Annotated in this window: 53 protein-coding genes, 1 tRNA gene and 2 pseudogenes (1 of these 56 cut by a window edge); 32 read left to right on the forward strand and 24 right to left on the reverse strand. The window is 63.5% G+C overall.

The window, feature by feature from the left end:
* From ASE71_RS31740 to ASE71_RS31750, 3 genes and pseudogenes are all read left to right on the forward strand, one after another.
* Positions 1–724, forward strand: a pseudogene (locus ASE71_RS31740) (glucose-6-phosphate isomerase); the annotation flags it as partial.
* A gap of 559 nt (positions 725–1,283) precedes the next feature.
* Positions 1,284–1,838, forward strand: a complete 555-nt coding sequence (locus tag ASE71_RS31745; RefSeq protein ID WP_034797227.1) for a DUF2975 domain-containing protein — start codon at positions 1,284–1,286, stop codon at positions 1,836–1,838.
* 3 nt (positions 1,839–1,841) lie between these two features.
* The gene (locus tag ASE71_RS31750; RefSeq protein WP_034797229.1) at positions 1,842–2,054 is read left to right on the forward strand and encodes a helix-turn-helix domain-containing protein; all 213 of its coding nucleotides are present in this window, start codon (positions 1,842–1,844) and stop codon (positions 2,052–2,054) included.
* A 3-nt stretch (positions 2,055–2,057) separates the two neighbouring features.
* On the opposite strand, the gene ASE71_RS31755 is transcribed toward ASE71_RS31750, so the two are convergent.
* From ASE71_RS31755 to ASE71_RS31785, 7 genes are all read right to left on the reverse strand, one after another.
* The gene (locus ASE71_RS31755) at positions 2,058–2,984 is read right to left on the reverse strand and encodes a carbohydrate kinase family protein (protein ID WP_060519846.1); all 927 of its coding nucleotides are present in this window, start codon (positions 2,982–2,984) and stop codon (positions 2,058–2,060) included.
* 92 nt (positions 2,985–3,076) lie between these two features.
* The gene (locus ASE71_RS31760) at positions 3,077–3,769 is read right to left on the reverse strand and encodes an orotate phosphoribosyltransferase (RefSeq protein ID WP_043618867.1); all 693 of its coding nucleotides are present in this window, start codon (positions 3,767–3,769) and stop codon (positions 3,077–3,079) included.
* A 27-nt stretch (positions 3,770–3,796) separates the two neighbouring features.
* A complete protein-coding gene (gene pyrC / locus ASE71_RS31765) occupies positions 3,797–4,834 on the reverse strand; it encodes a dihydroorotase (RefSeq protein WP_034797236.1) in 1,038 nt (345 codons plus the stop codon).
* Positions 4,835–5,020: 186 nt separating this feature from the next.
* Entirely contained in the window at positions 5,021–5,641 is a 621-nt protein-coding gene (locus ASE71_RS31770) for a nucleoside triphosphate hydrolase (RefSeq protein ID WP_034797237.1), read from the reverse strand.
* Positions 5,638–6,420, reverse strand: a complete 783-nt coding sequence (locus ASE71_RS31775; protein WP_034797240.1) for an ATP-binding cassette domain-containing protein — start codon at positions 6,418–6,420, stop codon at positions 5,638–5,640. The genes ASE71_RS31770 and ASE71_RS31775 overlap by 4 nt, the downstream gene beginning before the upstream one ends.
* Entirely contained in the window at positions 6,420–7,505 is a 1,086-nt protein-coding gene (locus tag ASE71_RS31780; RefSeq protein WP_034797242.1) for an ABC transporter permease, read from the reverse strand. The genes ASE71_RS31775 and ASE71_RS31780 overlap by 1 nt, the downstream gene beginning before the upstream one ends.
* 198 nt (positions 7,506–7,703) lie before the next feature.
* On the reverse strand, positions 7,704–8,729 hold the full coding sequence (locus ASE71_RS31785; protein WP_034797243.1) for a sugar ABC transporter substrate-binding protein: 1,026 nt from the start codon (positions 8,727–8,729) through the stop codon (positions 7,704–7,706).
* 342 nt (positions 8,730–9,071) lie between these two features.
* On the opposite strand from ASE71_RS31785, the gene ASE71_RS31790 reads away from it, so the two are divergent.
* Both ASE71_RS31790 and ASE71_RS31795 read left to right on the forward strand, forming a co-directional pair.
* Entirely contained in the window at positions 9,072–10,304 is a 1,233-nt protein-coding gene (locus tag ASE71_RS31790) for an ROK family transcriptional regulator (protein ID WP_060519843.1), read from the forward strand.
* A complete protein-coding gene (locus ASE71_RS31795) occupies positions 10,304–10,732 on the forward strand; it encodes an RbsD/FucU family protein (protein ID WP_060519841.1) in 429 nt (142 codons plus the stop codon). Before ASE71_RS31790 ends, ASE71_RS31795 begins: the two co-directional genes overlap by 1 nt.
* Before the next feature lie 73 nt (positions 10,733–10,805).
* Here the strand turns inward: ASE71_RS31795 and ASE71_RS31800 are convergent, their stop codons facing one another.
* A complete protein-coding gene (locus ASE71_RS31800) occupies positions 10,806–11,228 on the reverse strand; it encodes a DoxX family protein (protein ID WP_034797251.1) in 423 nt (140 codons plus the stop codon).
* 106 nt (positions 11,229–11,334) lie between these two features.
* On the opposite strand from ASE71_RS31800, the gene ASE71_RS36120 reads away from it, so the two are divergent.
* From ASE71_RS36120 to ASE71_RS31810, 3 genes are read left to right on the forward strand one after another with little or no spacing between them, the layout of a single operon-like run.
* Positions 11,335–11,544 carry a hypothetical protein gene (locus ASE71_RS36120; protein WP_156411768.1) on the forward strand — a complete coding sequence of 70 codons (210 nt, stop codon included), beginning with the start codon at positions 11,335–11,337 and terminating at the stop codon, positions 11,542–11,544.
* The gene (locus tag ASE71_RS31805; protein WP_034797255.1) at positions 11,492–12,196 is read left to right on the forward strand and encodes a Crp/Fnr family transcriptional regulator; all 705 of its coding nucleotides are present in this window, start codon (positions 11,492–11,494) and stop codon (positions 12,194–12,196) included. The genes ASE71_RS36120 and ASE71_RS31805 overlap by 53 nt, the downstream gene beginning before the upstream one ends.
* 5 nt (positions 12,197–12,201) lie before the next feature.
* On the forward strand, positions 12,202–14,064 hold the full coding sequence (locus ASE71_RS31810) for a CHASE2 domain-containing protein (RefSeq protein WP_060519839.1): 1,863 nt from the start codon (positions 12,202–12,204) through the stop codon (positions 14,062–14,064).
* A 48-nt stretch (positions 14,065–14,112) separates the two neighbouring features.
* On the opposite strand, the gene ASE71_RS31815 is transcribed toward ASE71_RS31810, so the two are convergent.
* Complete coding sequence (locus ASE71_RS31815; protein ID WP_034797608.1) at positions 14,113–14,736, reverse strand: FecR domain-containing protein; 624 nt, start codon at positions 14,734–14,736, stop codon at positions 14,113–14,115.
* 210 nt (positions 14,737–14,946) lie between these two features.
* Here ASE71_RS31815 and ASE71_RS37535 point away from each other — a divergent pair.
* Both ASE71_RS37535 and ASE71_RS37540 read left to right on the forward strand, forming a co-directional pair.
* Positions 14,947–15,492: pseudogene (locus ASE71_RS37535) on the forward strand (sel1 repeat family protein); the annotation flags it as partial.
* On the forward strand, positions 15,469–15,807 hold the full coding sequence (locus ASE71_RS37540; RefSeq protein ID WP_309139233.1) for a tetratricopeptide repeat protein: 339 nt from the start codon (positions 15,469–15,471) through the stop codon (positions 15,805–15,807). The pseudogene ASE71_RS37535 and the gene ASE71_RS37540, both read left to right, overlap by 24 nt.
* 92 nt (positions 15,808–15,899) lie before the next feature.
* On the opposite strand, the gene ASE71_RS31825 is transcribed toward ASE71_RS37540, so the two are convergent.
* A complete protein-coding gene (locus ASE71_RS31825) occupies positions 15,900–16,934 on the reverse strand; it encodes a proline racemase family protein (RefSeq protein WP_034797259.1) in 1,035 nt (344 codons plus the stop codon).
* 200 nt (positions 16,935–17,134) lie between these two features.
* Here ASE71_RS31825 and ASE71_RS31830 point away from each other — a divergent pair, with 200 nt between their 5' ends.
* From ASE71_RS31830 to ASE71_RS31865, 8 genes are all read left to right on the forward strand, one after another.
* A complete protein-coding gene (locus tag ASE71_RS31830; protein ID WP_034797261.1) occupies positions 17,135–17,941 on the forward strand; it encodes a phosphodiesterase in 807 nt (268 codons plus the stop codon).
* Positions 17,942–17,981: 40 nt separating this feature from the next.
* On the forward strand, positions 17,982–18,296 hold the full coding sequence (locus ASE71_RS31835; RefSeq protein WP_034797263.1) for a YkgJ family cysteine cluster protein: 315 nt from the start codon (positions 17,982–17,984) through the stop codon (positions 18,294–18,296).
* Between the two features lie 186 nt (positions 18,297–18,482).
* The gene (gene putA / locus ASE71_RS31840; protein WP_060519837.1) at positions 18,483–22,190 is read left to right on the forward strand and encodes a trifunctional transcriptional regulator/proline dehydrogenase/L-glutamate gamma-semialdehyde dehydrogenase; all 3,708 of its coding nucleotides are present in this window, start codon (positions 18,483–18,485) and stop codon (positions 22,188–22,190) included.
* A 219-nt stretch (positions 22,191–22,409) separates the two neighbouring features.
* A complete protein-coding gene (locus tag ASE71_RS31845; RefSeq protein ID WP_060519835.1) occupies positions 22,410–22,994 on the forward strand; it encodes an IMPACT family protein in 585 nt (194 codons plus the stop codon).
* Positions 22,995–23,171: 177 nt separating this feature from the next.
* Complete coding sequence (locus ASE71_RS31850; protein WP_060519833.1) at positions 23,172–24,158, forward strand: aldo/keto reductase; 987 nt, start codon at positions 23,172–23,174, stop codon at positions 24,156–24,158.
* Positions 24,159–24,200: 42 nt separating this feature from the next.
* Positions 24,201–24,632 carry a DUF1810 domain-containing protein gene (locus ASE71_RS31855; protein WP_060519832.1) on the forward strand — a complete coding sequence of 144 codons (432 nt, stop codon included), beginning with the start codon at positions 24,201–24,203 and terminating at the stop codon, positions 24,630–24,632.
* 492 nt (positions 24,633–25,124) lie between these two features.
* A complete protein-coding gene (locus ASE71_RS31860; RefSeq protein WP_060519830.1) occupies positions 25,125–25,502 on the forward strand; it encodes a MerR family transcriptional regulator in 378 nt (125 codons plus the stop codon).
* Between the two features lie 217 nt (positions 25,503–25,719).
* Positions 25,720–26,421: a hypothetical protein gene (locus ASE71_RS31865; RefSeq protein WP_200949920.1), complete on the forward strand. Its 702-nt coding sequence runs from the start codon at positions 25,720–25,722 to the stop codon at positions 26,419–26,421.
* 218 nt (positions 26,422–26,639) lie between these two features.
* Here the strand turns inward: ASE71_RS31865 and ASE71_RS31870 are convergent.
* The 3 genes from ASE71_RS31870 to ASE71_RS31880 all read right to left on the reverse strand — a co-directional run bounded on the left by ASE71_RS31870 (position 26,640) and on the right by ASE71_RS31880 (position 30,967).
* Positions 26,640–26,716, reverse strand: a tRNA-Arg gene (locus ASE71_RS31870).
* 321 nt (positions 26,717–27,037) lie between these two features.
* Entirely contained in the window at positions 27,038–28,519 is a 1,482-nt protein-coding gene (locus ASE71_RS31875) for a sensor histidine kinase (RefSeq protein WP_060519828.1), read from the reverse strand.
* A gap of 444 nt (positions 28,520–28,963) precedes the next feature.
* Positions 28,964–30,967 (reverse strand): methyl-accepting chemotaxis protein, encoded by a 2,004-nt coding sequence (locus ASE71_RS31880; RefSeq protein ID WP_060519826.1) that lies wholly within the window; start codon positions 30,965–30,967, stop codon positions 28,964–28,966.
* 397 nt (positions 30,968–31,364) lie between these two features.
* On the opposite strand from ASE71_RS31880, the gene rpmH reads away from it, so the two are divergent.
* The 6 genes from rpmH to ASE71_RS31905 all read left to right on the forward strand — a co-directional run bounded on the left by rpmH (position 31,365) and on the right by ASE71_RS31905 (position 36,193).
* Complete coding sequence (gene rpmH, locus ASE71_RS35425; RefSeq protein ID WP_060519824.1) at positions 31,365–31,499, forward strand: 50S ribosomal protein L34; 135 nt, start codon at positions 31,365–31,367, stop codon at positions 31,497–31,499.
* A 20-nt stretch (positions 31,500–31,519) separates the two neighbouring features.
* Positions 31,520–31,918 carry a ribonuclease P protein component gene (gene rnpA, locus ASE71_RS31885; RefSeq protein ID WP_034797300.1) on the forward strand — a complete coding sequence of 133 codons (399 nt, stop codon included), beginning with the start codon at positions 31,520–31,522 and terminating at the stop codon, positions 31,916–31,918.
* Positions 31,918–33,705, forward strand: coding sequence for a membrane protein insertase YidC (yidC, locus tag ASE71_RS31890; protein ID WP_060519822.1), 1,788 nt, complete (start codon positions 31,918–31,920; stop codon positions 33,703–33,705). Before rnpA ends, yidC begins: the two co-directional genes overlap by 1 nt.
* A 159-nt stretch (positions 33,706–33,864) precedes the next feature.
* Positions 33,865–34,797, forward strand: a complete 933-nt coding sequence (locus tag ASE71_RS31895) for a DMT family transporter (RefSeq protein WP_060519820.1) — start codon at positions 33,865–33,867, stop codon at positions 34,795–34,797.
* Between the two features lie 56 nt (positions 34,798–34,853).
* Positions 34,854–35,507, forward strand: coding sequence for a ribosome biogenesis GTP-binding protein YihA/YsxC (gene yihA / locus ASE71_RS31900; protein WP_060519893.1), 654 nt, complete (start codon positions 34,854–34,856; stop codon positions 35,505–35,507).
* 149 nt (positions 35,508–35,656) lie between these two features.
* Positions 35,657–36,193, forward strand: coding sequence for a DUF1269 domain-containing protein (locus ASE71_RS31905; RefSeq protein ID WP_034797308.1), 537 nt, complete (start codon positions 35,657–35,659; stop codon positions 36,191–36,193).
* Positions 36,194–36,206: 13 nt separating this feature from the next.
* Here the strand turns inward: ASE71_RS31905 and msrB are convergent, their stop codons facing one another.
* The 4 genes from msrB to ASE71_RS31925 form a co-directional block, all read right to left on the reverse strand.
* Entirely contained in the window at positions 36,207–36,698 is a 492-nt protein-coding gene (gene msrB / locus ASE71_RS31910; RefSeq protein ID WP_060519818.1) for a peptide-methionine (R)-S-oxide reductase MsrB, read from the reverse strand.
* A gap of 212 nt (positions 36,699–36,910) precedes the next feature.
* Entirely contained in the window at positions 36,911–37,468 is a 558-nt protein-coding gene (locus ASE71_RS31915) for a fasciclin domain-containing protein (protein ID WP_060519816.1), read from the reverse strand.
* Positions 37,469–37,634: 166 nt separating this feature from the next.
* The gene (locus ASE71_RS31920; RefSeq protein ID WP_060519814.1) at positions 37,635–38,354 is read right to left on the reverse strand and encodes an anti-sigma factor domain-containing protein; all 720 of its coding nucleotides are present in this window, start codon (positions 38,352–38,354) and stop codon (positions 37,635–37,637) included.
* On the reverse strand, positions 38,351–38,890 hold the full coding sequence (locus ASE71_RS31925) for a sigma-70 family RNA polymerase sigma factor (RefSeq protein ID WP_034797319.1): 540 nt from the start codon (positions 38,888–38,890) through the stop codon (positions 38,351–38,353). Before ASE71_RS31925 ends, ASE71_RS31920 begins: the two co-directional genes overlap by 4 nt.
* Positions 38,891–39,042: 152 nt before the next feature.
* On the opposite strand from ASE71_RS31925, the gene argB reads away from it, so the two are divergent.
* A complete protein-coding gene (gene argB, locus ASE71_RS31930) occupies positions 39,043–39,930 on the forward strand; it encodes an acetylglutamate kinase (protein WP_034797321.1) in 888 nt (295 codons plus the stop codon).
* A gap of 64 nt (positions 39,931–39,994) precedes the next feature.
* On the opposite strand, the gene bchE is transcribed toward argB, so the two are convergent.
* From bchE to ASE71_RS31955, 5 genes are all read right to left on the reverse strand, one after another.
* Complete coding sequence (bchE, locus tag ASE71_RS31935; protein WP_034797323.1) at positions 39,995–41,524, reverse strand: magnesium-protoporphyrin IX monomethyl ester anaerobic oxidative cyclase; 1,530 nt, start codon at positions 41,522–41,524, stop codon at positions 39,995–39,997.
* Positions 41,525–41,671: 147 nt separating this feature from the next.
* Entirely contained in the window at positions 41,672–42,442 is a 771-nt protein-coding gene (locus ASE71_RS31940) for an isocitrate lyase/PEP mutase family protein (protein ID WP_060519812.1), read from the reverse strand.
* Positions 42,439–43,518 carry a bifunctional transcriptional activator/DNA repair enzyme AdaA gene (locus ASE71_RS31945; RefSeq protein WP_060519810.1) on the reverse strand — a complete coding sequence of 360 codons (1,080 nt, stop codon included), beginning with the start codon at positions 43,516–43,518 and terminating at the stop codon, positions 42,439–42,441. Before ASE71_RS31945 ends, ASE71_RS31940 begins: the two co-directional genes overlap by 4 nt.
* Positions 43,519–43,575: 57 nt before the next feature.
* Positions 43,576–44,490: a DMT family transporter gene (locus tag ASE71_RS31950; RefSeq protein WP_034797329.1), complete on the reverse strand. Its 915-nt coding sequence runs from the start codon at positions 44,488–44,490 to the stop codon at positions 43,576–43,578.
* 58 nt (positions 44,491–44,548) lie between these two features.
* The gene (locus ASE71_RS31955; RefSeq protein WP_034797332.1) at positions 44,549–45,340 is read right to left on the reverse strand and encodes a sterol desaturase family protein; all 792 of its coding nucleotides are present in this window, start codon (positions 45,338–45,340) and stop codon (positions 44,549–44,551) included.
* Positions 45,341–45,498: 158 nt separating this feature from the next.
* Here ASE71_RS31955 and ASE71_RS31960 point away from each other — a divergent pair, with 158 nt between their 5' ends.
* Together ASE71_RS31960 and ASE71_RS31965 are read left to right on the forward strand one after the other, a co-directional pair.
* Positions 45,499–46,212: a pyrimidine 5'-nucleotidase gene (locus ASE71_RS31960; protein WP_060519808.1), complete on the forward strand. Its 714-nt coding sequence runs from the start codon at positions 45,499–45,501 to the stop codon at positions 46,210–46,212.
* 168 nt (positions 46,213–46,380) lie between these two features.
* Positions 46,381–46,902 carry an EF-hand domain-containing protein gene (locus ASE71_RS31965; protein WP_162251853.1) on the forward strand — a complete coding sequence of 174 codons (522 nt, stop codon included), beginning with the start codon at positions 46,381–46,383 and terminating at the stop codon, positions 46,900–46,902.
* 106 nt (positions 46,903–47,008) lie between these two features.
* On the opposite strand, the gene ASE71_RS31970 is transcribed toward ASE71_RS31965, so the two are convergent.
* Positions 47,009–47,908, reverse strand: coding sequence for an LOG family protein (locus tag ASE71_RS31970; RefSeq protein ID WP_034797342.1), 900 nt, complete (start codon positions 47,906–47,908; stop codon positions 47,009–47,011).
* A gap of 365 nt (positions 47,909–48,273) precedes the next feature.
* On the opposite strand from ASE71_RS31970, the gene dapD reads away from it, so the two are divergent.
* From dapD to ASE71_RS31985, 3 genes are all read left to right on the forward strand, one after another.
* A complete protein-coding gene (gene dapD, locus ASE71_RS31975; protein WP_034797345.1) occupies positions 48,274–49,131 on the forward strand; it encodes a 2,3,4,5-tetrahydropyridine-2,6-dicarboxylate N-succinyltransferase in 858 nt (285 codons plus the stop codon).
* Positions 49,132–49,136: 5 nt separating this feature from the next.
* Positions 49,137–49,520: a DUF805 domain-containing protein gene (locus ASE71_RS31980; RefSeq protein WP_034797357.1), complete on the forward strand. Its 384-nt coding sequence runs from the start codon at positions 49,137–49,139 to the stop codon at positions 49,518–49,520.
* A gap of 139 nt (positions 49,521–49,659) precedes the next feature.
* Positions 49,660–51,630 carry a DEAD/DEAH box helicase gene (locus ASE71_RS31985; protein ID WP_060519803.1) on the forward strand — a complete coding sequence of 657 codons (1,971 nt, stop codon included), beginning with the start codon at positions 49,660–49,662 and terminating at the stop codon, positions 51,628–51,630.
* A gap of 163 nt (positions 51,631–51,793) precedes the next feature.
* On the opposite strand, the gene ASE71_RS31990 is transcribed toward ASE71_RS31985, so the two are convergent.
* Positions 51,794–52,705, reverse strand: a complete 912-nt coding sequence (locus tag ASE71_RS31990; RefSeq protein ID WP_034797362.1) for a LysR family transcriptional regulator — start codon at positions 52,703–52,705, stop codon at positions 51,794–51,796.
* Positions 52,706–52,845: 140 nt separating this feature from the next.
* On the opposite strand from ASE71_RS31990, the gene ASE71_RS31995 reads away from it, so the two are divergent.
* A complete protein-coding gene (locus ASE71_RS31995) occupies positions 52,846–53,670 on the forward strand; it encodes an alpha/beta hydrolase fold domain-containing protein (protein WP_034797364.1) in 825 nt (274 codons plus the stop codon).
* A 79-nt stretch (positions 53,671–53,749) separates the two neighbouring features.
* Positions 53,750–54,858 carry the 5' portion of an efflux RND transporter periplasmic adaptor subunit gene (locus ASE71_RS32000; RefSeq protein WP_034797366.1) on the forward strand. Its footprint extends 94 nt past the window's final position, so 1,109 of the gene's 1,203 nt are visible here — the first part of the coding sequence; it begins with the start codon at positions 53,750–53,752; the stop codon falls past the right edge of the window.

Consider the following 54,858-nt stretch of genomic DNA (forward strand, 5'->3'; position numbering starts at 1 on the left):
TCAGAACATACCGGTCCTGCTCGGCCTTCTCGGCTTCTACCATCGCAACGTGCTCGGCTACCCGTCGCGGGCGATCCTGCCCTATGACCAGCGCCTGTCGCGCTTCCCCGCCTATCTGCAGCAGCTCGATATGGAATCGAACGGCAAGGCGGTGACGCTTGAGAGCACGCCGGTCGAATACTCGACCGGCCCGGTCGTCTGGGGCGAGCCCGGCACCAACGGCCAGCACGCCTTCTACCAGCTGATCCACCAGGGCACGGACGTCATTCCCGCCGAGTTCATGATCGCCGCCAACGGCCACGAGAAGAACCTGCGTCACCAGCACGAGCTGCTGATCGCCAATTGCCTGGCCCAGTCGGAAGCGCTGATGAAGGGCCGCACGCTCGCGGAAGCCAAGGCGCAACTGACCGCCAAGGGTATGGCCGATTCCAAGGCCGACAAGATTGCGCCGCACCGCGTCTTCACCGGCAATCGCCCGTCGCTGACGATCGTCTATGACCAGCTCGATCCCTTCGCGCTCGGCCGCCTGATCGCGCTTTACGAGCACCGCGTCTTCGTCGAGGGCGCGCTCTTCAACATCAATTCCTTCGACCAGTGGGGCGTCGAGCTCGGCAAGGAGCTGGCGACCGGCCTGCTTCCCGTCGTCGAAGGTAAGGAAAGCGCCGAAGGTCACGATTCGTCGACGGCGGGTCTGGTGGCAGCCTTGCTGAAAGCCGCCCATTAAACAAATCCGCTCGGTTCTCCCCGGAACCGCACCGCTGAAGACGATAGAGGCCTGAGGCGCTTGTCGCGCCTCGGGCCTCGTGATTTTGCACAACCCGGCAACGTCGTGGCGCCGGGTTTCAGCACCTCCATCAGATCGAGCTTCGACAGCAGCGGAAAATAGTCCGTGTCCGACCCCATCTGCATCCAGGCATTGACCATGACCTTTCGACCTGACGGGAAGGCGACACGTCAGCAACGTCCGGAGAACTGGCCGACAGGCTGCCGCGGTTAGGCTCGCCCCGTTTCGAGCGTGCGATCTTTTCCTGCAACAGCCGCAAGCGCGCAGCGTCCGCTTCGGCGAGAGCCAGGAGATAGAGCGTTTCTCCCGGTGGCACGCGGCTCGCGAGCGCCGCAGCCGGCACACCGCCCGCGTGGACGTCGAGCGCGTAGCTCTGGCTTTCCGCAGGCGCGCTCCCCTCCTGCCAGGAAAGCTCCAGGGTCGCATCCAACATCACAATTGACGGCAATTATTTATTGTTTTACGATAAAAATACAAGTGAAACGATAAGGGACTTTGTATGACGAACTCCGCCGAGAGGCTGCGCAAGCTCAGCCGCTTCATGAAGCTCATGATCATATTGTGCGGAGCGTTGTTCTGTTCGGCGGTCGTCTACACGCATTGGCAGATCTTCTTCGACCGGCAAGGCTTCGAACAGGGCGTTCGCGACATCGTCTTCCCTCGGGTCGAGATCATCACTCTGTCCTATCGAGCCATCGGGACCGTCGCCTTTCTGGCCGCGATCAACAACGCGCTCGTCATTGCCGGCCTCGCATTCGCCTGGCAGCTTTTCGACAGCTTCCAGCGCGGCGAGATCCTGTCCGGTCGCAATGGCGTGCTGTTGCGGCGGGTGGGACTGACCGCCCTTTTCGGCTCGCTGTGCATGACCGTCAGCAATGGGATCGGCATCCTCGCTGTCACCTATGACAACCCGGGCACCACGGGACATGCGGTGATGTTCGACATCAATGGCGGCACGATGATCGTGCTTCTGATGGCCGGGCTCGTCGTCGGCCTCGGCCATGTCATGGTCATCGCATCGGGGGTCGAGGCGGAGAACAGGAGCTTCGTCTAGCGCATGCCGATTGTCGTCAATCTCGATGTGATGCTGGCGAAACGCAAGGTTCGTTCACGCGATCTTGCCGAACAGGTGGGGATCACCGAGCAGAACATCTCGCTGCTGAAATCCGGAAAAGTGAAGGGCGTGCGCTTCGACACGCTGGAAAAGATCTGCGCAGCACTCGACTGCCAGCCGGGCGATATCCTGGAATACCGCCCGGACCCGGACTAACGATCAAAGACCGATTTCATGCTTCCACGGCGGGTTGGCGCCTGCGCGCGAGACCGTGACGGCCGCCGCCTTGGCGCCGAGCGCCAGCGCGTTGCGAACGGCGGTTTCAGTGAGGCCGGCGACATCGGCCTTGCTCAGGAGACCGGCGAGCTTCAGCGACGCCAGCACGCCGGCATCGAAAGTGTCGCCGGCGCCAACGGTATCGACCACGGTCACGCGCTCACCGGCAACCTCGACCTTGTGGCGGGCGGTATAGCCGACGGCGCCATCGGCGCCCTTGGTAATCAGCACCAGCTTCGGGCCGCGCCTCAACCATTCGGCGGCGAGTTCGTCGTGGCTGCCCTCCATGCCAAACCAGGCAAGATCCTCGTCGGAGAACTTGATGATATCCGACATCGCCGCCATGCGGTTCATGCGGGCGAGATGCGCTTCCCGGTCCTTGATGAAACCGGGGCGGATATTCGGATCGAAAGAAATGACCCGTTTTTCATGCTCGCGCGTCATCAATGCTTCGTAGGTCGAGCCGCAGGGCTCGGGGATCAGGCTGATCGCGCCAAAATGCAGTGCCTCACAGAAATCGCCGAGCGTTGGCAGGTGCTCGCGGGTAATCATGCGGCCGGCAGTGTTTTCATCGAAGAAGGCGTAGCTGGCATGACCGTTGACCAGCTTGACGAAGGCAAGCGTCGTGTGCAGCGAGAGCGTCGCGCAGGGGCCGAAATCGACATTCGCCGCCTTCAGCGTGTCGCGCAGGATATCGCCGAACATGTCGTCGGAGAGACCCGTGAAAAAGCCGGTCTGGATGCCGAGGCGGCCAAGGGCGATCGCCGTGTTGAAAATCGCGCCGCCGGCATAGGGCGCAAAGGCACTCTCGCCCGCGGTCGTGTCCCGCGGCAGCATGTCGATCAGCGCTTCTCCGCAGCATACGATCATCGGCTTATCCTCCTCGACAGATTTTCAATCGATTTAAAAATTATGACTGAAGACGCTACGAGGCCCCGGCAGAACCGGGGCCTCGCCAGAGATTACGCCAAGGCGCTGACGCCGCCGTTGCGGCCCGACCAGGCGAGCGGCGCGTTGAGGAAGGCCTCGACCTCACCGAGCGTCTTTTCGTCGAACAGCTTCTGCTCGCGGGCGACCGCAAGCACGTTGCGCCATGTGGCGATCCAGTGCAGGTCGACGCCCTTGCCTTTCATCTCGCCGACCGCTTCCGGGAAGATGTCGTAGTAGAAGAGCGCAATGCCGTGGTCGACGATGCCACCGGCTGCGCGGATCGCGTCGATGAACTTGAACATCGAGCCACCAGCCGTCGTCAGGTCCTCGATGACGAGAACGCGGGCGCCTTCCGGCATATGGCCTTCGATCTGGGCGTTGCGGCCGTGGCCCTTGGGCGCCTTGCGCACATAGATCATCGGCAGACCGAGACGTTCGGCAAGCATGGCGGCGAAGGGAATGCCGGCGGTTTCGCCGCCTGCAACCACGTCGAACTTCTCAAAACCGGCTTCGCGCAGGATCGACGCTGCAGCAAAATCCATCACCGCCGAACGGATGCGCGGATAGGAAATCAGCTTGCGGCAGTCGATATAGACGGGGCTCGCCATGCCGGACGACAGCTTGTAGGGCTTGTCGGCGCTGAAATGCACGGCCTTGATCTCCCAGAGCATCTTGGCGACCAGCTCGGCCATGACGGCCTTGTCGGTGAACGCGTTGGAAAACATCAAACTCTCCTTCAAAACTTCAAGCGATCAAACGACGGCCCAGTGCAGCGGGAACATCGGATCGAAAACGGTGACCGGACCGGCACCGGTCTCGATCTTCTTGGGATAAGTGACAGCCTCTGCCTGTTTCCTGAGCGTGATCGTTTCCTCGTTCACCGGCAGCCCGTACCAGGCGGGACCGTTCAGCGAGGCGAAGGTTTCGAGCTTGTCGAGCGCGCCCTCCTCTTCGAACACATGCGCCAGGCAGCTCATGGTGTTGATCGAGGTGTAGATGCCGGCGCAGCCGCAGGCGCATTCCTTCAGCGGATCGACGTGCGGTGCGGAGTCCGTGCCGAGGAAGAAGCGCTTGTCGCCGGAGACGGCAGCCGCGCGCAATGCCAGGCGGTGGTTCTCGCGCTTGGCGACCGGCAGGCAGTAATAGTGTGGCTTGATCCCACCGACGAGAATGGCGTTGCGGTTGATGATCAGGTGATGGGTGGTGATCGAACCCGCAAGGTTCGCCTTCGACGCCTTGATGTAGTCGATGCCGTCCTTGGTGGTGACGTGCTCCATCGTCACCTTCAGTTCCGGCAGGCGCTTGCGCAAGGGATCGAGCACGGTCTCGATGAACACGGCCTCGCGGTCGAAGATGTCGACATCAGAGCTGGTGACTTCGCCATGCACGCAGAGCGGCAGGCCGATCTTTGCCATGCGCTCCAGCACCGGCATCGCCTCGTCGATGTTGCGCACGCCGCTGTGCGAGTTGGTCGTCGCACCTGCCGGGTAGAGCTTGACCGCCTTGACGAGACCGCTCTTGTGGCCGGCTTCGACGTCGTCGGGATTGGTGCCTGCGGTCAGGTAGAGCGTCATCAGCGGCTCGAACCGGTCCCCGGCCGGGATCGCTGAGACGATACGTTCGCGATAGGCGGAGGCGTCTGCGGTCGTGACGACAGGCGGCACCAGGTTGGGCATGATGATCGCGCGGGCGAAATGGCGGCTGGTATCGGCGATAACGCCCTTCAGCATGTCGCCGTCGCGCAAATGAAGGTGCCAATCATCCGGGCGGCGGATAACGAGGTCTTGCATGGTCAGCGTTCTCCTAGGTCAGAGCAGGCGCAGACGGAAAACCGCAGCCCCGGGCTCGCGCCCGATCCGCGCGCGCAGCTTTGCGAGCCGGCGGGTACGCGGGTGGCGGGCGGTTTCTCATGTGGTGGAACCGCGTCTCGATATCACCAATGCGCCCGCAAACACAATCCGCAATCCGACCATCGCTCAGAAATCCGCAAGCACCAGATCCGCCGCCCGCTGATGGTCGACCACGCGATGCGCGTTCGGGATGTCGTTACCGAGAGCCTTGCGCTTCGCCGCTTCCTCGTCATAGCCGTGATCGAACCAGCGCTGCAAAAGCCGCCGCTCCAGTTCTGCCACGCCGGGATTGATGAAGATCGAGAAATCGAAGGCGCCTTCGAGCCTGTCCCACGGCGCCTCGTCGAGCAGCAGGTAGTTGCCCTCGACCAGGATGATGCGGGTCTCGGGCGCAACGATCCTGGCAGAGGCGATCGCGATCTCGCGCGAGCGGTCGAAGACCGGAACCAGCACCTCGCCGTCATTGGCGCGCACCGCGGCGACCGTCGAAAGAAAAGCCCTGACGTCGAATGTCTCCGGCGACCCCTTCCGTGGGAGGAGACCTTTTTCCTCAAGAACGGCATTGTCCATGTGAAAGCCGTCCATCGGCAGAACCGCCGCCCTTTCGCCGCCGGCAACCAGGGTTTCGGCCAGCGCCTCGGCCAGCGTCGACTTCCCGGCACCGGGCGGCCCGGCGATGGCGACGACGAAGCGGGCGGCACCGGCCGCCCGTTTCAGGATTTCGTTTGCAATCGGCTCGACATTCATGCCGCAAGCGCCTCGCGCGGCGGCTCCTTCGCCCCGGTCATGAAGGCAACCGCATCCGACATCGTATGCTCCTTCGGATTGATGACGCAGAGACGCTTGCCGAGACGGTGAACGTGGATGCGGTCGGCCACCTCGAACACATGCGGCATGTTGTGCGAGATCAAGACGATCGGCAGGCCGCGCGAGCGCACGTCGAGGATCAACTCCAGCACCCGCCGGCTTTCCTTGACGCCGAGTGCCGCCGTCGGCTCGTCCATGATCACCACCTTGGAGCCGAAGGCCGCGGCCCGCGCCACGGCCACGCCCTGGCGCTGGCCGCCCGAGAGCGTTTCCACCGCCTGGTTGATGTTCTGGATCGTCATCAGCCCGAGTTCGGACAGTTTCGCCCGCGCCCGCTTTTCCATTTCCGCGCGATCGAGGGTGCGGAAAAGCTTGCCCATGATGCCAGGTTTGCGGATTTCGCGGCCGAGGAACATGTTGTCGGCGATCGACAGCGCCGGCGAAAGCGCCAGGTTCTGATAGACCGTTTCGATGCCGGCCGTTCGCGCTTCCATCGGCGAACGGAAGTTGATCAGTTGGCCCTCAAGCCGGATCTCGCCCTCATCCGGCGTGATAGCGCCGGAGATCGCCTTGATCATCGAGGACTTGCCGGCACCGTTGTCGCCAATCACGGCGAGGATCTCGCCGGGATAGAGATCGAAATCGGCATGATCGAGGGCGGTGACGCGACCGTAACGCTTGACCAGGCCGCGCGCGGTGAGAATGGGTTCCTGAGCCATCAGCCTGCTACCTTTCTGATCCATTGGTCGATTGCGACGGCGGTGATGATCAAGACGCCGGTGAGGAAGACTTTCCACTGCGGATCGGCGCCGAGCATGTTGAGCCCCATGGAGACGACGCCGACGATCATCGCGCCGATCAGTGTGCCGAGGATCGACCCGCGGCCGCCGAAGAGCGAGATGCCGCCGATCACGGCTGCGGTGATGGCCTGCAGATTGTAGTCGGTGACGGCGGCGGACGGCGAGATCGAGCCATTGCGGCCGATCGAGACCCAGGCGGCAAGTGCCGCGATCAGGCCGGCAAGCGTATAGGCACTCAGAAGCACGCGGCTGGTGCGGATACCCGAGAGCTTCGCCGCCTCCGGATCGTCGCCAACGGCATAGAGGTGGCGGCCCCAGGCGGTGTGGTTCAGCGCGTACCAGAGGCCGAAGACCAGCACGACCATCATCACCACGCCGAGCGTGAAGACGGCGGAGCCCACCTTGAAGCTGACGCCGAAGAGGTGGAGCATCTGGGTGACGGCCGTCACGTCGGCCTCGCGGATCGTCGCGTTGGCCGAATAGATGAAGTTCGTCGACATGATGACATACCAGGTGCCGAGCGTGACGATGAACGGCGGAAGCTTGACCCTGGAGACGAGGAAGCCGTTGAGGAAGCCGCAGGCGCCGCCGACGACGAAGCCGATGAAGATCGCGATCGGTGCCGGAAGGCCGTAGGTGACGGCGCAATTGCCCATGATCACAGCCGACAGCACCATGATGACACCGATCGAAAGATCGATGCCGGCGGTCAGGATCACCAGCGTCTGTGCGGCACCAAGAATGCCGACGATGGCGATCTGCTGAAGGATCAGGGTCAGGGTGTAGGACGAGAAGAACTTACCCCCGATGGCGATGCCGAAGATCAGGATCGCTGCAATCAGCACGATGAACGGCACAGCGGCCGGCGTCGAATGCAGGAAATGCTGGATCTTCTGGACCGCTGTCTTGTCATGCGTATCGAACGACGCGACCTGCGTCGAACTGTTGACCAGGACTTTCTCGAATTCCTGGGATGGCTGCGCGGCTGTGTTGGGCTCGCCCATGGACCTTCCTCCCGTGAACCCCACTCCCAAGGGGTTGCGATGGTGTCGTGCACAGCCCGCCCACAATGACGCGGGCAATAGCACTCTTTAAAAGCTGCGCGGTTTTCGTCGCCTTGTCAAAGACATCGGCGCTTACGCGAAGGGCGGCCGGGGCCGCCCTTCCGTTGCCTTTACATGGTGACGGTAGAAGGCGGGCAATCAGCCCCAGCACTTCTCCGTGCCGACCTTGGTATCGATCGATTCGACGCCGGCTGCCGGCTTGTCGGTGACGAGCGAGACGCCGGTATCGAAGAAGTCCTTGCCTTCCGTCGGCTTCGGCTTCTCACCGGTATCGGCGAACTTCTTGATCGCCTCGATGCCGAGAGCCGCCATCATCAGCGGGTACTGCTGCGAGGTTGCGCCGATGACACCTTCGGCGACCGACTTGACGCCCGGGCAACCGCCGTCGACCGAAACGATCAGCACGTCCTTTTCCTTGCCGACGGCCTTCAGCGCCTGATAAGCGCCGACGGCAGCCGGCTCGTTGATGGTGTGGATGACGTTGATATCAGGATCCTTCTGCAGAAGGTTCTCCATCGCCTTGCGGCCGCCTTCCTCGTTGCCGTTGGTGACGTCGTGGCCGACGATGCGCGGATCGTCCTCGTCGCCGATCTTGTTCGGATCCTTCGTGTCGATGCCGAAGCCCATCATGAAGCCCTGGTCGCGCAGAACGTCGACTGTCGGCTGCGACGGCGTCAGGTCGAGGAAGCCGATCTTGGCGGTCTTGGCACCATCACCCATGGTGGCGGCGGCCCATTGGCCGATCAGCTTGCCGGCGAGCAGGTTGTCGGTGGCAAAGGTCGCATCGGCGGCGGTTGCCGGATCGAGCGGCGTGTCGAGCGCGATCACGAGCAGACCGGCTTCCTGCGCCTTCTTGACCTGATCGACGATCGCCTTGGTGTCGGAGGCGGCGATCAGGATGCCTTTGGCACCGTCTGCAATGCAGGATTCGACCGCAGCCACCTGGCTGTCATGGTCGCCGTCGATCTTGCCGGCATAGGACTTCAGCGTCACGCCGAGTTCCTTGGCCTTGGCAGTCGCGCCCTCCTTCATCTTGACGAAAAAGGGGTTGGTGTCGGTCTTGGTAATCAGGCAGGCGCCGACATCGGCGGCTTGCGCGGGCATGGCGAAGACAACGCCAAGCGACAGCGCGCCAAAAGCAGCGGAAAGAACAGTCTTCTTCATGAAATCCTCCCAAGGATTGAAAATCGTGCCGGCGGACCGGCCCTGGCTACACCACCGCAGCATTCTCCTCCGCTGCAACTGGCGCTTCCGAGACAAAAACAAACACTAAATTTCCGGGGTGTCAATAAATAAATCAAATTGAATTATTATTTCGATGTGGCATTCTTGGGATGACAGCGCTCCACCGGAGGATTGGCGCGCCGACCAAATTGACAGAGCCGCGACAAGTGGAAACAAGAGACCTGCGCCAAGCGGGCGGCAGAACGGGATGAGGAACTATGCAGGCGGCTTGCGCCCGTATCCCGCTCACATAATCCAATGCCAACGGGAGGAGACGGTGGCATGTCACTGACAGACGGCCCCGACCGGGGACCGACGCAACCTGAAGTCATCGACCCGAGCGGCGGCGCCAACCAGACGCGCGTGCGCGCCTACAACGAACGGCTGGTCATGTCGCTGGTCCGGCGCCACGGCGGCCTCTCCAAGGCCGACATTGCCCGGCGCTCCGGCCTGTCGGCGCAGACCGTTTCGGTGATCATGCGCGCGCTCGAAAGCGACGGCCTTCTGGTCAAAGGCGATCCCGTCAGAGGCAAGGTCGGCCAGCCCTCGACGCCGATGCGGCTCAACCCAGACGCGGTCTATTCCTTTGGCGTCAAGATCGGCCGGCGCAGCGCCGATCTGGTGCTGATGGATTTCGTCGGCAACATCCGGCTGCATCTGCACCACGTGCATCCCTATCCGTTGCCCGGCGATCTCGTCGATTTCATCATTTCCGGCATGGCGAAGCTCGAACAGCAGCTTGGCCCCGACCAGCGCAAGCGCATCGCCGGCATCGGCATCGCCACCCCCTTCGAACTCTGGAACTGGGCCGAAGAAGTGGGCGCGCCGCGCGAAGAGATGAACAGGTGGCGCGACGTCGACCTGCAGGCGGCGGTCGCTGCCCGTACCACCTATCCGGTGTTTCTGCAGAACGACGGCACCAGCGCCTGCGGTGCCGAGCTCGCCTTCGGCGTCGGCGCCAGCTATCCGGATTTCGTCTATTTCTATATCGGCTCGTTCATCGGCGGCGGTGTTGTGCTGAACTCCGCACTCTTCTCCGGGCGAACAGGAACGGCTGGCGCCGTCGGTCCGCTGCCGGTCTCGGGCAAGGACGGCAAGACCATCCAGCTGCTCAAGATCGCCTCGGTCTTCGTGCTCGAAAACCTCTTGCGCGAGCGCGGCATCGATCCGCGGCCGCTCTGGTACTCGGCCGACGACTGGATCGACTTCGGCGAACCGCTCGACATCTGGATCGACGACTGCGGCGCAGCCCTCGCCCAGGCCGTCGTCTCCGCCGTTTCGATCGTCGACTTCTCGGCCGTCGTCATCGACGGCGGCTTCCCGCCCTGGGTGCGGGCGCGGTTGCTTTCCGCCACGCGCAAGGCGCTCTACGACCTCGACCTTCAGGGCGTGACTATTCCCGAACTGGTGGAAGGCATGGTCGGCAGCCATGCGCGCGCCATCGGCGGCGCGAGCCTGCCGCTCTTTTCCCGCTACCTGCTCGACACCAATGTCCTCTTCAAGGAGCTCGGCTGATGCTGAAAGGCCTAAACCCGATCCTCAGTCCCGAACTGCTCGCAACGCTGCGAGCGATGGGCCACGGCGACGAGATCGCGCTGGTGGATGGCAACTACCCCGGCCAGGAACATGCGCGCCGTCTCATCCGGCTCGACGGGCACCCGCTGATCCCCGTGCTCGACGCTATCTTGAGCGTCTTGCCGATCGACGATTTTGTGCCCGAGGCGATCTTCCGGGCCACTGTCAAACAGGACAAGGACACGCTCGACCCGGTCCACCAAGAGATCGTCGCGTGCTGCGGCAAGCACGAACCGAACCGCCGCGTCGTGCCTCTGCTCGGCGCCGATTTTTATCCGCGCGTCAGGGCCGCCCACACTGTGGTCCAGACGAGCGAGCCACGGCTTTACGGCAACGTCATCCTGCGCAAGGGCGTGATTTATCCCTGAGACTTCGCACACAACGAAAAAAGCCCGCCGGCGAACCGGCGGGCCTTGCATTTCATCAAGTGAAATCCGTGCCTCAGGCGCCGCGCTTGTCGATCGACAGCGCGCCCGGGCCAAAGGCGGCGAGCACGAGGAAGCCACCGGCGACCGAGATGTTCTTCATCATCATCAGGCTGTTGAAGACGCTCAGCAGGCCGTTGGCTTCCGGCGGGAAGGTCGGAATGTTGATCGCACCGCTATGGAAGACGAAGGCGGTCACGAGCGTGAAGGCCGCCAGCAGGTAGGCCGCAATCTTCGTCTGGAAACCGACGAGAACGGCAAGACCGGCAACCAGTTCGAAGGCGCCGGCGAGATAGGCAAGCAGCGTCGGCGCGGGCCAGCCGGCACCGGTGATCATTCCGGCGGTCGCCGACGGATCGGTGAGCTTGCCGAAACCGGCCGTGATAAACATGATCGAAAGCAGGATGCGTCCGACGAGGACGACAACATTCTGAGACATGGAAGACTCCTGTGAGAAACGGTTCGTTGGCAACAGAAGTATCAGTATTTTCAAAATCATCTAGCCGTTGCGCGGGCGACAGATCGTTCACAAAAATGAAACGCCGATGACGCATCGTCAACCTTCTGTCGGCCACTTCTCGACGCAGGACTGCAAGGCAATGCGGAACTACAACGACGGCGCCTCGTTCTTTTATGTTGCAACGACGGAGCGGCTGGGCGAAGAATTTCGGCGCGGCAGGGGACGCCGCGCGGGGGAATGTCATGAACGAAATCAACAGGAGCCCGGCATTCTGGCGCTCGTTTCCGATCTTTGAAGAATTCGACAAGGACGCTATCGCCGAACTTGCCAATATCGCAACCTATCGGAAATGGCCGGCCGGCACCGTGATCTTCCAGCGCGGCGACGAAGGCAACTACATGATTGTCGTCATCTCCGGGCGCATCAAGCTGTCGCTGATCACGCCGCAGGGCCGCGAACTGATGCTGCGCCAGCACGAAGCCGGCGCGATCTTCGGCGAGATGGCGGTGCTCGACGGTCAGACCCGTTCGGCCGATGCGACCGCCACGACCGCCTCCGAGGGCTATGTAATCGGCAAGAAGGCCTTTCTCGACATCGTCACCAATCGACGGGAGGCGGCCGAAGCGGTCATCCGCTTTCTCTGCGCCCAGCTTCGCGACACGACGGAGCGGCTGGAAACCATCGCGCTTTACGACCTCAACGCCCGGGTGGCGCGCTTCTTCCTCGCGACCCTCCGGCAGATCCACGGCAACGAATTGCCGGAAAGTGCCAATCTCAGGCTGACCATGAGCCAGACGGACATCGCCGGCGTGCTCGGCGCCAGCCGACCCAAGGTCAACCGCGCCATCCAGTGGCTTGAGGAGAGCGGCGCGATCAAGCGCAACGAAGGCATCATCGCCTGCAAGGTCGGTCGCCTGCAGAGCATCGCTGACCCCGAGGAGGACTAGACCGCATGGTCGTTGAGCCGCGCCGGCGTTTGCGTTTCACGCCGCTCGCCGGCGGTTGCCTCACGAGCCTGCTTGCGGCCATAGCACTCTATCTCTACGCCGGACCGCTGTTCGAAACCCAGCGCGAGTTGTTCTTCGACAGTCTGACGCAATGGGTTCCTGCCCCCCAGTCGCCCGACCTCGTCGTCGTCGACATCGACCGGCAGGCCCACCAGTCGCGCCCTTCGGGTGAATGGGACCGGACAGCGACCGCCGAGCTTCTGTCACGACTAGCGACCGCGGGCGCCAAGGTGATTGCAGTCGATTTCGTCTTCAGCGCCGATTGCGACCCCAGCTCCGACGGCAACCCGGCGCTTGCCGCAGCACTTTCGAAGACCGCCGTCGTTCTCGGTTTTCTCGTCGCCGATACGGTGCAGGAGCGGCCGCGTCCCGTGCCGCCGCTGGCGCTCAGCCGACCCTTCACCGCGCCCGAACTGTGGTTTCTCGACGGCGCGGAAACGTCATGCCGGGCCTTCATGGATCAGGCGAGTGCGGCGGCGGCCTCGTTTCTCGTCGGCGACGAGGATGCGCGCATACGCCGGGTTCAGGCCTATGCCATCCTCGGCAACGACGCCTATCCGACGCTGGCGATCGAAGCGGCCCGGCAGATGCGGGGCGGCGGCACGCCCATCCTCGGCGGCCAGCCGGCCTGGATGCGCATCGACGGGCAAACGATCTTGCTCGACGACACCGGAAGCCTGCGTTTCGTCGCAAGTTCTCAGGAACGGCTCAGCGAACGTACGGTTTCGGCGGCCGACGTCTTGTCCGGCAAGGCTTTGCCCGAACGCTTCGCCGGCAAACTCGTGCTGATCGGCAGCAGCCTGCCAAGCCTCGGAGGCCTCAGACCGAGCGCCTCGATGCCGCTCGAACCCTCGGTGCAGATCCACGCCGACATCGCCAACGCGATCATGACCGGCTTCCTGCCGCAGCGCGACGGCCGATTGCCGCTTGCCGAAGCCGTGGCCGCACTTGTCGCCGGCCTCGGCATCGCCTTTGCCGCCACCCGCCTGCGGCCGCTGACATCGGCGGCGCTCGGCCTTTGCACCGTCGCCGCCGCGGTCGCTGCAGCTGCCGTCGTCTACGATGCCAGCGGCTGGCTCATCGATGCCGTCAGCGTCTCGGTCGCGCTTATTGCCGTCCTCGCGGTGACCAGCGTCCTGCAATTTGCCCAGGTGCGGCGCGCGGAAGCGACGGCCCGGCAGAAGTTTTCGCAATATCTGCCGCAGTCGGTGGTCGCCCGCTACATCGACAATCCCGGACTTGCCCGCATGGCTGGCGAGGAGCGCCAGGTGACCGCGCTCTTTACCGACATCGAGAGCTTTTCCACCCTCTCGCAGAGGCTCAAGCCGCGGGAGCTCATCGCCTTGCTCGACATCTATTTTGCCGAAGTCAACGCGCTGGTGGCCGACCATGGCGGCATGGTCGACAAGGTGGTGGGCGATGCGGTGCACGCGTTCTTCAACGCCCCGGAGGATCTGGCTGATCATGTCGACAGGGCCATCGATTGCGCCAAGGCGATCCATGCGCTGACGGAAGAGATGCGCAGGCGTCCGCAGTTCGCCTCCAACGGTTTCGGCCGTACGCGGATCGGGATCGAGACCGGACCGGCCGTCGTCGGCGAGGTCGGCGCCGGCGGCAAGCTCGACTACACGGCCCACGGCGATGCGATCAATCTGGCGGCACGCCTTCAGGAGGCAAACAAGTTTCTCGGCACGGCGATCTGCGTCGGGCCCGCTGCCGCTCAGGAAAGCAAAAGGCCGCTTCGCCCGCTTGGCAGCCACGAGATCCGCGGGTTCTCGACGATGGAACTGTTCACGGTCGCCGACTGAGGCGGCGCGCCGTCTGCACCCGCCGCTTCGGATAATGTCGGCGTCAGCTCAGCGCGTCAGGCCGACGCTGGCATAGGCCTCCTTGATGCGCGCCTCGCCCCAGTTGGCGGGCTCGCTCGGGACGTCCCCGCGATGATGAAACTCCACCCCCTGCCCCGCAGCGACGATCTTGGTTACGCCGCCGCGCGCGACCGAAACGCTTCCATGTTCGACGAAGACGGCAAAGGCGGCCCGGCTCGGACCACAGAAGAACTTGGTGCCGCGCACGCCGATCATGCCGAAGGCCGTGCGGACGGCGACATCGACCTTCGGCAACCCCTCAGGCCGGTCGAAGACCATGCGGCCCGTTCCAAGCTCGAGCGTGCCGCCCTGCCCGGCAATGAAGCTATCGACGAGCAGTTCGGTTTCGGCGCCCAGAAGCACGCGCGTATCCGTGCCCAGATTCAAGGTTGCAAAACTCTCGGCGTTCGTGTGCACGCGGTCGTTCTCGAACAGCTGACCGCCGACGGCGAGTGGCTTATCCTTTTTTGCCTGCCTCAGCCGGACATCGCCGCGGATCTCCGTTGCCTCGCCAAGGGCTGAGCCTGCCCAGGCGGGCGTAGCACCACCGCCGGCCGCCGTCAGCAACAGACCGCCGACGACGACGCGCCGGCTCACCAGCATCTTGCGCATCGACGCTGCCAGATCTTCCATCGCTTATCTCCCGTATCGCTGCCGCCTTGCGAGGATAGCCCCGGCGCTCCCGGATGCAAGCGGGCGCAGGGCCGGCCCGCAGCAGTCCCTCCCCACTTCGCCCGAGCTTTCGTTGCCGGGCTGTTCCCGCCGGAACAGCCGTCTCCAACGAGCAGGGATAAGTTCACCGTCAAGAGAAGGGAGAGCTTCATGGAAAATCGCAGCGCATCCGGCACCCGCATCATCAACGCCGTATTCCTGGCTGTCGTCAGCTTGCTGGCGGTTGCTGCGATCGCACTTCCTTCAGCCCGCGCCGCCGAGCTTTCCGCAGCCGACGTCTGCGACCGCGAGGCAGGCAGCATTTTCGACCTGCAACGCAATATGGTCTTCCCGGCCGTTGCCACTGAGGACATCAAGATCGGCGTCGCGCTGTCGGCCTGCCGCGAGGCCTATAACCAGAAGAGTGGCGCCCGCACCGAGTTTCAGCTGGCCCGCGTTCTCGACAAGGCCGGCCAGAAGATCCAGTCGCAACGCATTCTCGGCGAAGCCGCCGAACATGGCCACGCGCTGGCCATGACCAACTATGCCGTTCTCGTCGGCGAAGAAGGCGATACCGCCACCGAATTCGCGCTGAACCAGAAGGCCGCCGCCGCCGGCAACATTCTCGCCGCCTACAATCTCGGCGTCTCCTATCGCGACGGCATGGGAACCTCGGTCAACGGCGAACTCGCGATCGCATGGTTCGAGCGGGCATCCCTCGCCGGCGACGACGTCGCCGCCTTCAATCTCGCGGTCATCCTTGATGAAGGAAAGCTGGTCGCTGAGGACAACGCGAAGGCCGCCAAGTTCTACCGGCTTGCCGCCGACAGGGGCAATGTCGATGCCATGGTCAATCTCGGCCTGATGCTCGAGAACGGCGAAGGCATCAACAAGGACATCCCCGCGGCACGGGAAATCTTCCGCAAGGCCGCCAATGAAGGCGATGCGTTTGCCGGCCAGAAGCTCGCCGCACTCAGCGTAAGCGATGGGTTTGAGACAGCCATGCTCCCCAAGGCAAGCCGCATCAAGTAATCGAACACGCCTCCCAAGGGCCACGCGGGTCGGAGATCCCATGATCTTCGGCCCGCGTTTTCGTTTAGAACACCCCCTAAGAACGCGACCGACTAGCGGATTTCGCCTGCCTGCGGCCCCCAGGTATCGGTGAGCGCGAAGCCATCGGCCAGCGGATCGAACGGGTCGAGCGCCACCTGGTGCAGACCGAAGGTCCAGCCGCGACCGGCAATGGTCGGGATGATCGCCTCGCGACCGGCAACAGTCGTGACCCCTTCGAGGCCCACTTCGAATTCCGAACCGATGATCGAGCGGGACTTCAGGACGTCACCGACCTTGACCTTGCCGCGCGCATGCAGCGTCGCAAGGTTGGCGGAGCTGCCCGTGCCGCAAGGCGAGCGGTCGACGCGGCCCGGCCACATCGTGGTGCAGGTGCGGATCGTGCCGTCAGCCTCGACATCGCGGAACATCACATAGGCGACGCCCTTGATCTCCGGGATTTCCGGATGAACGACGGGGATGGTGCGGTTGACGATATCCTTCAGGATCATGCCGGCTTCGACGATCTCGCGGGCGTTCGCCTTGTCGATCGTGGTACCGATCTGGCCGACATCGACTAGGGCGTAGAAGATGCCGCCGTAGCAGAGATCGAGCTTGATCTTGCCCCACTTCGGCGTGTCGACCTCGACGTCGAGCTCATGCACGAAGGACGGCACCATCGTCAGCTTCACCTTTTCGCAGCGGCCGTCGCGGCAGGTGGCGGTCGCCTTGACGAGGCCGGAGGCAGTGTCGAGCATGACGACGGTCTCGGGTTCCTTCATCTCTATGATGCCGGATTCCAAAAGCGCGGTCGTGACGCAGATCGAGTTCGAGCCGGACATGGCATGGGCCTGGTCGGCCTGCAGGATGATGAAGCCGGCATCGGCTTCCGGCCGCTTCGGCGGCACCAGAAGGTTGACCGACCCGATCGAGCCGGAGCGCGGCTCCAGGCACAGGAACCGGCGCAGGCTGTCATCGACCGTGTTGATGTGGTTGAGCTGCTCGGCGATCGAGTTGCCCGGGATCTTCGGCACGCCGCCGATCGCGACCTTGCCGATTTCACCCTCGCAATGAACGTCCAGCAACTGGATCGTACGCTTCCACCGCATGCCGTTTCTCCAACGCGTTTGCCATAGCCTTAGCGGCGACCATGGCTGATATATCAGATGCGCCTGCATTACCGCTTTCCGCGCGCGCCCGCAAGAAAAACCGCGGGCCGCAGTTCGTCTGTCGAGCCCAAAGATGCGGCTTGACGCACGCCCGTCGGCGCGACAGCTTGGGCCAATCGGACGCAACCCACTGGAACTCCATGACAAAGCTGATCATCTTCACCGACCTGCATATGGTGCCCGAGGGTACGACAATCATCGGCCTTGACCCCCATCAGCGGCTGGCCAACGGCATCGCGCATGTCAACCGCTACCATGCGGACGCAGACCGGGTGGTCTTCATGGGCGACCTCACCCACTATGCGGACCGCGCGTCCTACGAGCGCCTGAAGCGGCTGATCGATCAGCTTACGCCGCCGGTCGCCATCACCATCGGCAATCATGACCGGCGCGAGGTGTTCCGCGACGTCTTTGCCGATGCCGAGACCGACGAGAATGGCTTCGTGCAGCAGGCGATCGATTTTGCCGATTGCCGCGTCCTCCTGCTCGATACGCTGTTTGCCCCGCCCTATGATTATCCGACCAGCCATGCCGGCGTACTTTGCGCCAAGCGTCTCGCCTGGCTCGACCGGCAGTTGGCCGATGCCGGCGACCGGCCGGTGCTCATCTTCATGCATCACCCGCCGCACAGGACCGGCTTTAGTGGCATGGACATGATCCGGCTCGCCAACGAGGCGGAGTTTTATGATCTCGTCAAACGGCACGGCAATGTCCGGCACATCTTCGCCGGCCATGTGCACCGCACGATCAGCGGTTCTTCCCGCGGCATTCCCTTCTCGGTTTTCAAGAGCCCGGTGCACCAGCAGCCGATGCCCTTCGATGCACCGGACGCGTCGTTGTCGGTCGACGAACCGGCGGCCTATGGCATCGCTGTCGTGACCGCCGATGGCGTGCTGGTGCATACGGAGGACTACGAGATCGCTCGCCGGGATGCCGCCATCGCGTAAGGCCATTTCGAACGCACGGCCTTCATGCTAATTTGACGGCATGACCGAACCCGTATCCCTCGACGAAAGCTTCGATTGCCAGAGCTGCGGCGCCTGCTGCGCCTATTCGGCCGACTGGCCGCGTTTCTCGCTGGAGACGGACGAGGAGCTCGACCTGATCCCGGCGGAGTATGTGTCCGCCGATCTCGGCGGCATGCGTTGCGAGGACGATCGCTGCTTGGCGCTCAACGGCAAGCTCGGCGACCATGTCGGCTGCAAGATCTACGCGATCCGACCGATCGTCTGTCGCACCTGCATGCCGGGCGATGACGAGTGCCTGATGGCCCGCGAGAAGCATTTCGGCAAGGCCGCATAACACCGGATCATCCGGCGAATTTGCAAACATTCCGCATCCTCTGCGGCGCCGCGCGCGTGGGACGGTGAAACATTCCGCTAAAGATCAAATTTGCCGGATGGATGTACGGCGAAAGGAAGCGTATTTTCCGCCCACGATCGAGGGCGCGCCGCGCCTTCAAAACCGCTTCCCGGAGGATAGCGCTCGATGAGCCAGACACCGCTTCACAAGACCACTGCAGAGACCGGCGCGCCTCAGGCTCCCTTTGCCGAGTTCGCCCCGCCAGTCCGACCGCAGAGCACGCTGCGCCAGGCGATCACCGCCGCCTACCGCCGGCCGGAAACGGAAGCGCTGCCGGCACTGGTCGAAGCCGCAACGCTCGACGCCACCACCCGTGCGGCCGCCGCCAAGACGGCGCGCAAGCTGATCGAGGCGCTACGCGCCAAGCACAAGGGTTCGGGCGTCGAAGGCCTCGTGCAGGAATATTCGCTCTCCAGCCAGGAAGGCGTGGCGCTGATGTGCCTGGCCGAAGCGCTGCTGCGCATTCCGGACACCGCAACCCGTGACGCACTGATCCGCGACAAGATCGCCGACGGCGACTGGAAGTCGCATATCGGCGGTGGCCGCTCGCTGTTCGTCAACGCCGCCACCTGGGGTCTCGTCGTCACCGGCAAGCTGACCTCAACCGTCAACGACCGCAGCCTTTCCGCCGCGCTGACCCGCCTGATCGCCCGCTGCGGCGAACCGGTCATCCGCCGCGGCGTCGACATGGCAATGCGCATGATGGGCGAACAGTTCGTCACCGGCGAAACCATCGACGAGGCGCTGCGCCGTTCGCGCGCACTCGAGCAGAAGGGCTTCCGCTATTCCTACGACATGCTCGGCGAAGCGGCGACGACGGCTGCCGACGCGGAGCGTTACTACCGCGACTACGAGCAGGCGATCCATGCCATCGGCAAGGCATCGGCCGGCCGCGGCATTTATGAAGGCCCCGGCATCTCGATCAAGCTTTCGGCGCTGCACCCGCGCTACGCCCGTTCGCAGGCGTCGCGTGTCATGGAAGAGCTTCTGCCGAAGGTGAAGGCGCTCGCCGTTATCGCCAAGAAATACGACATCGGCCTCAACATCGACGCCGAGGAAGCCGACCGTCTCGAACTTTCGCTCGACTTGCTCGAAGAACTCTGCCTCGACAAGGATCTCGCCGGCTGGGCCGGCATGGGCTTCGTCGTCCAGGCCTATGGCAAGCGCTGCCCCTACGTGCTCGACTTCATCATCGACCTTGCGCGCCGCGCCGGCCGCCGCGTCATGGTGCGCCTCGTCAAGGGCGCGTACTGGGACGCCGAGATCAAGCGCGCGCAGCTCGACGGTCTCGAAGACTTTCCGGTCTATACCCGCAAGATCTACACCGACGTCTCCTACATCGCCTGCGCCAAGAAGCTGCTGGCCGCAACCGACGTGATCTTCCCGCAGTTCGCGACCCACAACGCCCAGTCGCTGGCGACCATCTACGAAATGGCCGGCAAGGACTTCAAGGTCGGCAAGTACGAGTTCCAGTGCCTGCACGGCATGGGCGAGCCGCTCTATGACGAGGTGGTCGGCAAGGGCAATCTCGACCGTCCCTGCCGGATCTACGCGCCGGTCGGCACCCATGAGACGCTGCTGGCTTACCTCGTTCGCCGCCTGCTCGAAAACGGTGCGAACTCCTCCTTCGTCAACCGCATCGCCGACCCGAAGGTCTCGGTCGACGAACTGATTGCCGATCCGGTCGAGATCGTGCGCGCGATGCCGGTCGTTGGCGCACCGCACGACCAGATCGCGCTGCCCGACAACCTCTTCGGCGACACGCGCCGCAACTCCGCCGGTCTCGACCTTTCGAACGAAGCCGGCCTGACCTCGCTGACCGCAGCGCTCCAGGCAAGTGCGACGGTTAACTGGAAGGCCGTTCCGCAGCTGGCAACGGGGCCTGCCTCCGGCGAAACCCGCGCCGTCGTCAACCCCGGCGACCACCGCGACGTGGTCGGCTCCGTCACCGAGGCATCGGAAGCCGACGCCCGCCAGGCAGCGACGCTTGCCGCCAAGGCCGCCGCGAGCTGGGCCGCCGTCTCGCCCGCCGAGCGCGCCGCCTGCCTTACCCGCGCTGCCGATCTGATGCAGGCGCGCATGCCGACCCTGCTTGGCCTCATCGCCCGCGAAGCCGGCAAGTCGCTGCCGAACGCCATTGCCGAAGTGCGCGAAGCGATCGACTTCCTACGCTACTACGCCGAACAGACGCGTCGCACGCTCGGCCCGGCTCACAAGGCGCTTGGTCCCATCGTCTGCATCAGCCCATGGAACTTCCCGCTGGCGATCTTCGCCGGCCAGATTGCCGCCGCGCTCGTCGCCGGCAACCCGGTGCTGGCGAAGCCCGCTGAAGAAACCCCGCTGATCGCCGCCGAAGGCGTGCGCATTCTGCACGAGGCCGGCATTCCCGCCGACGCGCTGCAGCTGCTCCCCGGCGACGGCCGCATCGGTGCGGCGCTCGTTGCCGCGCCTGAGATCGCCGGCGTGATGTTCACCGGCTCGACCGAAGTCGCCCGCCTGATCCAGGCGCAGCTTGCCGATCGACTGTCGCCGGCCGGCCGGCCGATCCCGCTGATTGCCGAAACCGGCGGCCAGAACGCCATGATCGTCGACAGCTCGGCACTTGCCGAACAGGTCGTCGGCGACGTCATCGCCTCGGCCTTCGACAGCGCCGGCCAGCGCTGCTCGGCGCTGCGTGTTCTTTGCCTGCAGGAAGACGTTGCCGACCGCACGCTTTCGATGCTGAAGGGTGCTCTGCATGAGCTCAAGATCGGCCGCACCGACCGGCTCGCGGTCGATGTCGGCCCTGTTATCACCGCTGAGGCCAAGGGCATCATCGAGAAGCACATCGATGCCATGCGCGGCCTCGGCCGCAAGGTCGAGCAGATCGGCCTTGCTTCCGGCACCGAACAGGGCACCTTCGTGCCACCGACGATCATCGAGCTCGACAAGCTCTCGGACCTCAAGCGCGAGGTCTTCGGTCCGGTTCTGCACGTCATCCGCTACCGCCGCGACGATCTCGACCGGCTGATCGACGACATCAACGCCACCGGCTACGGCCTCACCTTCGGTCTGCACACGCGCCTCGACGAGACCATCGCCCACGTCACCTCGCGGGTGAAGGCGGGCAACCTCTACGTCAACCGCAACGTCATCGGCGCCGTCGTCGGCGTTCAGCCCTTCGGCGGACGTGGCCTCTCCGGCACCGGCCCGAAGGCTGGCGGCCCGCTCTATCTCGGCCGCCTCGTCGCCACCGCCCCGGTCCCGCCGCAGCACAGCTCGGTTCACACCGATCCTGTTCTGCTCGACTTTGCCAAGTGGCTCGACGGCAAGGGTAAAAAGGCGGAAGCCGAAGCCGCCCGCACCGCCGGCAGCAACTCGGCCCTCGGGCTCCACTCCGAGCTTCCGGGCCCGGTCGGCGAGCGCAACCTCTATGCACTGCATCCGCGTGGCCGCGTGCTGCTGGTTCCGACCACCGAAACCGGCCTCTACCACCAGCTGGGTGCCGCCCTTGCGACCGGCAACACCGTCGTCGTCGACGCGGCTTCCGATCTGCAGGCTTCGCTGAAGGACCTGCCGGCGAGCGTCGCCGCACGCCTTTCCTGGTCGAAGGATTGGGCCGCCGACGGTCCGTTCGCAGGCGCGCTCGTCGAAGGTGACGGTGCCCGCGTGCGCGAAGTCAGCAAGACGATCGCCGGCCTTCCCGGCCCGCTCGTTCTCGTCCAGGCGGCTTCGAGCGAAGAGATCGTCAAGAACCCCGACGCCTATTGCCTGAACTGGCTGCTCGAGGAGGTCTCGACCTCGATCAACACGGCAGCAGCCGGCGGCAATGCCAGCCTGATGGCGATCGGCTGATCGGTTCCATATCTTGCGAAGCGCCCTCTCCCGTCGTGGGAGAGGGCTAAACTGACTGACATTCCACCAATAGGGCGTCCTCGCCCCTGCACTCGTTCCGGGACAACGGCGAAGTGTGTGCGGTCTCCATCGTGACCGCATCTACCAGAGCACAAGCTGCATCCACCGTGGCGCCGCCCCCAACAATCCGTTATCAGCGTCTGAGAAACGGAAGCAGCCATGTTCACCCTCAAGCGCATCGAAACGGCAAACCAGGACGTCAAGAAGAGCCGGTTTCTGGCCTTTGCCGCGCCCATTGCCGATGAGCAGGCGGCAAAAGACTTCCTCGCCTCCCACTCCGACCCCACCGCCAACCACAATTGCTGGGCATGGCGCATCGGCCAGGCCTATCGCTTCAGTGACGACGGCGAGCCGAGCGGCACGGCCGGTAAACCGATCCTCGCGGCCATAGACGGCCAGGAGCTCGACCGCGTCGCGGTCGTGGTCACCCGCTGGTTCGGCGGCATCCTGCTCGGCAGCGGCGGCCTGGTGCGCGCCTATGGAGGCACGGCGGCGCTGTGCCTCAGGGCGGCGGAAAAGATCGAGATGATCGAGACCGTGCGCGCCACCGTCTCCCTCGATTTTTCCGACATGGCGCTGATCAAGGCGCGGCTTCTCGCGCGCGATGTGGCGATCATCAATGAGAGCTTCACCGACAAGGGGCCTGTGCTGACGGTGGAGGTTCGCAAGGACGAGGCGGAGGCGATCCTCGCCATGGTCGTTGACCTCAGCCGCGGCAAGGCCGTGGTTTCGCTGGACGACTAGCCCCTTAGGTCCGAGAAACCCCACGGCGCAGCACCGACCGCAACGAACGGGTCACTGCCGAAAAATGTGCGCGGTATCCTGCGCCACGTCCCGCGCTAATTTACTCGATCCGAACAGTCATATTAGAAGCGCCCCAGCCAGCGTATGATCCGCGACGCACAAACAGGAGACAGCACGATGAAGACGAGAGTTCTTGGCAAGACCGGCGCAACCATATCCGAAATCGGTTTCGGCGCCTGGCAAATTGGCGGCTCCTGGGGCGATGTCAGCGAGGCAGACGGCAAGCGCGCGCTCAATGCCGCGCTCGATGCTGGCGTCACCTTCGTTGACACCGCCGATGTCTATGGCGACGGCCGCTCCGAAAAGATCATTGCAGCGGTGTTGAAGGAGCGCGGGGGCGACAAGCCCTTCGTCGCAACCAAAGCCGGCCGCCGGCTGAGCCCGCATGTTACCGAAGGCTATACCGGCGAAAACATCGAGGCCTTCATTGACCGCAGCCTTTCAAATCTCGGCGTCGAGATGCTCGATCTGGTGCAGCTGCATTGCCCGCCGACCGAGGTCTACTATCGGCCGGAACTGTTCGGCGCGCTCGACCGGCTCGTTGCCAAGGGCAAGATCCGCCACTATGGCGTCTCGGTCGAAAAAGTAGAGGAAGCGCTGAAGGCGATCGAATATCCCGGCGTTGCGACCGTGCAGATCATCTACAACATCTTCCGCCAGCGTCCGCACGAGCTGTTCTTCGCGGAAGCGCAGAAAAAGAATGTTGGCGTCATCGTGCGCGTGCCGCTCGCCTCGGGGCTGCTTTCCGGCAAGATCAGCAAGGATACCGCATTCGCAGCCGACGACCACCGCAACTTCAACCGCCATGGCGAAGCCTTCGATGTCGGCGAGACTTTTGCCGGTGTGCCGTTCGAGGCGGCGCTGGAAGCCGTCGAGCAGCTTCGCCCGCTGGTGCCCGAGGGCGTGCCGATGGCGCAGTTTGCGCTCCGCTGGATCCTCGAGCAGCAGGCGGTCTCCGTGGTGATCCCGGGCGCCCGCAATGAGGCTCAGGCGCAATCCAACGCCGCTGCCAGCGCGCTTGCCGCCATCGACGACGAGACCAAGGCGGCGATTGCCGCGGTTTACGAGCGGCTGGTGAAGGTTCATGTTCATCATCGCTGGTAACTGACGCCTCAACGACGGGGCGACCAAGGGGGGGGCAGCGACATGAGCGATCCCTTCGATCTGCAGCGGTTCGTCACCGCACAGGACCGCGTCTATGCCGCGGTCCTCGATGAACTCGCACACGGCCAAAAGCGAACGCACTGGATGTGGTTCGTCTTTCCGCAGCTTGCTGGCCTTGGCCATTCGGCAATGGCAGAGCGCTACGCGATATCCGGGCTTGGCGAAGCGTCGGCCTATCTCGCCCATCCGGTGCTCGGCCCCAGGCTGCGCGAATGCACCGAGCGGACCAATGCGGTTACGGGCAGATCGGCCCACGACATTTTCTCCAGCCCCGATGACATGAAGTTCCGGTCATCGATGACCCTGTTTGCCGAGGTCGAGAAAGACGGGGGGACGTTCGGAGCGGCGCTTGCGCGCTATTTCGCGGGAGAGAAGGATCGGCGCACTATGGAAATCCTGGCGCAACGGCATTGATGCCGGCGTTCAAGCGCTCAAGATGCGCGTTTCGGCGACCGTCAGAGGTTGGGCGTCGAATGGATCAGGAAGAACAGGATCATGAAGGCACAAACCGAAAGGCCAGCAACAATCACCAGCAGTTCTTTCATCATATAGCGATACATCGGCACCTCCTTTCTTCAGCGGCCCCTTCCTCCTTCATATAGGAAGCCGAGGGACCGATTTTCACACTTCGGCGTCAAAAGATCGTGAACCCGCCCGCGCTTTCGTGATCGGATTCTTGATCGTTGCAGCCCGGCCCATTGCCGCCGCGACACCGCGCGCGAGCAGTGTAAATCATTATATACTAACATATATTATTGTCTCCTAATCCTTTCGAGGGTCAGCGTTGCCGGAGCTCCCGCTGACGCGCGCGAAACAAGCGGCACGACAACCATTGACGAATGGCAGATTGCCTTCTAAATCTACACCCAACGTCAGGTTTAGATAGGTGCCGGATTGTCGTCGCTCATGCAAATTGGGGAACTGTCGGAACGGGCCGGCGTCAGCCACCGCACGATCCATTACTACGAGCGGCTGGGCCTGGTGAAGCCGGCCGAGCGCGAAGGGGCCGGCTACCGCTACTATGACGAGACCGCCGCGAAACGACTGGAGAAGATCGCGGCGCTGAAACGTCTCGGTCTCAGCCTCGACGAGATCGCCGCTGTCATCGACCTCTATTTCGAGGATGCAAGCGGCATCCGGGGAAAGGAGTGCGTGCTGGAAATCCTGCAAGCCCAACTCGACAAGACGAATGCCCAACTCGACGAGCTCTCGACATTCAAACGGGACCTCGAAAACAACATCGCCCGCATGCACGGGCTGATCTCCGAGGCGCGGCAAAAGTAAGCGCGGCACGAATGGGATTTGGCACATGCATAATCTACACTTGACGTCAGGTTACACTAATAGGTTCACTTGCCCTACTGGCTCGGCCCACGCCGACTCCGCTTCCGTTGTCGGCAACGTCAGCTTCTTGAGCGCTCTCCTTGGCGATCCGCGATCGCAGGGCTCGATCTCATGACCACCTTCCGACCCCCCAAACCAGACAAAAGGAGCTCTGGACATGCCGCATAGATGCCCCCTCGCGGTCCTTGCCGCCCTCGGCCTTGTCGCCGTCACGGCAACCGCAAACATGGCCCAGGCAGAGACCAAGGCAACGCCAGCCGCGACCGGCAGTGCCCACCCCGCAGCCGCCACCATCGCCGCCTTCATGCCCGCCGGTTACCGCGAGGCAGCCCGCCGAACCGCCGTCGTCGATGGTGAAGCTGCGGAACTCGTCCGCTACGAGCGCGCCGACGGACGCAATGCCGCCCTCGGCGGCGAGCACTTCAGCACCGTCATCGCCGACGACGGCCGCCTCAAGGGTTTTGCCCGGATCGATCTGGACCTAGTCCGCCACCCGTTGCCGACACGCGAGGAAGCGCAGGCAATCGCCATGGACTTCCTGCGTGAAGCGGCGCCGGACCTTCTGCCGGGAATGAGGATCAGCTGGATCGACCCGCATGACGAACCGCTGCGGGTTACCCGCAAGGGACGCACCGAGGTGCCTGACCCTCACGGGCATGAAGGTCAAGATGCGCAACCAGGCCGACGGCCTCTGGATGTGGGTCATCGTCGGCGCGGACCGCAAGGTCATGGTCTTCGAGCGCGACATTCACTGGATCAGCTTTCCCGGACGCCGCGGAACGGAAAAGTGGCTTCACGATGCCTGGCTCGTCGAGAAGGGCTACAGCCTGGGCCAGTCCTGATCCGCCTACCGGATTGAGGGAACGCGAGCCCTCAGGGCCGCTGACTGCTCGATTCGGATCCAGTGAAGGAGCGGCATCGCGATTCACCAGCCGCAAGCCTGGCCCGCGGAACGCTGCAAACGAAGACACTTGAAGGATGTGAGAGGCGCGTCGCGAAACGCAAGGTCGCGACGCGCGACCCAGGTGGCGATCCGGAAGAACCGGATCTAGACATCATCTATGTCTTTGAAAAGAATGGCGCACCCGAAGAGATTCGAACTCCTGACCCCCAGATTCGTAGTCTGGTGCTCTATCCAGCTGAGCTACGGGTGCTTTTGCCTGAAGCGGTCGAACCGCTTGCGTGAGCGGTTCTCTAAAGGGTCCTTTCGGGGATTGCAAGCGCCGTTCTGTAAAAAATTTCATTTTTACGACGGCACGCCCGCTTTGCTGTGGACCGAGGCAACCGCGCCGGCGCTGAACCCGCTGGAAAGCAAGGGGTGCCGCCGCAGGACCTGGCTGCGAAAAATAATTGAAGGGTGCCACCTCCGCCGCCCATGCGCCAGACGAGCCGCGCGCGGTGGTCGGTCAGACCCCGCCCAAATATGGAATCACCAACGGTTCCGGCTCGACACTCAAGAGGGTGAATGTGCGGCGCTAATGGCGGAACTTCGAACGGAAGGCGTCGAGCGGCACCGGCCGGTCGGGCAGCTCGATGCGAAACAGCGTGCCCGGCGTCGGCTTTTCGACGAGCGCGATCGTGCCGCCATGGGCCAACACCAGTTCGCGCGCGATCGCCAGCCCAAGCCCCGTGCCTCCGGAGCGCGCCGAGCCGCGGAAAGCGGCGAACAGGTTTTCCCGCGCCTTGGGCGGCATGCCGGGCCCGGTATCGTCCACGGAAATGGTGACGACGCTGCCGATGCGCATGGCGGAAACGGCAACGGTGCGTGGGCGGCCATCCTCCGGCTCGTGATTGGTCAGCGCCTGCACGGCGTTGCGGCAGATGTTGTGCACCACCCGGAAGAGCTGCTCGCTGTCGGCGTCGACCTCGAGGTCGTCCTGCATCTGGATCTGGAAATCGATGCCGGATTGCGGATCGATCGCCAGCAATTCGGCGACATCGGAGACCAGCGGTTTCAGCGCAACGAAGCGTCGATGCGGCTCGGCCTCGGTCGTGCGACCGTAGGACAGGACCTCGCGGGTGTAGCCGACGGCGCGGTCGATGGTGCGCAGCAGGGTCGGCGCGAAGCGCTTGACCACCGGGTCGTCCACGTCGGCCAGGCGGTCGGAAATCAACTGCGCCGAGGACAGGATGTTGCGCATGTCGTGGTTGATCTTCGACACGGCGAGCCCGAGTTCGGCCAGGCTCTTCTGCTGCTTCAGCGTCTTTTGCAGCTCGCGCTGCATGCTGGCGAGATGCTGCCCGGCGACGGCGAGTTCGTCGTGCCCCTGCGGCGGCACGAGCACGCGGGCCGGATCGGCCGGATCGTTGGAAAACTCCTGCATGTTGGCCGTCATGCGCCGGATCGGCGCAATCAGCATGCGGTTGATGGCCAGGAAGATCAGCGCCGCGGTGATCAGCGAAATGATCAGCGACAGGACAAAGACGTTGCGCGAGTAGACGAGCATGGCCTTGCGCAGGCTCGCATCCTTCATCAGGAGCTCGATCGTCGCATCGCTTTCGCCGAGCGGCCCATAGACACGGATCACGCGGTCGCCGCCGAAGAGCAGCGTATCGAAAGCATCGCGGATGGCTGCGACGGCTGTGGAATTGGCGACGTCGTACTCGCCCTGGATCTCAAGCGGCATGTCGGTGAGCGCGATCATGCGCGAGGCGTCCTTGCGCCGGATGACGATCGCCTTCGTGCCGGTCGCCATCAGCGTGTCCTTCTGGACGCTGCGCGGCAGTTCGACATTCTGCAGACCATCGACGACGACGGCAGCAGCGGCTGCCGTATTCAGCCGATCCTCGAGCCAGCGAATGCGCATGGTGGCAACCGACGGCGCGAAGATCAGCACTTCCGCCAGCATGACGAAGACAATGGTCAAGAGCAGCAGCTTGCCGGATAGGCCGCGGAAAAACCCGGCACCGGTTCTCAATGCCTCGCCTGCCATCGCCGGACGTGTTTCTTCCGCCATGCCTTACAAACTTTCCTGCCCGTCAACCAAAACGCCTGGGACCCCGTATGAACATCCGGGCCATGGGGCATCGCGCCTGCGGCGCATAATAGGAGATGGCCGCCGTTTTTCCAATCGCAGACGGACCTTAGAGGGTGCGGCATAGGCGCGGCTGTCTCTTCGTCTCGTGCCGTCGATCATGACAAAGGATCGCGTCCCGCCCATTTTTCTCCCCTTGCATCGCCGAAGCAAATTTCGGCGCGCCGCCGCCTCGGCTCGACCTACCTGCACAGAATTGGCATCGGTGTAAGTCACCCAGGGAACAGTTCGAGTGGCGAGCCTTGCGGACGACAAGGACAGCCGTGCGGCCTGATCGAGGGCAAGTCTGGAAGGCTCACGAAACAGAAAGCCCGCGGCACCTTATGGCACCGCGGGCTCCAATCACTTGGCAAGGCAATTCGCCGATCAGAACTCTTCCCAATCGTCCTTGGCAACCGCCGCAGCGGAGCCGCCGCCGCCAAACGCGCGGGCGACGTTGCCCATCATGCGGCGGGCGGGCGATGCGACCGGCTGGGCCGTCTCCCGAGCCACGGCGATCGGCCGGGCGGCAACATTGTCGACCTTGAAGTAGGCGATCAGGCTCGCGAGATTGTTGGCTTCGCCGGAGAGCTTGTGGGTTGCGGCATTCGCCTCTTCCACCATGGCGGCGTTCTGCTGGGTCACCTGGTCCATCTGGTTGACGGCAGTGCTGACTTCGCTGAGGCCCGTCGACTGTTCGCGCGCGGCCGTCGCGATCGAGTGGATGTGGTCGTTGATTTTCAGGACCCGTTCCTCGATCTCGCCAAGTGCCGAACCGGTCTCCTGTACCAGGCGGACGCCGGTTGCCACTTCGCTGCCCGACTTCGAGATCAGCGACTTGATGTCCTTGGCGGCACTTGCGGCACGCTGGGCGAGCTCACGCACTTCCTGTGCGACGACCGCGAAGCCCTTGCCCGCATCGCCGGCACGGGCTGCCTCGACGCCGGCGTTCAGCGCCAGCAGGTTGGTCTGGAAGGCGATTTCGTCGATCACGTTGGTGATCTGACCGATTTCGCTCGAGGCCTGCTCGATGCGGCCCATGGCGTCGACGGCGTTGCGCACGACGGCCGCCGACTGCGCGGCACTGTGCTTGGCTTCGTTGACCATGACGGTCGCTTCCTGCGCCCGCTCGGTGGAGCTCTTGACCGCAACCGTGATCTGGTCGAGCGCTGCAGACGTTTCCTCAAGGGCTGCGGCCTGCTGCTCCGTCCGCTTCGACAGATCGTCGGCGGCCGAACGCAGCTCGGACGAATTGCCGTTGATCGAGTCGGTGGTCACACGGACCTCGCGCAGCGTCTTTTGCAGCGTGGAAAGGGTTTCGTTGACGTTCTTCTGCAGCTCGGCGAAGGCACCCTGATAATGTCCGTTCATGCTCTGGGTCAGGTCGCCGGCCGCAAGGCTCGCAATCACCCGGCGGGTTTCGGCGATACCGGCATCGACGCTGCCGACCAGCTCGTTGACGCTGCCAGCAAAGCGGTTGAGGTCGTCGTTCTCGTAGTCCTTGCCGATGCGCTTGGTGAAATCACCGGCGGCAGCGGCCGCAACAACGACGCCGATGCTCGACTGCAGGTCGGCGCTCTTTTCACGCAGTACCGCTTCCTGCGCGTTGAGGTCGCGTACGGCCAGGCCGTTCTGCTTGAAGACCTGAACGGCTTCTGCCATTTCGCCAATCTCGTCCTTGCGGCCCACGAAGGGCACTTCCGCGGTGAGATCGCCGCCAGCCAGTTGCTTCATCTTGCCGGTCAACTCGAGGATCGGACGGCTCAAATGGTTCGTGGCGATGTAGAAGGCCGCTCCAATGCCGGCGATGAGGCCAAGGCCGGCGATAGCAAGAATCGTGATGATCACGCTGCGCTCGAAGGTGGCAACGTCAGCCGTCACGACTTCAAGCGTCTTCAGGTTGATGTCGACGACGCCGTCGATCTGCTCCTGGAACGCCTTGCGGTTGGCGCGATTTGCGTCGGTATTGCCCTGCTCGTTGCCAGCCTGCGGTGAAACTTCTTCGCCAAGCCGCGCCGTCTCGACGCGGAAGGTCCTGAATTCCGCGGCGCGGGCGACCAGCGTGTCGAAGGACGCTTTGGTGTCGGCGGGGATCAGCGGGCGCCAATCGGCGAGCAGCGTGTCGATCTTGTCGAGATTCTTGCGAATGCCCTCGGCAAAGGGCTTGGCCTTCTCGATGGTCGGGGCGGCATAGATGCCACGCGATTCCATGACGACCGCGGTCACCAGACGATTGAGGCGTTCCGCGTAGAAGGCGCGCTTCGCCACGTTCTCGTACTGGTGGAACTTTTCGTTGTATTTACTGACAGCAACCAGCGACATGCCGGTCACCGCAACCGCCAGCACGCTCATGATGCCGACGATTAGATTGATCTTACCGCGTATTTTCATCCCGACCTCCACGGAGTGACGAGAGCTTCCGATTATCGGACATGCCGCCGCCCCATATGCACCGGAGGGACCCTAAAATAGGCGTGGTTAATAAAGCTCGTCGCCCTCGACCGGCATTCTGGGGAGATCCAGTTAGGGCTCCATTTACCAATCTCGGCTAGTTGGCTTTCCTTTTCGCGGCCCGACGGATCGCCTTTGGCGGGTGCGCCGGCGCTTTTTGCGGTGCTGTCGCTACTGAATCGCCGCCCGCAATTGACTTTCCGGGAAAATTCCCCTTATAAGCCGCGCACGTCCGGTCAAGCCCTCCTGCCCGAAATGGCGGAGCCATGTCCGATAACGTAAACGCTCCTTGCTACACGCAAACCCAAGAAGGGCCGCACACCGCGGTATTAAATAAATGAAGCGTACCTACCAACCGTCCAAGCTTGTCCGCAAGCGTCGCCACGGCTTCCGTTCGCGTATGGCTACCAAGGGTGGCCAGAAGGTCCTCTCGGCCCGCCGGGCCCGTGGCCGCAAGCGTCTTTCGGCTTAAGCCGAAGTTGCCCGAAACCAGTGTCCGGGCACATGACGTCAGATAAAGACAAAACGACTGTCGGGCGGCTGAAAAGCCGTCCGCAGTTTTTGGCCGTTCGGGCAGGAGAAGGCCGCAGAGGCCCCTTGTTTCTCCTCGAAGTGCTCGACCGCAACGATCCGGAAGGCGAAGCCCGCGTCGGCTTCACCGTCACCAAGAAACACGGCAATGCCGTCGAGCGAAACCGGATGCGCCGACGCCTGAAAGAGGCGGTGCGGCTTTCCGCCGGGTTTGCAATGAAACCCGGACACGACTATGTGATTGTCGCCCGACGCGAACTCCTGAATGCTCCCTTCGACGCCTTGACCCGGGGCCTTCACGAGCGCATCGAAAACAAGCCGAAACAGAAGCGGCCGCCGGCCGGTTCCAGGAAACTATGATGGAAAAAAACCGCAACTATTTCGTGGCGATTGGCCTGTCCGTGCTGATCCTCATTGCCTGGCAGTTCCTTTACGTCAATCCGAAGATGGAAAAGGAACGCATCGCTGCGGAAGCGCTGCAGGCCCAGCAGGCGCAATCGCAGTCGGCAACGCCGGCTCAAGCGACGCCGGGCCAGGCTCTGCCGGGCAGCGGCGCGATCCCGGGCGCCGGTGAAAACCGCGACCAGGCGATTGCCAAATCGGCCCGCGTTGCGATCGACACGCCGGCGCTTTCCGGCTCCATCAACCTGACCGGTGCCCGCTTCGACGACCTGAAGCTCAAGGAATACCGCGAGACGGTCGATCCGAAGAGCCCGGTCATCACCCTCTTCAGCCCGGCCGAAACGGTCGACGGCTACTTTGCCGAAATCGGCTATGTCGGCAGCGACGCAACCGGCACCGTGCCCGGCCCGCAGACCGTCTGGACGCTTTCGGGCGGCGACAAGCTGACCGCGGCGACCCCGGTGACGCTGACCTTCACCAACGAGAAGGGCATCACCTTCAACCGCACCATCTCGGTTGACGAACATTACATGTTCCAGGTGGTCGACAGCATCAAGAACGGTGCAGCCGAGCCGCTCAGCCTTTCCTCCTACGGCCGCGTGACCCGCTTCAACAAGCCGACGACGCCGAGCGTCTACGTACTTCATGAAGGCTTCATCGGCGTGCTCGGCGAGCATGGCCTGCAGGAATTGAAGTACGGCAAGATCGAGGACGAAAAGTCGGTCGAGCCGGGCAAGGCAACCGGCGGCTGGCTCGGCATTACTGACAAGTACTGGGCAGCGGCGATCGTTCCGCCGCAGGCAACCCCCTACGACACGCGCTTCACGCACTTCACCGACGGTCGCGCGCGCTACCAGAGCGACTACAAGAGCGACGCGATCACGGTCGCGCCCGGTCAGTCCTCGGAAATCAAGAACCTCGTCTTTGCCGGCGCCAAGGAAGTTCCTGTCGTCGACAACTATGAAGTGGCCTACTCGATCCCCAACTTCGACAAGCTGATCGACTGGGGCTGGTTCTACTTCATCACCAAGCCGATGTTCAAAATGATGGATTTCTTCTTCCGTCTGTTCGGCAACTTCGGCATCGCGATCCTGATCACCACGATCGTCGTCAAGGGTCTGTTCTTCCCGCTTGCCAACAAGCAGTACGCATCGATGGCGAACATGAAGAAGGTTCAGCCGAAGATGGAGGAACTGAAGAAGAAGTTCGGCGACGACCGCATGGGGCTGCAGCAGGCGATGATGCAGCTCTACAAGGAAGAGAAGATCAACCCGCTCGCCGGCTGCTGGCCGATCCTCATCCAGATCCCGGTGTTCTTCGCGCTCTACAAGGTGATCTACATCACCATCGAGATGCGCCACGCACCGTTCTTCGGCTGGATCCACGACCTTTCGGCGCCCGATCCGACGACGATCGTCAACCTCTTCGGCCTCTTGCCGTTCGACGGTCCGGCCTTCCTGCACCTCGGCGTCTGGCCGCTGATCATGGGCGTTACCATGTTCGTGCAGATGCGCATGAACCCGACGCCGCCGGATCCGACCCAGGCGATGCTGTTCACCTGGATGCCCGTGGTCTTCACCTTCATGCTGGCCTCCTTCCCGGCCGGTCTCGTGATCTACTGGGCCTGGAACAACACGCTTTCGGTGCTGCAGCAGTCGATCATCATGAAGCGCCAAGGCGTGAAGATCGAGCTCTTCGACAATCTCAAGGGCCTGTTCTCGAAGAAGCCCAAACCGGCGGAATGACGCCAGCCGGTAGCACAATCGCAGAGCCCCGGACTTCGGTCCGGGGCTTTTTTTGTTTCCACGCCGCGGCGCGACACGCGGATGGCGTTGACGCGGACGTGCGGTCCGGGCATCTGGCGTTATTGAAATCAGCGCGCCCCTGCTCCAGGACAATTTGTCATGACCGATCCGTCGGCCACCTCCGCCCCGTTCGCCGCCAGCGAGAAGCTTGGCGCCCTGCTCGTCTTCGGCTCGGCCTTCTTCTGGAGCTTTGGCGGCGCGATTGCGCGGTTCCTGCACATTTCCGACAGCTGGACGATCGTCTTCTGGCGCTGCCTGTTTGCCGGCCTGTTCCTGCTCGCCTTCATGCTGGTGCGTGACGGACCGCGCGGCACGGTGGCGCTGTTCAAGGGCATGGGCTGGCCGGGCATCGCCGTCGGGCTCTGTTTCACCATCGCCTCGACCTCCTTCATCATTGCGATCTCCTACACGACGATCGCCAATGTCGTTCTGCTCGGCGCCGGGGTGCCGCTGTTTGCGGCGCTGATGAGCTGGGTGCTGTTTCGCGAGCGGGTCTCGCGCTTCACCTGGGGCGCGATCACCGCCGTCATCTTCGGCGTCGGGATCATGGTCTCGGAAAGCCTGACGGGAACAATGTCACCGGTCGGCGATGCGCTGGCGCTGCTGATCCCGGTCGTCTTCGCGCTGGCAACCGTCATTACCCGCCGATACCCGCATGTGCGCATGACGCCGGCGACCTGCTTCGGCTGCTTTGCCGCAAGCGGCATTGCCGCCAGTCAGTCCTCGGGCCTGGCGGTGACTGGAGGCGAGCTCGCGCTGCTCTTCGTCTTCGGCGCCTTCAACCTCGGGCTTGGCATGGCGCTCTTCGTGACCGGTGCCCGGCTGGTGCCCTCGGCGCTGGCCGCGCTGCTCGGGACGGCGGAAACCGTGCTGGGGCCGCTCTGGGTCGCGATCATCCATGGCGAGGTGCCGAGCAGCCGGACGATCGTCGGCGGCACCTTCATTCTTCTGGCGCTGCTGGCCTACCTGCTCAACGAATTCCGGCGGACGCAAACCATCCCCACACGGCCGGTCCGCACGCCGACGCCTTGACATCCACGGCCAAAACCTTGAAGCCAAGGACTTTCTCGATGAAGGACCGACCGCCGATGGCCGATACCAGACCCAAAGACGACAAGCCGTTGTTCGGCCGGCCGTGGATTTTCATTCGCGGCGTCCCCGCCATGAAATTCCTGCCGCCGGAGGGACCGGCCGAGATTGCCTTTGCCGGTCGCTCGAACGTCGGCAAGTCGTCGTTGATCAACGCGCTGATCGGCCACAAGGGTCTGGCAAGAACCTCCAACACCCCGGGCCGCACGCAGGAACTCAACTACTTCGTACCGGATGGATTTTCCGGCGAGGCCGACGACCTGCCGCCGATGGCGCTCGTCGACATGCCCGGTTACGGCTATGCCCAGGCGCCGAAGGAACAGGTCGATGCCTGGACAAAACTGGTCTTCGACTACCTGCGCGGCCGATCGACGCTGAAGCGCGTCTATGTGCTGATCGACAGCCGCCACGGCATCAAGAAGAACGACGACGAGGTGCTCGACCTGCTCGACAAGGCAGCCGTCTCCTATCAGCTCGTGCTGACCAAGACCGACAAGATCAAGGCTGCCGGCGTGCCGCGGCTGATCGCCGAGACGCTCGAAAAGATCAAGAAGCATCCCGCCGCCTTCCCGGAAGTCCTTGCGACTTCCTCGGAGAAGGGCGAAGGGCTCGACGAGCTGCGGGCGGCAATCGGCATCGCGATCGCGCGCTAAAGGGGGCCTCAGGGCGTCCGGCATCGCGCTGCAAGCACCCGCCCATGCGAAATCGATGTCTTTGATCTTTGTCACTACCCCGACATGCAATCCGCTCTATCTCTGCGTTGCGTCCAGAACGGTGGCGCGGCCAGAGATAGGAGTGAGACATGTCCGATTTGATCGTTGTCGGGTTCGATTCCCCCGAGGAGGCTGACAGGGTTCTGGTCCGGCTCGCCGGGCTGAAGAAGGAATATCTGATCGACCTCGAGGATGCGGTGGTCGTCGTGCGCGACACCGAAGGCAAGGTCCACCTCAAGCAGAGCCTCAACCTGACCGCCGTCGGCGCCACCTCGGGCCTGCTCTCCGGCTCGCTCTGGGGCGGCCTGGTCGGCCTCCTGTTCCTCAATCCGCTGGCAGGCTTTGCAATCGGCGGTGCGCTCGGCGCGGGTGCCGGCGCCCTCTCGGGCTCGCTCAGCGACTACGGTATCGACGACGAATTCATCAAGTCGCTCGGCAACACCATCCCGAACAATTCCTCCGCTCTGTTCATCCTGGTGCGCAAGGTTCAGCCGGAAAAGGTTCTCGCCGAATTCCCCGACCTGCGCGGCCGCGTGCTGAAAACGTCGCTTTCGCCCGAACAGGAGCAGAAGCTGCAGGCAGCGCTCTCCGGCACAACAGCGGCTGCACCGCCCGCCGGCGCCTAATCGTCCGGCTGGCTTATCGAGACAGCACGAAGGCGAGCGCCAGGCCATTGATGCAATGGCGCTTGCCGGTCGGTGGCGGGCCATCGTCGAAGATGTGACCGAGGTGGCCGCCGCAACGGCGGCAATGGCATTCCGTACGGGTCATGAGCAGCGAATTGTCTTCCCGTGTCGCCACGGAATTGGGGAGCGATTGCCAGAAGCTCGGCCAGCCCGTGCCACTGTCGTACTTCGCCTCGGACGAATAGAGCGGCAGTGCACAACCGGCGCATTGGAAGGTGCCCTTGCGCTTCTCGTGGTTAAGCGCGCTTGTAAAGGGACGCTCCGTGTCCTCGTGCCGAAGGATCCGGTACTGGTCGTCGGTGAGGGCTGCCCGCCATTCGGCATCAGATTTGACGACCTCGAAGGGCTCCATTCCCGCTGCCCATGCAAGCGGCGTGAGCCCGCGCAACGCGAATGCTGCGGCCAATCCCGTGCCTGCCATCAGGAAGACGCGCCGGCTGATCATGCTAACCTCCCACTTGGCCTAACGCGCGTCACGATCATTCGCGCGGTGCGCTGTAAGTTGTCGATTTGTCGGATGTCGCGATAGACGATACCGCCCGGACCCACCCGCTGCAAAACAATGCCGTTCAAAGCATCGTGACGCGGTGAAAGGCCATCGGTCATACGACCGATGGCAAGCGCCAGGCCGCCGGCAGCGGCCAGGCGCCGCCGAACTCAGCCTTTCGGCAGGAGCACCTTGTCGACCACATGGATGACGCCGTTCGACTGCTTGACGTCGGCGATTGTTACCGTCGCCGTACCGCCAGTTTCATCGGTCAGCATCAGCTTGCCGCCGTCTTCCTTGGCTTTCAGCACACAGCCGCCGACCGTTTTGACGTCATGCTCGCCGCCATCCTTCTTGATCATCTCGGCAATCGCCGCCGACATCGCGTCGGCGGCAACGACATGGCAGGTCAGGACCTTGGCGAGCTTGTCCTTGTTCTCCGGCTTCAGAAGCGTGTCGACGGTACCGGCCGGCAGTGCGTCAAAGGCGGCATTCGTCGGCGCAAACACCGTGAACGGCCCCTTGCCCTCCAGCGTCTCCACCAGCCCGGCTGCCTTGACCGCGGCGACCAGCGTGGTGTGATCCTTGGAATTAACGGCGTTCTCGACGATGTTTTTCTCCGCATACATCGGCGCGCCGCCGACCATCGGATTTTCGGCATGGGCGACGAAGGCACTTGCTGCGAGGACGGACGCTGTTGCGACCAAGCGGATGGCAGACGTGAACATCTTCTCTTCCTTCCTGTTGAGGGAGGCGGCGCATGGGCCGCCTGCCGAAGCTGCCGTTCCCTGCGGGGGAACAAGACAAGCAACGGAAGGACGAGAGAAAGAGTTTCAGGAATTTTCAGGGAAGTTAGTCGATTGATAAGTAAGGATATTTATCGATATCACGCGCTCAGAGGTTTCGCGCCTTGCCGAGCGCGATGATCGGTCCGGTGGCCACGCCGGTCGGCGAACCGCCGAGCGGCTCGACGCTGACGGCAAGAACCGAGCCGGCGGAGATCCGCGAGCGGAAGGTCGACGGCACCGCGATTTCGCCCTCCCCGGTCTGCGGCAGGACACCGAGCGAGATTGCCGGATTGCTGCCGTTGATCAGCCAAATTTCGAGGGATTTCTGTTCCGCCTGGCTGGCGGCCACCGGCGTTACCTGCAAGCGGCCCGATGCCCGGTCGAAGCGGGCGACGAGATCGATGGCGCTGCCCTTCCCCGAGAGCTCGGCAACAAGCGAGGCACCGGTCGACCGCGTCTCGAACAGGCCGGCCATGGAGGCGCCCATCACCAGCAGCGCGGCGAACGAGGCAAGCGCCAATCCTCGCCAGAGTGCCAGCGAGTGCCAGAGCCCGCGGGACCGTACAGGTTCCGACCGCAACGTACCGAAAAGCTGCCGTTCAATCGCGGAGAACGTCCTGGGTGGGGGCACCACCGGATCATAGGCGTCGTCGAAGGAGGAAAGGTTGCTCTGCCAGCGGTCGACCATGGCGGCAAAGTTGCGATCGGAAGCAAGCCGGGCCTCGACCTTGCGGCGATCGTCGGCAGACAACACGCCGAGCACATACTCGCCCGCGATCACCTCGTCGCGGCGAAAGTCCCGGCCCTCTGGGGTTGGTGTCGTCATCGCTCCATACACTCTCGCAACTTCAGGAGACTGCGCCTCAACCAAGTCCGCATAGTGTTCAGCGGCACCGCGAAGACGTCAGCCAGTTCCTGGTAGCTCAGGCCTTCGACGTAGGCGCGCCGCACCGCTTCCGCGCGGTCTTCTTCAAGCTCCTCCATGCAGGCGTCGATCCGCCTGCCTTCTGCTCTCACGACTGCCAACTTTTCCGGATCGGCAGCAGGATCAGCCAAATCGTAGGCTTCGTCAATCACATTGGCAGCCGGTTTGCGCGCCCGGATGAAGTCGATGGCCTGATTACGTGCTATTGCCGCCAGCCAGGAACCCGCAGCCGCCTGTCCTTGCGAAAACCGGCCAGCCCGCTGCCAAATCTTGACGTAGATTTCCTGCAGCGCTTCTTCCGCCTCGCCCCGATTGCCAAGAATACGCAGGCAGATGCCGAAGAGTTTCGGACTGGTCTGCCGATACAGTTCGGCGAAGGCGTCGCGATCGCCGAGCGAAACGCGGCCAAGCAGGCCGGCTATATCCTCATCGATCATAGAACGCGCCCCGAAGCCTCATCTCTCCAGAGATAGGGCGCAGTTCACTTTGAACCAGCCGTATCGTCATTCGGCCTTTATGTTGCTCTCCGATCATTCCATCGATCCGGAACTTGCGCTAAACAGCAGCCGGTATTTTTCGAGGGTCCGCCATGTCCGCCAATGAAAGTGAAATCCAGGCACGCCTGCTCACCCAGGCCCTGCCCTACATGCAGCGCTACGAGAACAAGACGATCGTCGTCAAATATGGCGGCCACGCCATGGGTAACAGCGAGCTCGGTCGCGCTTTCGCAAGCGACATCGCGCTTTTGAAGCAGTCGGGCGTCAACCCGATCGTCGTGCATGGCGGCGGCCCGCAGATCGGCGCCATGCTGACGAAGATGGGCATCGAATCGAAGTTCGAAGGCGGCCTGCGCGTCACCGACGAAAAGACGGTCGAGATCGTCGAGATGGTGCTCGCCGGCTCGATCAACAAGGAGATCGTCGCTCTCATCAACCAGACGGGTGAATGGGCGATCGGCCTTTGCGGCAAGGACGGCAACATGGTCTTCGCCGAAAAGGCACGCAAGACCGTCAAGGATCCGGATAGCAATATCGAGCGCGTGCTCGATCTCGGTTTCGTCGGCGAAGTGGTCGAAGTCGACCGCACGCTGATCGACCTGCTCGCCCGCTCGGAAATGATCCCGGTGATCGCGCCGGTCGCGCCCGGCCGTGACGGCCACACCTACAACATCAACGCCGACACCTTCGCCGGCGCCATCGCCGGTGCGCTGAACGCCACGCGCCTGCTGTTCCTGACGGACGTTCCCGGCGTGCTCGACAAGCAGGGCAACCTGATCAAGGAACTCTCTGTATCCCAGGCCCGCGCGCTGATCGCCGACGGCACGATTTCCGGCGGGATGATCCCGAAGGTCGAGACCTGCATCGACGCAATCAAGGCGGGCGTTCAGGGCGTCGTCATCCTCAACGGCAAGACGGCCCATTCGGTGCTGCTCGAAATCTTCACCGAGCGCGGCGCCGGCACGCTGATCGTGCCCTGACGCAACCCGATCGGCAATAACGTGACGAGGATCCGGAAGCCGTCTCACACAGCTTCCGGATTTTTTATGCGGCCGCGCTGTCCGATGGATGGCGCCTGCGGGGCGGTAACATCGATTCCTCCTCGGCCTCCTGCGGCGCTCCCCAGAACACCTCAAGCGACGGCCCGGCGGCGAAATGGCGGCGGCGGAAGGCGAATTCGTAGAGCTCGTGAAACCAGACCCTGCGCCCCATGCGGGTGTACCACCGCATCGAATGGCGCTGCTGCGGGTCGCGGTGCAGGAGGACGCGCGCAAGGGCCTTTGGCCGCGCCTGGATCGCGACCTCGATCAATTTCACGCTCAGAAAAAGCACGACCGGGTGAAGGTGCTTCATCTTCAGCACCTGATGCTTGTAATCCCACTTGCGCATGTCCGGCTCGATGACGGTGCGATCCCTGGCGAGGCCAAAGAACGGGGTCCACCGGTGCGGCGTGACGTAGAGCGCCTGGATCTGGTCCGGGTCGTAGGAAAGAAGTTGCCTGAAACCACGCCAAAGATCGCTCAGGCGTTCCTCCTCGAAGCCGACCACCCAGGTGGCCATTGAAAGAATGTCGTGCTGGCGCAGGAGCGCGATTGCCTGCCGGTCGCTCGTGGTCGTCCCGCCCTTTTTGATCAGCTTCAGCGTCGCGTCATCAGTGTTTTCCATTCCGAGCAGCCAACGCACGACACCGGCCTTGCGATAGAGGTGCAATATGTCGGCATCGCGCACGATATCGTCTGCCCGCGTCGAGCCGACGATCTGCACCGGCACGTTCTCGGCGATCATGGCGTTCAGGAAGGCGAGCCAGCCCTTGCGCGACGAGGTCGGGTTTTCGTCGGCGAGATTGATCAGTTCCACGCCCTCTTCACGGTGGAGGCGGGCGATCTCCTTAGCGAACGCGACCGGATCCCGGTGCCGCCATCGCGTCCAGAAACCGCGCTGGCCGCAATAGTTGCACAAATGCGGGCACCCTCTCGAAAACTGCAGCACGACAGCGCGTTTTCCGCCCCAATAACTGTAGTGCCGATGCTCGATCAACTCCCAGCCGATGCGGTAGGCATCGAGATTGGCGATCGCCTCGGTCGGACGGGTGGCGAGCGCAACCCCGTCATCATCGCGATAGGCGATGCCCGGAACCTCGCTCAAGGGTTCTAAGGATGACAGGGCGCGCACGAGCCGTCGCACTGTCTCTTCGCCCTCTCCCCTGACGACGTAATCGAAGGCGCCGCTCTCGCTTAGAACCTCGCGCCAATGATAGGTCGGGAACACACCGCCATAGATCACCCGGACGGACGGTGCGGTCATTCTGACATCGCTGGCAATACGCTTGGCCGTCGGGTGGGCCGACGTCGACCCCGAATGACCGATCAGCAGAAGATCCGGGCAGTCGTCGAGCACGCGTGCGACAATCTCTTCGAAGCCCAAAGGGCCGAATTCGCAATCGATGAGCCGCACGGCGTGGCCATCATCGATGAGCGGCCCCCCAACGGCGAGCAGGCCGAGCGGCGGAAGATGATCGTCGGGAATACGGCTGCCGATGGCCGTATGCGGCGGATTGAGCAGAACAATCTTCATACGGTGCCTCTTGGGTCGCAAAGAATTGCCAGAGACACGATAAAGCTGAAGATTGCGGAAATAACAGCTCCAGGCTGCGGCCAAAAACGTACGTTTCGGCGGTGAAATCGCGCAACTTGCGCAGCGCGATTTCATCGAGCCCCGAGCTCAGCGCGGAGCGTAGACCTCGGTCGCCGCGGCTTTCAATTCTTCCATCATCACGCGGTATGGGCCCGGGCCGTAGCTGACGCGTGACACGCCGGCGCGGGCGAGCGTCTTCAGGTCGGGTGCGGCCGGGCGCATCATGATGTTGACGGGCAGGATCGAGGCGGCGCAGACCTTGGCGATCAGCGCCTCGTCCACCAGCCACGGTACGAAGAAGCCGCTGGCGCCCGCTTCGGCATAGGCCTTGCCGCGGGCGATCGCCTCGTCGACGAGGCCGGCATGCCGGCTCTCGTCACCCTCCTGCAGGAAGAGATCGGTGCGGGCATTGATGAACAGGGGGATGCCGCGCCGGTCAGCCATCTCGCGGATGGCGCGGATGCGCTCCGCCTGCTTTTCGACCGGGTGCACGCCGCCCTTGCCGACGATCTGGTCCTCGAAGTTGATGCCGATGGCGCCGACGTCGAGGATGCGCGAGACATTGGCGGCACCGGTCGCCGCGTCGTCGGAGTAGGCGCCTTCGAAATCGATGCTGACGGGCAGGTCGGTGCTCGCCACGATCAGGCGTGCGATATCGGCAAGCCAGGCCAGAGGCACCTTCTCGCCGTCGCCGAAGCCGTGGGCGGCCGCCACCGACCAGCTTCCGGTCGCAAGCGCCTTGGCACCGGCCTCTGCCACGGCCTTGGCGCTGCCGGCATCCCAGATGTTGTAGAGCACCACCGGGTCACCCTTCTTATGCAGGGCGGCGAAGGCGAGCGCCTTTTCCTTCTGGTTCATTGTGTTTCCTCCACCAACAGGCTGACTGGTTTCATTTTCGCCTCGTGCCGAAGCAGCCACTGTTTCCGCCAGAGCCCGCCACCGTAACCGGTCAATGAGCCATCCGCGCCGATGCAACGGTGGCACGGAATGACGATGGCGATCCGGTTGGAACCGTTGGCCTTGGCGACCGCACGTGCGGACTGGATCGTAGCGACCTCGCGGGCAATGTCACCATAGGAACGTGTCCCGCCGGCGGGAATCTTCACGAGCTTCGCCCACACGTTGCGCTCGAAGGGCGTTCCCCCGGGCGCAAGCGGAGTTTGAAATCCGCCCGCCTCGCCGGCGAAATAGCTCTTCAACTCGCCTTCGATCTGATCGATCGGCGCCGTCCGGCCGGGGACGATGGCCGAGCGCGTCGCGCGCTTCAGCGCCTCCAGTTCCGTCGGCAGCGCCTTGCGTTCGTGGAACTCCAGCAAATGGAGGTGCGTCGCATCGGCAACCGCGACCATCGGCCCGATCGGCGTTTCGATCCAGTCGGACGAGAGCAGCGCCCTCCCCTGGGCTGCCGCCGGCGCATCGCCGAGCAGGCGCTGGAAGGCTGCGCGAAACCCGCTCGGCGACTCGTAGCCGGCCTCGAGCTGGGCGTCGATCACCCGACCACCGTCGGCGAGCTGGCGGGCGGCGAGCCCCAGGCGACGATGGCGCGCGAGATCGAGGAAGGTGATGCCGAGCGCGCGCTTGAAGGCACGCCGGACGGTCGAGGGATCAAGCCCGCGACGCACGATGTCGTCCTCGCTCCAACGGCGCTCCGGTGCTGCTTCCAGCGCCTGCAGAAGCTCCTGGACGAGCGTATCCTTCGCGCCGAAGGTCGCGAGCGGCCGGCAGCGCTGGCAGGGACGGAACCCCGTCTCCAGGCAGGTGCCGATCGAGCCGACGAAGATCGTGTTTTCCCGCTTCGGCTTGCGGGCCGAGCAGGACAGGCGGCAGAAGACGCCTGTTGTCTTGACGCAGACGAAGGCCGAACCTTCGTATTCGCTGCTGCGCGCCATCAAGGCGTCGTAGAGCGTTTCATCGGAGGGAAGATCGAACAACATGCCGCGGTTCTAGCATGACCACGGCTCGGGAGACGCCGGTTTTCGGGCGTCTATTTTTCAGATCAGCACCAGCATGACGACACCGAGCACGATCAGCAGGCAACCCAATAGCTCCAGTCTGTTGATCCATTCGCGGAAGATGAAAAAGGACGAGGCGAAGGTGAAGAGCATTTCCACCTGGGCGACGACCTTGACGACGGCCGCCTGCTGCAGGGTCATCGCCATGAACCAGCCGAAGGAGGCAGACGCGCCGACGAAACCGACGACAAAGGCCGGCTTCCAGGCAGCCGCGATGCGCGGCAGCTCGTCGCGTTCGCGCAGCACGATCCAGATCAGCATGACCACGGTCTGCAAGAGGATGACGAAGCCGAGCGTGAAGCTCGCCTGCATCATGTAGTCGGGTGCCGGCAGGCTCGGCGCCAGTGCCAGCGACGCCGAACGGTAGGCGACGGCCGAAAGGCCGAAGAAGGTGCCGGACAGCAAGCCGATGCCGGCCGTGCGCGAGAATACCGAGGTCACCAGCGTGCGCGCACTCAGGGTCGTGCGCGCCACCGAAATCAGCATCACGCCGACGACCGAGATGGCGATCGCCACCAGCGTGCCCTCGCTCGCCTTTTCGCCGAGGAAAATCAGGCCGAAAAGCGCTGCCTGCGCCGGTTCCGTGCGCGAATAGGCGGTGCCGACGGCGAAGTTGCGGAAGGAGAAGAGATGGACGAGCAGGAAGGTTGCGGCGATCTGCGCCAGCCCCCCGATCACCGCCCAGAGGAAGAAAGTGCCGTTCGGCACCGGAAGCGGACGGCCCACCACCTGCCAGAGCACAACGAGATAGAGGAAGGCGAACGGCAGGCCGAAGCCGAAGCGCACGAAGGTCGCGCCCGTCGTGCCCATGACGCCTTTCAAGTGTTTCTGCATTGCGGAGCGGACGTTCTGAAGGAAGGCCGCGGCGATGGTGATGAGGACCCAGGTTTCCATCGTTTCGAGCTAGCATGCAGGCCGGCTCGTTGCCAAGGACCACCTAACGGACCGGTTGCTACTCCGCCCTTTCCCGCGCCTCTGCGAGCTCCGTGCCCTCGCTGATCGTGATCCGGGGCGCCTCGTCCTCGAAGGTCTTTACCCGCTGATCGTAGTTCGGCGCGAGCGTTCCGAGCACACGGTCCCAGAAGGAGAAGTAGTTGGCGTAATTGTACCTGAAGCCCGAATGGTGCTGATCATGGAACGTCGTGCACAGCAGCGGAGACGGGTAGCGCGCGGTGGAGGCGGCAAAATACTCGAAGCCGCAATGGCCGATCATGCCGTTGAAATGTTCGAACAGCCGATGGGCGATGAGCACCAGCGGCGGAAACGGCACGACGAAAACGACGACGGCCGAAAAGCTCTGAAGCAGGAAGTTGTCGAAGACGTCCTCGGAATAGGTGCTCCAGATCGTCGGCGCCACGCTTTTATGATGCAGGGCATGCAGCGGATAGAGCCACTTGGTGTGCAGCAGCCGGTGCATGAAATAGAACCAGGCATCGTAGAGGATCATGCTGAGCACGAAGAGCGGCAGGGCGTTCCACCAGGTGAGCGTCCAGGGCGCCGGCGCCCAGCCCTTCTGCTGGGCGTAAAGACCGATCGTCAGCGGCAGGCAGGCGCTGAACATCGATTTGAGGCTCTGGCGGATCTCGGCGCTGCGGCGCTTGTCGGAACCGCGTCCCTTCTGGATCTTTCGCTCGGGATTGCGCTCGTTGAGCCATGTGATGCCATAGCCAAGCGCGAAATAGGTAACGACGGTGAACGTGTAAAACCCGAACAGAAAGAGCAGATAGAATACTTCGTTCGACATTGGCATCCGCATCCCCGAGCCAAAAACCGCGCGAGCCGGAAGATGCCACGCACAACCGCCAATTCAAAGCACTAATCTATGCGCCAGCATTACGCCCCCGAGCCCCGCATCGCCATTTTCCCGTTTGCCGCCACGGTCGGTCGTGTCATAAGGCGGTCATGAAAAAGCTCGCCCGCCTGCCGACCCGCTCCGAATTCGCCCATGTCACCGACTGGGTCTTCGACCTCGACAACACGCTCTATCCCCACCACGTCAACCTGTTTGCGCAGATCGACCGCAACATGACGGCCTATGTGGCGAAGCTTTTGTCGCTCGATCCGGCCGACGCCAAGAAGCTGCAGAAGGACTATTACCGCGACCACGGCACGACGCTCAAAGGCCTGATGGTCCATCACGGCATCGACCCGAACGAGTTCCTCGAGCAGGCCCATGCGATCGACTATTCGATCGTTCCGGCCGACCCGGCGCTCGGCGAGGCGATCAAGTCGCTTCCCGGCCGCAAGTTCATCTTCACCAATGGCAGCGTTGCCCATGCGCAGATGACGGCCCGGGCGCTCGGGATCCTCGACCATTTCGACGACATCTTCGATATCGTCGCCGCCGACTTCGTGCCGAAGCCCGCGGGCGAGACCTATGACAAGTTCATGAGCCTGCACCGGGTCGATACCCGCAATGCCGTGATGTTCGAGGACCTGCCGCGCAATCTCCTCGTGCCGAAGGCGCTGGGCATGAAGACGGTGCTGCTGGTGCCGCAGAACCTCGAATACACCTTTGCGGAATCGTGGGAAAAGTCGAACGACACCGACGAGCAGATCGACTACGTGACGGAAGACCTCACCGGCTTCCTGCGGAGCCTCCTCACGGATCTCTAGAGTGGCGCTGGCGGACACCGCAAAGACGGCGCCCCGCCCGCTGCGACACAATTTTGCCGCCGAAAAACCCCTTTTCGGCCAATGACTTAAATTACCAAAGTTTAACTGGTGTCGGCTGCACCCGCGTCTATCCTTGCGATCAGAAACAACCGATCGAAAGGACGCATGATGCCGAACAAGACCCTGATCCTCGGCGTGGCTGCACTCTCCGTCGCCGTCACCGGAATGGCCTCCCCCTCCTTTGCTGCCCGCGAAAAGATGACGCCCGAGCAGCGCGGCCAGCGCATGATAGAGCGGCTCGACACCAACAAGGACCAGAAGGTTTCGCTCACCGAGTTCCAGGCGCGGATCTCCGACAACTTCAAAACCTTCGATACCAATGGCGACGGGCAGATCAGCGCCGAAGAAATGAAGGTCAAGCGCGAGGCCTTCCGTGAGGCGCGCAAGACCTGGAAGGAAGCCAAGGCCAAGACCGGCACGGAGCGCGAGACCGCCCTTGCCAAGCTGAGGGAAGCCCGCCCGGCCATGCTGCCTGGGCTGCGCCCGAAGGCCTTCAAGCGTGTCGATGCCGACGGCAACGGTTCCTTGAGCGCCAGCGAAGTTTCAAGCGCCGCGGAAGCCATGTTCAAGCGGCGCGACAAGAATGGCGACGGCGTCATAGACGCGGCCGACTTCACCAAAAAGATCTGACGGGAGCTCTTCTCTCTCCCCACCGCCCGGTGGAGAGGCTCCTGCCTAGCCCATAGCCCCTTGCTCCCCCAGCGAGGGGCTATGCGCTTTTTTTGGACCGCTACGATCAGCGGCGGCCGTTTGCCATCGGAACGGACTTCGGGTCGACCGTTTCATAGAAGCGGGAAATAATATCCCAGGCTTCATCAGCCGTTTCGACGAACTGGACCAGATCGACGTCGTTCGGCGCGATCGTGCCGAATTCGGCAAGCGCCTCGAAATTGACGATCGAGCGCCAGAATTTTTCCCCGAAGAGAATGAGCGGAACCAGCGCAAGACGCCCGGTCTGCATCAGCGTCATCGTCTCGAAGAGCTCGTCCAGCGTACCGAAGCCGCCCGGGAAAACGGTGACGGCCTTGGCGCGCAACAGGAAGTGCATCTTGCGGATGGCGAAATAGTGGAAGTTGAACGACAGTTCGGGCGTCACGTAGCGATTGGGCGCCTGCTCGTGCGGCAGCACGATGTTGAGGCCGATCGACGGCGCGCCGACATCATCGGCGCCGCGATTGCCAGCTTCCATCACGCCCGGCCCACCCCCGGTGACGACGACATATTCCTTGTAGTGCAGCTTGGCCGAATGCTCGGAGCAGAGCCGCGCGAACTTGCGTGCTTCCTCGTAATAGACCGAGGCGGCTTCGAGGTTCTTGCGCTGCGTCTCGTTCTTCGCCGCCCAGGCGTCGCCGCCGGGCTCAGGAATGCGAGCGCCGCCGAACATGACGACGGTGGAGTTGATGCCGCGCTCTTCCAGCATCATTTCGGTCTTCAGGAGTTCGAGCTGCAGCCGGATCGGGCGCAGTTCCTCGCGGCAGAGAAAATCGTCGTCGATATAGGCGAGGCGATAGGAAGGCGAAGCCGATTGCGGCGTGACCGGAACGGTCTGTGCGCGTTGCCGGCTCTGCGAGCTGTCGGCCAGCGGATCCCAGACCCCATCTTTGCGGCGCAGAGCGCGCTTCTTCATGCGTGCCATATTCTCGTCTTTCCCGTCGCGTTCCGGACAATCGGCATCTCGTCCAGACGCGTCCTATCCTCAATCCTCGGTCATGAAGGTCGCAAGCGCATCAGCGCGCTGCGGCGGTCTTTGCGCATCCCGAACGGGTACGCGGCGCTGTAGTGCCGTGTTCGCCTCAGTTTGCCAAGCCCCGGCCACTCCAGGGACCTGAAAAGCCCTTCAACTTTTCAGGATCACGTCGTGCAGCCACCGCCGCTCAGGACGTGTCAAGGTCGCTGCAGCAGCTAGATCTGCTGCATAATTTTGTCCTTAAATCGATTCCGATTTTCGGATTTATGCAGTAGAGCTTTCGCAGGATAACCGCCGAACTTTAAGGAATTCCGATGACGAACCACGACCTCGCCTCCCTGTCGCAGACGATCGAAGCCGCCTTTGAAGACCGCGACTCCGTCAACACCGGAACGCGCGGCGCGGTGCGCGATGCCGTCGAGACGGCGCTGAACCTGCTCGACAGCGGCAAGGTCCGCGTCGCACAGCGCGGCGAAGACGGTAACTGGACGGTCAATCAGTGGCTGAAGAAGGCCGTACTGCTCTCCTTCCGCCTCAACCCGATGGAAATCGTCAAGGGCGGCCCGGGCCAGTCGGTCTGGTGGGACAAGGTGCCCTCGAAGTTCGACGGCTGGAGCGTCAACGAGTTCGAGAAGGCCGGTTTCCGCGCCGTTCCGAACTGCGTCGTGCGCCGTTCGGCCTACATCGCCCCCAACGCCATCCTGATGCCCTCCTTCGTCAATCTCGGCGCCTATGTCGGCGAAGGCACGATGGTCGATACCTGGGCAACGGTTGGCTCCTGCGCCCAGATTGGCAAGAACGTGCACCTTTCGGGCGGCGTCGGCATCGGCGGCGTGCTGGAGCCGATGCAGGCCGGCCCGACGATCATTGAAGACAACTGCTTCATCGGCGCCCGCTCGGAAGTCGTCGAAGGCTGCATCGTGCGCGAAGGCTCGGTCCTCGGCATGGGCGTCTTCATCGGCAAGTCGACCAAGATCGTCGACCGCGCCACCGGCGAAGTGACCTATGGCGAAGTGCCGCCCTACTCGGTCGTCGTCGCAGGTTCGATGCCCTCGGGCTCGACCATGGGCAACGGCCAGCCGGCGCCGAACCTCTATTGCGCCGTCATCGTCAAGCGCGTCGACGAGAAGACCCGCTCGAAGACCGGCATCAACGAACTGCTTCGGGACTGATCGCGATGACACCGGAGGGGCCGCAGCCGAGCATGACCTGGCTGTTCTTCAGCCCCTCCGGTCGCATCGGCCGCCTGCCCTTCTTTCTCTCCTGGCTGTTCTGGTTCCTGATCGGCGGCTTCATGGTCGCCCGGATGGTTGCCAACGAGGGCAATGAGACGGTGCTGGCGCTCTGGACGCTGGCATTCGTCGTCTCGAGCCTCGTCTCGCTGCCCTCCATCGCCATGCTGGCGATCAAGCGCCTGCACGATATCGGCTATCCCGGCCCGCTTTCCCTCACTCTGTTTATCCCGGTCTTGAGCCCGGTCGTCTTCATCGCCCTTTGCCTCTGGCCGGGCGATCAGGGGCCTAACGAATTCGGCGCGCGCAGCGACGAACCCGGCCCCTGAACCCTTCGCCCCTGTACAAGAACCGCGTGAGCGCGTATGTAGCGCGCCATGACAGGCCCGCGACGTGTTGGCCGCGGCAATTGGCGCCGAGACGATCCGTTCGTCCTAGGCTCTACGACCGATATCCGAAAGACAAGATATGACTGAATTCGAAGGGATCGCGCCTGCGATCGCCGAGGCGTTGGCAAAACGCGGTTACAACGAATTGACGCCGGTTCAACAGGCGATGCGCGATCCGGAACTCGCCGGGCGCGACGCCCTGGTTTCGGCGCAGACCGGTTCCGGCAAGACGGTCGCCTTCGGCCTGGCGCTGGCGCCGACGCTGCTTGGCGACGAACGCCGTTTCGGGCCTGCCGGTGCCCCCCTGGCGCTCGCCATCGCACCGACGCGCGAACTGGCGCTTCAGGTCAAGCGCGAGCTTGAGTGGCTCTACGGTGAGACCGGCGCGACGATCGCCTCGTGTGTCGGCGGCATGGACATGCGCACCGAGAAGCGCACGCTGGAACGCGGCGCCCACATCGTCGTCGGCACGCCCGGTCGCCTTTGTGACCATATTCGCCGCAACTCGCTCGACATTTCTTCGCTGCGCGCCATCGTTCTCGACGAAGCCGACGAAATGCTCGACCTCGGCTTCCGCGAAGACCTCGAATTCATTCTCGAAGAGTCCCCTGACGATCGCCGCACCCTGATGTTCTCGGCGACCGTGCCGAAGTCGATCGCAACGCTTGCCAAGAACTACCAGCGCGACGCCGTACGCATCAGCACCGCTTCCGAACAGAAGCAGCATGTCGATATCGAATACCGCGCGCTCACCGTTGCGCCGAACGATCGCGAAAACGCGATCATCAACGTGCTGCGCTTTTACGAAGCGCGCAACGCCATCGTGTTCTGCTCGACCCGCGCCGCGGTCAACCATCTGACCGCCCGCTTCAACAACCGCGGCTTCTCGGTGGTGGCGCTTTCGGGCGAGCTCAGCCAGAACGAACGCACCCACGCCCTGCAGGCCATGCGCGACGGCCGCGCCCGCGTCTGCATTGCGACCGACGTTGCCGCCCGCGGCATCGACCTGCCGGGCCTGGAACTGGTCATTCACGCCGATCTGCCAACCAACTCCGAGACGCTGCTTCACCGCAGCGGCCGCACCGGACGCGCAGGTCAGAAGGGCGTCAGCGCACTGATCGTGCCGGTCAACCAGCGCCGCAAGGCTGAGCGCCTGCTCGACGGCGGCCGGATTACCGCGACCTGGGCACGCCCGCCGTCGGCCGACGAGGTCAGCCAACGTGACGACGAGCGCCTGCTTGCCGATACGAGCTTTGCCGAGCCGATCCGCGAGGACGAACAGGCGATCGTGGCAGCACTTATCGAGCGCCACGGTGCCGAGCAGATGGCCGCCGCCTTCGTACGCCAGTTCCGTTCGGGACGGTCCGCTCCGGAAGACCTGATCGAAGTCGCTGTCGGCGCCAAGCCGCGCCGCGACGAACGCGCACCGCGCGATGATCGTGCCCCGCGCGAGGACTTCGGCGCCGAGCGGGCCGATTTCAGCGACGGCAGCTGGTTCTCGCTGTCCGTCGGCCGCAAGCAGAGTGCCGAGCCGCGCTGGCTGATCCCGATGCTCTGCCGTCACGGCAAGCTGACCAAGCGCGACATCGGCGCGATCCGCATGCAGCAGGAAGAGACCTTCGTCGAGATGACCGCCGAGGGTGCCGAACGCTTCCTGTCAGCGATCGGCAAAGACAAGATGCTGGAGAAGGGCATCCGCGTGAAGCCGCTCGCCGGCGCGCCGGATCTGTCGCAGCAGCGCCAGGAAAAGCCGAGTTTCTCGAGGGACAAGCCGAACTTCTCCAAGGATAAGCCGGGCTTTGCCAAGAAGCGCCCCTATTCCGACGACGCCGCTCGCAATGACGACCGCGGCGACTTCAAGCCGAAGCGCAAGTTAGAAAAGAAGGCCGCCTATAGCGATGGGCCCGCCCATACCGAGGACAGGCCGCCGGCGAAGGGCGCCGAAAAGCCCTGGGGCAACAAGAAGAAGGGCAAGCCGGACGCTGGCAAGGACGGCGGCTTCAAGCCCAAAACCAAGCCGAAGGGCAACGCCAAGAACCGCCAGGGCTGAACCCGGCGACGGCAACCCAAAAGCCAATCAACAAGGCGCTGCGATCCGATCGCGGCGCTTTTTTTTGTTATTCCGAGGACCGGGAGCGAGCGGTCCCGGCACTCCGCCCAGACGCTCAGCGCAACGCGGATCATGCATGGCATCGAGCCGGCGCGCGTGACGGTCAGGCAGCGTCGAGCTGCGACTGCGCGACGATCTTGACCACCCAGTCGGCAAAGACGCGCAGCCGGCTGCTCAGATGCCGGTTCGGCGGATAGACGAGATAGATCGGCATGGGCTCGACTTCCCAATCCTCCAGCACCGGCCGCATGGCGCCGGTCTCGAGGTCCTCGCGCACCATGAAACGCGGCGCCTGAATGACGCCGAGGCCGGCTCGCGCCGCCGCGAGATAGGTGGTGGCTTCATTCGCCGCCACGGCATAGCGGCCGTTCACCTCGATCTCCTCGTTGCCGCGCTTGAAGTAGAACGGCAACTGCTGCCCGGTCTGCGGCCGGAAGTAGCCGACGACGTAGCAGTTCTTCGAGAGATCCGAGGGATGCTGCGGGATCGCGTGGCGCGAGAGGTAATCGGGCGCTGCGCAGGCGACGAAGCTCATCTCGGTGATGCGGCGCGCGATCAGGGACTGGTCGGTGAGCGCACCGACGCGAATGGCGCAATCGACATTCTCGGCCACGTAGTCCACCGTCCTGTCCGAGACCCCGAGGTCTATCTGGATGTCGGGATAACGCTTGTGAAACTCCGGTAGCGCGGGGATCACGATCAGGTTGGCAATCGCGCTTGCCATCTCCACCCTGAGCCGTCCCTTCGGCAAGGTCTGGGCGCTCGAAAGACTGCCGTCGAGTTCGTCGAGGTCGGTCAAAAGGCGTGCAGCGCGTTCGTAATAGAGCGCGCCATCGGGCGTTACCAGCACCCGGCGGGTGGTGCGGTTCAGAAGTTTTGTGCGCAGATGCGCCTCCAATCCCTGGATGAGATTGGTCAATGTCGCCTTGGGCATATTCAGCGAAGCGGAAGCGCGGGTGAAATTTCCGGTTTCGACGACCCGGAGAAAGGCGCGCATGGCCGTGAGCTGGTCCATTTTCAAGAGCCGTAATTGTTCGAGAATACGAATAGTGTAATCAGATTGAAAAGACTATTCCAGACAGAAGACAATGCTATTCTCCTATCGTGGCGTGTTGTCGCCACATGTGGGTTTGGCTCGGGCCGAAGGCAAGAGAGATGGGCGAACAGTTCAAAGTGGAGACGATGCAGACGGGCCAAGGCTCGTGCACCGCACGCGTCTACCGCGGCGAGACCCTGCTCAATCCGCCGCCGATCGTACTGCACCTGCATGGTGGCTCCTTCGTCGGCGGAACGATCGCTGCCGGCGAGCGCGTTGCCGAGGCACTCGCGGCAGCCGGAGCGGTGGTGATATCTCCGGAATATTCCGCGGCCTGCCTCAACCCCTTTCCCGCGGCCCTCGATGTCGCCTATGCCATGCTGTCGTCGATGCGCGCGCGCTGCCCGCAGTTCGCACACAAGAAGTCGTCGCTGTTCGTGGCCGGCGAAGAGGCTGGCGGCAATGTCGCCGCCGGGGCCGCGCTGATGGCGCGAGACCAGTATCTGACCGATCTCAAGGGCCAGATCCTGCTGTCGCCGATGCTGGATCCGTGCCTGGCAACGGCATCGTTCCGTCAATACTGTCCCCAGTCCTCGGCGCAATCGATCGCCGACGGCTGGCAGCGCTATCTCGGCCAGAACGGTGGCTTCACCCACCCTTACGCCGCGCCGGCCCACTGTACGCGGCTCGCCGGCCTCGTGCCTTCGCTGATCGTGACCAGCGAAGAGTGCCCGATGCGCGACGAGGCTGAAGCCTATGCCGAGCGCCTGCGCAAGGCGGGCGTGGCGGTGGAATCCCACGTGCTGCCCGGACGCGCCGGATGGTTGCCGCAGAACGCAGGCACCGGCGAAAGCTGGTCGGCACAGCAGAAGGAAATTACCGGCATCTTCGCCCGCTTCTTCCAGAAGGCGGGGGCAAAGCCGGCGGAAATGACGGTGCGTTAGGCGGGGCCGCTCAGAGGCTCATTCCCCGATCTGGCATCGAACGCAAAGCGCCGGCTCCCAACCGGCAAGGAGAGAAAAGATGACATCGACAGTGACCCGCCGGGCCCTCTGGGGCGCCGGCCTGAGTATCCTTTTGTCTGTCGGCGGCGGCGCCGCCGTCATGTTCGGCCTGCCGCAGCATTTCGAGGCCGATGCCGCGACCGATGCGTCCGCCGCTCCTCCGCCGGCCGTGCCGGTCTCGGTGGCGCGGGCGCAGTCCAAGCGCATCACCACCTGGGAGGAATTCTCCGGACGCCTTGAAGCGATCGAGCGTGTCGAGGTGCGCCCGCGCGTCGGCGGCGCTATCCTGAAAGCCCACTTCCGCGAAGGTGCGCTGGTCAAGCAAGGTGACCTCCTGGTGACGATCGATCCCGAGCCCTATGCCGCAGCCGTCGAGCGGGCAAAGGCCCAGGTCGAGGCTGCCGAAGCGCGTGTTTCGCTCGCCAAGATCGAGCTCGAGCGCGGCCGCAAGCTGGTGACCACCAGCGCCGTGCCGCAGAGCAGCGTCGACCAGCGCGCCAGCGCCTATGACGAAGCTCAGGCGGAGGTGCGCTCGGCCAAGGCGGCGCTGCGCACGGCCGAACTCGATCTGCAATACACCGAGGTCCGTGCGCCGATCTCCGGCCGCGTCGGCCGGCTCGACGTCACCGCCGGCAACCTCGTTGCTGCCGGTTCCGCCTCGCCTGTGCTGACAACGCTCGTCTCGGTCGATCCAATCTATGCGAGCTTCAACGCCAGCGAAGAAGTGGTCACCACCGCTCTCGCCCGGCTCGCAGCATCGGCCGGCGGCAACGCGATCGAGCGCCTGCCGGTCCAGGTCGGCACCGCCGCCGACGAGGGCACGCCGATCTTGGGCCATATCCAGCTCATCAACAACGAGGTGGATGCGGCAACCGGCACGATCCGGGTACGCGCGGCGCTTGAAAATGCCGACGGCAGGCTGATCCCCGGACAGTTCGTCCGCATCCGCATCGGCGAGCCGGACCCCGAGGAAAAGCTTGTGATCAGCGACCGCGCCATCGGCTCCGACCAGGACAAGAAATTCGTCTTCGTCGTCGGCACCGACAACAAGGTCGAGTATCGCCAGGTGAAGCTGGGGCCGAATTCCGACGGTCTGCGCATCGTCGAAAGCGGCCTGAAGTCCGGCGA

Origin of the sequence: Ensifer sp. Root954 (genome assembly GCF_001429005.1) — a bacterium.
In the GTDB taxonomy this organism is placed as follows: domain Bacteria; phylum Pseudomonadota; class Alphaproteobacteria; order Rhizobiales; family Rhizobiaceae; genus Ensifer; species Ensifer adhaerens.

What these genes read in the sequence shown, in the direction of transcription:
- ASE71_RS31745 (WP_034797227.1), top strand. Translation starts at nt 1,284, where the DNA reads ATGACGAACTCCGCCGAGAGGCTGCGCAAGCTCAGCCGCTTCATGAAG.
- ASE71_RS31750 (WP_034797229.1), top strand. Translation starts at nt 1,842, where the DNA reads ATGCCGATTGTCGTCAATCTCGATGTGATGCTGGCGAAACGCAAGGTT.
- ASE71_RS31755 (WP_060519846.1), bottom strand. Translation starts at nt 2,984, where the DNA reads ATGATCGTATGCTGCGGAGAAGCGCTGATCGACATGCTGCCGCGGGAC.
- ASE71_RS31760 (WP_043618867.1), bottom strand. Translation starts at nt 3,769, where the DNA reads ATGTTTTCCAACGCGTTCACCGACAAGGCCGTCATGGCCGAGCTGGTC.
- pyrC (WP_034797236.1), bottom strand. Translation starts at nt 4,834, where the DNA reads ATGCAAGACCTCGTTATCCGCCGCCCGGATGATTGGCACCTTCATTTG.
- ASE71_RS31770 (WP_034797237.1), bottom strand. Translation starts at nt 5,641, where the DNA reads ATGAATGTCGAGCCGATTGCAAACGAAATCCTGAAACGGGCGGCCGGT.
- ASE71_RS31775 (WP_034797240.1), bottom strand. Translation starts at nt 6,420, where the DNA reads ATGGCTCAGGAACCCATTCTCACCGCGCGCGGCCTGGTCAAGCGTTAC.
- ASE71_RS31780 (WP_034797242.1), bottom strand. Translation starts at nt 7,505, where the DNA reads ATGGGCGAGCCCAACACAGCCGCGCAGCCATCCCAGGAATTCGAGAAA.
- ASE71_RS31785 (WP_034797243.1), bottom strand. Translation starts at nt 8,729, where the DNA reads ATGAAGAAGACTGTTCTTTCCGCTGCTTTTGGCGCGCTGTCGCTTGGC.
- ASE71_RS31790 (WP_060519843.1), top strand. Translation starts at nt 9,072, where the DNA reads ATGTCACTGACAGACGGCCCCGACCGGGGACCGACGCAACCTGAAGTC.
- ASE71_RS31795 (WP_060519841.1), top strand. Translation starts at nt 10,304, where the DNA reads ATGCTGAAAGGCCTAAACCCGATCCTCAGTCCCGAACTGCTCGCAACG.
- ASE71_RS31800 (WP_034797251.1), bottom strand. Translation starts at nt 11,228, where the DNA reads ATGTCTCAGAATGTTGTCGTCCTCGTCGGACGCATCCTGCTTTCGATC.
- ASE71_RS36120 (WP_156411768.1), top strand. Translation starts at nt 11,335, where the DNA reads ATGACGCATCGTCAACCTTCTGTCGGCCACTTCTCGACGCAGGACTGC.
- ASE71_RS31805 (WP_034797255.1), top strand. Translation starts at nt 11,492, where the DNA reads ATGAACGAAATCAACAGGAGCCCGGCATTCTGGCGCTCGTTTCCGATC.
- ASE71_RS31810 (WP_060519839.1), top strand. Translation starts at nt 12,202, where the DNA reads ATGGTCGTTGAGCCGCGCCGGCGTTTGCGTTTCACGCCGCTCGCCGGC.
- ASE71_RS31815 (WP_034797608.1), bottom strand. Translation starts at nt 14,736, where the DNA reads ATGCGCAAGATGCTGGTGAGCCGGCGCGTCGTCGTCGGCGGTCTGTTG.
- ASE71_RS31825 (WP_034797259.1), bottom strand. Translation starts at nt 16,934, where the DNA reads ATGCGGTGGAAGCGTACGATCCAGTTGCTGGACGTTCATTGCGAGGGT.
- ASE71_RS31830 (WP_034797261.1), top strand. Translation starts at nt 17,135, where the DNA reads ATGACAAAGCTGATCATCTTCACCGACCTGCATATGGTGCCCGAGGGT.
- ASE71_RS31835 (WP_034797263.1), top strand. Translation starts at nt 17,982, where the DNA reads ATGACCGAACCCGTATCCCTCGACGAAAGCTTCGATTGCCAGAGCTGC.
- putA (WP_060519837.1), top strand. Translation starts at nt 18,483, where the DNA reads ATGAGCCAGACACCGCTTCACAAGACCACTGCAGAGACCGGCGCGCCT.
- ASE71_RS31845 (WP_060519835.1), top strand. Translation starts at nt 22,410, where the DNA reads ATGTTCACCCTCAAGCGCATCGAAACGGCAAACCAGGACGTCAAGAAG.
- ASE71_RS31850 (WP_060519833.1), top strand. Translation starts at nt 23,172, where the DNA reads ATGAAGACGAGAGTTCTTGGCAAGACCGGCGCAACCATATCCGAAATC.
- ASE71_RS31855 (WP_060519832.1), top strand. Translation starts at nt 24,201, where the DNA reads ATGAGCGATCCCTTCGATCTGCAGCGGTTCGTCACCGCACAGGACCGC.
- ASE71_RS31860 (WP_060519830.1), top strand. Translation starts at nt 25,125, where the DNA reads ATGCAAATTGGGGAACTGTCGGAACGGGCCGGCGTCAGCCACCGCACG.
- ASE71_RS31865 (WP_200949920.1), top strand. Translation starts at nt 25,720, where the DNA reads ATGCCGCATAGATGCCCCCTCGCGGTCCTTGCCGCCCTCGGCCTTGTC.
- ASE71_RS31875 (WP_060519828.1), bottom strand. Translation starts at nt 28,519, where the DNA reads ATGGCGGAAGAAACACGTCCGGCGATGGCAGGCGAGGCATTGAGAACC.
- ASE71_RS31880 (WP_060519826.1), bottom strand. Translation starts at nt 30,967, where the DNA reads ATGAAAATACGCGGTAAGATCAATCTAATCGTCGGCATCATGAGCGTG.
- rpmH (WP_060519824.1), top strand. Translation starts at nt 31,365, where the DNA reads ATGAAGCGTACCTACCAACCGTCCAAGCTTGTCCGCAAGCGTCGCCAC.
- yidC (WP_060519822.1), top strand. Translation starts at nt 31,918, where the DNA reads ATGGAAAAAAACCGCAACTATTTCGTGGCGATTGGCCTGTCCGTGCTG.
- ASE71_RS31895 (WP_060519820.1), top strand. Translation starts at nt 33,865, where the DNA reads ATGACCGATCCGTCGGCCACCTCCGCCCCGTTCGCCGCCAGCGAGAAG.
- yihA (WP_060519893.1), top strand. Translation starts at nt 34,854, where the DNA reads ATGGCCGATACCAGACCCAAAGACGACAAGCCGTTGTTCGGCCGGCCG.
- ASE71_RS31905 (WP_034797308.1), top strand. Translation starts at nt 35,657, where the DNA reads ATGTCCGATTTGATCGTTGTCGGGTTCGATTCCCCCGAGGAGGCTGAC.
- msrB (WP_060519818.1), bottom strand. Translation starts at nt 36,698, where the DNA reads ATGATCAGCCGGCGCGTCTTCCTGATGGCAGGCACGGGATTGGCCGCA.
- ASE71_RS31915 (WP_060519816.1), bottom strand. Translation starts at nt 37,468, where the DNA reads ATGTTCACGTCTGCCATCCGCTTGGTCGCAACAGCGTCCGTCCTCGCA.
- ASE71_RS31920 (WP_060519814.1), bottom strand. Translation starts at nt 38,354, where the DNA reads ATGACGACACCAACCCCAGAGGGCCGGGACTTTCGCCGCGACGAGGTG.
- ASE71_RS31925 (WP_034797319.1), bottom strand. Translation starts at nt 38,890, where the DNA reads ATGATCGATGAGGATATAGCCGGCCTGCTTGGCCGCGTTTCGCTCGGC.
- argB (WP_034797321.1), top strand. Translation starts at nt 39,043, where the DNA reads ATGTCCGCCAATGAAAGTGAAATCCAGGCACGCCTGCTCACCCAGGCC.
- bchE (WP_034797323.1), bottom strand. Translation starts at nt 41,524, where the DNA reads ATGAAGATTGTTCTGCTCAATCCGCCGCATACGGCCATCGGCAGCCGT.
- ASE71_RS31940 (WP_060519812.1), bottom strand. Translation starts at nt 42,442, where the DNA reads ATGAACCAGAAGGAAAAGGCGCTCGCCTTCGCCGCCCTGCATAAGAAG.
- ASE71_RS31945 (WP_060519810.1), bottom strand. Translation starts at nt 43,518, where the DNA reads ATGTTGTTCGATCTTCCCTCCGATGAAACGCTCTACGACGCCTTGATG.
- ASE71_RS31950 (WP_034797329.1), bottom strand. Translation starts at nt 44,490, where the DNA reads ATGGAAACCTGGGTCCTCATCACCATCGCCGCGGCCTTCCTTCAGAAC.
- ASE71_RS31955 (WP_034797332.1), bottom strand. Translation starts at nt 45,340, where the DNA reads ATGTCGAACGAAGTATTCTATCTGCTCTTTCTGTTCGGGTTTTACACG.
- ASE71_RS31960 (WP_060519808.1), top strand. Translation starts at nt 45,499, where the DNA reads ATGAAAAAGCTCGCCCGCCTGCCGACCCGCTCCGAATTCGCCCATGTC.
- ASE71_RS31965 (WP_162251853.1), top strand. Translation starts at nt 46,381, where the DNA reads ATGCCGAACAAGACCCTGATCCTCGGCGTGGCTGCACTCTCCGTCGCC.
- ASE71_RS31970 (WP_034797342.1), bottom strand. Translation starts at nt 47,908, where the DNA reads ATGGCACGCATGAAGAAGCGCGCTCTGCGCCGCAAAGATGGGGTCTGG.
- dapD (WP_034797345.1), top strand. Translation starts at nt 48,274, where the DNA reads ATGACGAACCACGACCTCGCCTCCCTGTCGCAGACGATCGAAGCCGCC.
- ASE71_RS31980 (WP_034797357.1), top strand. Translation starts at nt 49,137, where the DNA reads ATGACACCGGAGGGGCCGCAGCCGAGCATGACCTGGCTGTTCTTCAGC.
- ASE71_RS31985 (WP_060519803.1), top strand. Translation starts at nt 49,660, where the DNA reads ATGACTGAATTCGAAGGGATCGCGCCTGCGATCGCCGAGGCGTTGGCA.
- ASE71_RS31990 (WP_034797362.1), bottom strand. Translation starts at nt 52,705, where the DNA reads ATGGACCAGCTCACGGCCATGCGCGCCTTTCTCCGGGTCGTCGAAACC.
- ASE71_RS31995 (WP_034797364.1), top strand. Translation starts at nt 52,846, where the DNA reads ATGGGCGAACAGTTCAAAGTGGAGACGATGCAGACGGGCCAAGGCTCG.